A 54,902-nucleotide genomic window follows, 5' to 3' on the forward strand; every position below is an offset into this window, starting at 1 on the left:
TCTAAATTTCTTTACGTACAACGGTGGCGGTAATACGGATATCTCTGCCCACCATTCGCACATCAGTAATATTTAAATCGATGACCTGCGCCATCTCCGTCAATCCCAGCGCGCCAATTAAACCACGTCCATCGCTTCCCATTAGTTTCGGAGCGAGATAGACAATCAACTCATCTACAAGGTTAGCTTTGATTAGAGAACTCGCGAGCGTCGCTCCAGCTTCCACCCATAAATGGTTGATATTATGCTGAGTCGCGACCGCTTTTAGGGTCGCAGCTAAATCAATTTTTCCGCTTTGGTCTAGTTGTGGACAAACATCGCCTTCGCTGCTGACAATAATTCGCTCACCTTCGGTACTGAACAGTTTAAGGTCATCACTCAGTTTCTGTTGACGGTCGAGTATTACCCTTGCTGGTTGGCGAACTTCCGTCAGCTCATAGTGCGCTTGAACAGTCTGTGGCAAATCATCCCAACGAACGTTGAGAGAGGCGTTATCATCCATCACTGTTTTGCTTGTAGACAGAATGCCACCGCTTTGCGCTCGATAACGCTGCACGTCTTGGCGAGCCTGTGGGGAGGTGATCCATTGGCTCTTGCCATTACTTAGCGCACTCTGTCCATCTAAGCTTGCTGCCATTTTTAATTGGATAAATGGCATGCCTGTTTGCATGAATTTAATGAAGCCACGATTGAGCTCAATCGCATCGTTTTCTAACAGTCCAACCTGAACCTCAACTCCGGCTTCACGTAGCATTTGGATGCCACGTCCAGCCACTTTTGGATTCGGATCTTCCATCGCACACACTACTCGCGCCACTTTGGCTTTTATCAATCCTTCAGCGCAAGGTGGCGTGCGTCCATAGTGGGAGCACGGTTCAAGGGTAACGTATGCCGTTGCACCTTCAGCTTTATCACCAGCCATGCGCATCGCGTGCACTTCAGCATGGGGCTCTCCAGCGCGATGATGATAACCTTCACCAATGATCACGCCATCATGAACAATTACGCAACCGACGTTCGGGTTTGGAGCCGTCGTATAAATGCCGCGTCGAGCTAACTTGAGCGCACGCGACATCATTGAAAAATCTTGAGGAGAAAATGGAGACGCAGAAGTGTGTTGAGGCATGATTTAATCAGTCTTCAAGGCGGGCAATTTCTTCGCCGAATTCACGAATATCTTCAAAGCTACGATAAACCGATGCAAAACGGATGTAAGCCACTTTGTCGAGCTCTTTAAGCTGATCCATAACCAAGTTACCAATCATTTGGCTCGGTACTTCACGCTCGCCAGTTGCGCGGAGCTGCGACTTAATCATACTGATTGCAAGCTCGATAGAGTCGGCACTTACCGGACGTTTCTCTAATGCGCGCTGAATGCCACCGACCATTTTATCTTCATCGAATGGTTCACGATTGCCATTCGACTTAATGACTTTAGGCATGACCAATTCTGCCGTTTCAAACGTAGTAAAACGTTCACTACAGGCTAAACACTGGCGGCGGCGACGGACTTGATGACCATCCGCAACCAATCGGGAATCAATTACTTTTGTATCGTTCTCTGAACAAAAAGGACAATGCATATCACCTCCAAATAACGTGCCTTTGGGGCCGTCCCAAAAGCCAGACTAGTGTAGCGGAATTGATATGTGAGAGAAAACAAAAAGGGGCACTAGTGCCCCTTTTTCAATCAATATCGAGTCGAATCTGTTAACTGCGTGCTAAGTAGTTCGCTTTGCCGACCCATTTGTAGCTTGTTAATTCTTCCAAGCCCATCGGGCCACGTGCATGCAGCTTTTGAGTTGAGACGGCCACTTCAGCCCCCAAGCCAAACTGAGCACCGTCAGTAAAGCGCGTTGCCGCATTCACATAAACTGCAGCCGAGCCCACCGAATTGATGAACAACTCTGAGTTAATCAAGCTGTTGGTCATGATTGCATCTGAGTGACTTGCATTGTGAACTCGCATGTGATCAATCGCCTCTTTCACGTCAGCGACAACTTTTACACCTAACGTGTAGCTTAGCCATTCGGTATCAAAATCACCTTCTACGGCATCGCGAATTTGCGTAGCTTGAGCCATTAGCGCTTTCGCTTTTGGTTCTGCTACAAACGTCACTTTGTCACTCATTCGCTCGACAATCATTGGCAAGAATTTCGCCGCCACTTTCTCGTGAACAAGCAGTGTGTCTAGCGAGTTACATGCCGAAGGACGTTGAACTTTCGAGTTTTCAACCACGTTTAGCGATTTCTCTAGGTCCGCGGATTCATCAACAAAAATGTGACTGATACCAAAACCGCCGATGATCACTGGAATTGTGCTGTTCTCTTTACACATTTTGTGCAGACCAGCTCCACCACGTGGGATGATCATATCAACGTAGTCATCCAGTTTAAGCAGTTGAGAAACCAGCTCGCGATCTGGCTTTTCAATGTACTGTACTGAAGCGGCTGGCAAGTTTGCTTTTGCAAGGGCTGATTGGATAACTTTCACAAGTTCCATGTTAGAGAAAAACGTCTCTTTACCACCGCGTAGGATGCTGGCGTTACCCGTTTTCAGGCACAGTGCGGCAATGTCGATAGTCACATTTGGACGCGCTTCATAAATCACACCCACAACACCAAGTGGTACACGGCGGCGAGAGAGAGACATGCCGTTTTCTAGCACTTTACTGTCGATTTCGCTGCCCACAGGATCGTTTAGGCTGATCACATTGCGAACATCATTTGCAATGCCCGTTAAGCGTTCTTCATTCAGCAGTAGACGGTCTAACAGCGCATCGGTCAGACCAGCTTCGCGACCAAGTTCGATGTCTTTTGCGTTTGCTGCCAAAATCGCAGCTGAGTTTGCTTCTAGCTCATCTGCGATGATCGCTAGAGCTTGGTTCTTTTGAGCAGTTGACGCCGTCGCCAATTCGAAAGCTGCATCTTTAGCAGCTTTACCCATATTCGTTAAATCCACGTTGCTTCCCTCAATTTCTATTCTTGAATGACGACAAGATCATCGCGATGAATCACTTCTGAGCCGTAGTCATGACCCAAAATAGAGATGATGTCTTTACTGTGTTTGCCAGTAATTTTTGCCAAGTCTTCACTTGAGTAGGCACTAATACCACGCGCAACCAGTTTGCCATGAGAATTTGTTACGCGAGCAACTTCACCACGGGCAAAATCACCGCTCACCTTGATGACCCCTTTTGCTAGCAAGCTGCTGCCTTTACCAACAACCGCATTTACCGCACCATCATCGATGATAATGTCACCCGATGCAGCAGGACCTGCGAGGATCCAACGCTTACGGTTTTCCAATGCTTCTGAACAAGGTAGGAAACGCGTACCTTGAGGCTCCGTGCTCAACGAGTCAAAAATTACGTTTGGCGCGCTACCTGCTGCGATAATAACTTCAATACCCGCGCGACGTGCGATGTCGGCTGCTTGAAGTTTCGTCGCCATACCACCCGTACCGAGTGTTGTACCGCTGCCGCCAGCAATTTTACGCAACGTGTCATCAATGGTTTTAACTTCTTTGATCAGCTCTGCATTCGGATCTTTTCGTGGGTCTGCAGTAAACAGACCTTTTTGGTCTGTCAGTAGCAATAACTTATCTGCACCACACAAAATACCCACTAAAGCCGATAGGTTGTCATTGTCGCCGACTTTGATTTCACTGGTGGCTACTGCATCATTTTCGTTCACGATTGGAATAATATCGTTCGCTACAAGCGCATTGATGGTGTCACGCGCATTAAGAAAACGCTCACGATCATCCAAGTCAGCACGAGTCAATAGCATTTGACCTATCTTGATACCGTAAATACCAAACAAAGACTCCCATGTTTGAATCAAACGACTCTGACCCACAGCAGCAAGCAACTGTTTGCTCGCCATCTCGTTGGGCAGTGCGGGGTATCCAAGATGCTCACGGCCTGCTGCAATTGCACCAGACGAAACCATTACCACTGAATGGCCTTGTTTCTTAAGCTCAGCACACTGACGCGCTAGCTCAACCATGTGAGCGCGATCTAGTGCCAATGTGCCGCCTGTCAGCACACTTGTACCCAGTTTCACAACGACGGTTTGTGGTTGCGAAACAACTGCGTTTTGTTGATTCGTTGTCATGATGTCTTCTGAAGTGAAAAACAAATAAAGAGAGGATGTTTTAACAATCAAATAGGGATTTAACAAGAGAAAAGGTGCGAAAACGCACCTTTTTGTTCAGTCGAAAAAGAAAACCGCCAAATCAGGCGAAATCAAATGACTCGGTATGATATTCCACTTCGAGTTTGAAGTGTTCAGCCAAGGTATCAATGAGCTTCTGATGAAAGGTACTTTGTGTAAAGTACACTTCCTCTACCACTTTTTGCGGCAGAGCTTCAGACACCCATTTCCCTTCTTTGTTGTATTTCCCAATATGGTACTTAGCGGTAAAGCCCCCTTCGATGGATTCTAAATCCATCCACCAGCCCCAGAACTCGCGTTTCTCAGGTGACTTTTTGTCATCTACACAAACAGATAGACAATCAAAATAGTAGCGCCCTTCTTGTGATTGCGGTTCACGCAGGTAAGGCCCAATGGCCTTCAGCTTTGACATCAAGCGAAAGTGTGTTGGACCCTGAGTCGTCTCTGACATATGAATCTCCGTTTCCATATAGTTAAAGTAAACACCCAATAATGATTATTATTTTTTATTATCATGAGCTTATTTTTTGCTCAGGTATATCACTCTTAACTAAATTAGGAGATTTGTCATCTTAATAATTCATCTTCCAACCACTTTATCGCCAAATCGAGGGATTGCTCATATCCTTTTGTAATTGTCTTGGAACTGATCTTCTTCGCCTGCCCATAGTGGCTAAATAGCGCGACTAACTGGTTGTCACTGTAAGGAGAAACGGGGTCACCTTCTAAGCTCAACGCTAAAATGGGCACCTTAGTTTTACGACTGCTCAAGAAGCCTTGAACTTTCAATGACCAAGCCATCATCTGTCCAGCCATGCTGTTGATATCAACTGCGCTTTTACCCAAACGAGAAGCCAGCATATCCAGATACATCTTCGGCATTTTTTGCAGCTTTTTCGGCGAGGTAAACAGATCATGCACCGGTGCGCCTAGTGCCACACACGCTTTGATCTTTTCTTGCTCAAGAAAAGACAGACGAACCATGGCATTGCCACCAAAACGAAAACCGACCAAACCAACTTTGTGATGATCGACGTAAGGAATGGAATAAAGCTCATTCAACACGGCTTGATGAAGACAGCTTGAATCTTCCGTCAAAGGCCAATGAGAACTGTGTCCGACTGATGGCATATCGACGGTTAACATTGCAATATCTTTAGGAGCAAAGTGATTGCGGAACAAACGCCACATGTCGGTTTGTAAACTGTCAAGTCCTGCACTCACCATCACAACTGGCAGCTGCTTATCGGTTCTTGGCAAATGCAAGTTAGCGATAATTTTGCGTTTTTGGTAAGGCACCTCAATTTGCTTGATGGTGTATTGAGTTTTCTCAGCCCCTTCAGAATAGGCTTTGTTTGCTAACACCTGAGCCTGAAGCGCCAAGTTGTCGTTTTTTAAATGAGGATAGCCCGCAATGCTGAAACACAACGATGCGGTAAACAGCTCGTCGGCAGCATCCTCACCTTTAAGATCATTGGCACGTCGTTGGTGTTCCATACCTAACTTGATCCACTCAAACGTCCAGTTACCGCTGTGATACCCCATCACAGTATCTAACCAATCATCGTGAGTACGAGAATGCGTTGACGAAGCAATGCGCGACAATACGCCTTCCATTTCAATTGGAGATAAGCCTTGCCACGCCCACTGCAAGCGACGCAAATGACGATACCAAGCACGATCTTCTTGCTGTTCTCGATCATCAAGAATCTTTTTGCTGGTTGGCATGTATTGAGTGAGCGCGGAGGTTTCTTTCGCTTGCTTATGTTTTACGAACAAAGTCTCGGAAAGATTTTTACTGACGTCTTCAGACATAGGAAGAACCTTTGGCTATTAGCATTAGATGTAATGATAATAAAAAAAATGCCCCTATAAAGGGGCATTTCTCAATATTCTTCGCTAGCGATTACTTTTGCTTGCGGTTTACTGGCTCTGCGTACTGGATAGACATATCCCAAGGTTGCTCGATCCAAGTGTCTTGCGCGATGTCTACTACGTAGTCATCTAACAATTCTTTACCCGATGGTTTTGCACATACTGCAATCATTTTTGCTTTCGGGTACATTTCACGCAGTTTGCGCGCTGTATCACCGCTATCTACTAGGTCTTCAACGATTAGGTAGCCTTCACCATCGCCTTCAGGTGCTTTAAGCACTGTCATATCACGTTGATGATCATGGTCGTAGCTTGAGATACAAATTGTATCAACGTAGCGAATACCCAGTTCACGAGCCAAGATAGCACCCGGTACTAGACCGCCACGGCTTACCGCCCAAATACCTTTCCATTGCTCAGCTGGCATCTGTTTCTCAGCCAGTTCACGGCAGTAAGTCTGCATCGCATCCCAAGTGATAATGAATTTTTTACTCATTGTAATAACCTAATAATTTGAAAATATGCATCCTCAAAATCTAGCGAAACGGCTTTAAAGCGGAATATTCACTATGCTCTCCAGAGGTCAGGAGACGAGGATTTCAAGCTGCGCAAACGATTATTCTACCGAAACACACCGTTAATACCAACGGTGATATCAAAATTCTCCGTCTATTACGCAGAAAAATCGAATTCAGTGAACAACGCTAAAAGCAAAAAGCCAGCACGAACAGCTTTTACTGCTCGCGCTGGCTTTTTAAAAGTAATTACCCGGCTAGGTATTTAACGATGAAGATGGCAGACATAACCCAAACACTCATCGATACATCGCGGCCTTTGCCACTAAACAATTTGATTGCAGCATACGCAATAAAGCCTAGGGTGATACCTTCTGCAATAGAGAAAGTAAGCGGCATCACAAGACAAGTTACAACAACTGGAGATGCTTCAGTTAGGTCACGCCAATCAATGCTCACCAAGCCAGAAAGCATCAAAATTGCTACATAGAACAATGCACCTGACGTTGCATACGCAGGGATCATACCCGCTAGTGGCGAGAACAATAGCGCAAGCAGGAAGAGTACACCAACAACCACTGCGGTTAGACCAGTACGACCACCAGCAGCTACGCCCGAAACACTTTCAATGTATGAAGTCGTGTTTGACGTACCTAGCAACGCACCAACAGAAGTCGCTGTTGAGTCAGCAAGTAGTGCTTTGTTTAGACGAGGAATGTTGCCATTCTCATCCGTTAGACCGGCTTTTTGAGAAACGCCAACGAGCGTACCAGCCGTATCAAATAAGTCGACGAATAAGAAAGCGAACACAACAGAGATCATGCCGACTTCAAATAGCCCCGAGAAATCCAATTGCAAGAATGTTGGTGCGATACTTGGTGGGGTTGACATGACACCGTTCCATTGCACATCACCAAATAGAAGACCAAGCGCCGTCACACCCAAAATCGCGATCATCACTGCACCTTTCACACCACGGTGAACAAGCGCGATAGTAAGGAAGAAACCAATCGCCGCCAACACTGATGGCAATGACGTGATATCGCCCATTGAAACCAATGTCGCTGGGTTATCAACCACAATACCTGCGTTTTTAAGGGCGATAAACGCCAAGAAAAGGCCAATACCTGCAGAAATGCCGGTGCGAAGCGAATGCGGGATCGAGTTAATGATCCATTCACGAATCTTAAAAATGCTCAGCAGAATAAATAAAACACCAGAAACAAACACTGCAGCCAGCGCGACTTGCCATGTGTAACCCATGCCTAACACAACGGAATATGTGAAGAATGCGTTTAGACCCATGCCCGGAGCCTGAGCTATTGGGTAGTTTGCGACTAAACCCATAATGAAACAGCCAATCGCGGCGGCAAGACACGTTGCAACAAAGATCGCACCACGATCCATACCGGTATCAGACAAAATAGCTGGGTTTACAAAAATAATGTAAGCCATGGTAAGGAAGGTCGTAATACCTGCAATGATCTCAGTGCGCACATTTGTGCCGTTTTCACTAAGTTTAAAGAGCCTTTCGAGCATGATCGAATCCTGTAAAGGTAAAAAGTAAACGGTTGCGTAATCGATTGGCAGGAATTATAAAGTTATCAAATAGCAAATTCTAGATAGAATCATCACTCTAAAGCGATTTTTTTCGCAGGATATGAAACCCATCCGTTAGTATTTAAAATCAAGAATGAATATAACGCTTATTAAACAATAACTAACCGCTCATGTTCACTTTGCCTTCAATGCGTGCAAATTGAGCAATGTTCTAAACTTTCAAACAGAAATGGACGTTAAAGGGCAATATTCACTCACAATTTACTGCGTAAGTGGGATTCCTTTTAGCAGCAATAAGAGAATGGAGGCTTAGTGGTGGAAATTTGGTCGGAAGTAGAAAAAAGAGATAAAAAAACGCCACTCAATTTGAGTGGCGGTGAATCATGTCAGCACTATCACTGAAAAAAAATTCCAATTTATAGGGGTGAACAAACTGTTCGAGTCACATGCGTTGACTTCACTTAGTAGCCAAAGCTTGTTGGGTATACAAAGTTACCGGTATATACAGATTTGCTATTCCAGAACATTGCACTTGGTAAACCTTTCATAAATATCACCTTCTAAATCAATTAAAACAGTCGTTGATTTCTCGGTTCCTTGGAGGCGATAAACGGACTCATCCTTTGAGCATTTCATTCTTCATCTCAGAAGCTGGTTACAAATATACCACCAAGAAATTTAATTACAAGCATTTTAGTGATAAAAGTCACAAAAAAACCATAAATTGACGTCAATCAAATTTTAACTGTAATTAAATTACATTTTTTGTGAATTAAAAATTATTCTACTTTCAGTTCATATAAACATAAGCGCATTTACGACCTATACCATGTTCATAAAGTGTGACAGTGAGGAAGGAAATCCTTTTGTTCTCGACTACTAGTAGCCTTCGTCTGGTGGTATCCTTGAGCTAATTCATGCCAAATATCATTAGCATTTCCTGCTAATCACACATTATTTATACGGTATATATTTGGCAAAGCACATCAAAAGGAGTCTTCCGTGTCTGAATTCCATTCTGAAATCAGTACCTTGTCACCTGCTCCACTTTGGCAGTTTTTCGATAAGATTTGTTCCATCCCTCATCCATCTAAGCATGAAGAAGCATTAGCACAGTACATTATCAACTGGGCAACAGAGCAAGGCTTCGATGTTCGCCGAGACCCAACGGGCAACGTATTCATCAAAAAGCCAGCAACGCCTGGGATGGAAAACAAAAAGGGCGTGGTTCTTCAAGCACACATTGACATGGTGCCACAGAAGAATGAAGACACTAACCACGACTTCACAAAAGATCCAATTCAACCGTACATCGATGGTGAGTGGGTAACAGCGAAAGGCACGACGCTTGGTGCAGACAACGGTATTGGTATGGCTTCTTGTCTGGCTGTATTAGCATCTAAAGATATCAAGCATGGGCCAATTGAAGTTCTACTAACAATTGATGAAGAAGCAGGCATGACAGGTGCATTCGGGCTTGAAGCAGGTTGGTTGGAAGGTGATATTCTTCTAAACACAGACTCCGAGCAAGAAGGCGAAGTGTACATGGGCTGCGCTGGTGGTATCGATGGTGCGATGACTTTTGACATCAAACGCGACGCGATCCCTACTGGCTTTGTGGCTCGTCAGCTAACCTTGAAGGGTTTAAAAGGCGGTCACTCTGGTTGTGATATCCACACTGGTCGTGGTAATGCCAACAAACTGCTTGGCCGATTCCTAGCGGGCCATGCACAAGAGTTGGATCTTCGCTTGGTTGAATTCCGTGGTGGTAGTTTGCGTAATGCTATTCCTCGCGAAGCTTTCGTAACAGTTGCTGTTCCTGCTGAAAACCAAGAGAAACTTGCAGAGCTTTTCAACTACTACACTGAGCTATTAAAAGCAGAGCTTGGCAAAGTAGAAACGGGTATTGTGACGTTCAATGAAGAAATCGTAACCGAATCACAAGCTTTCACCGCGGCGGACCAACAACGCTTTATTGCTGCTCTCAACGCATGTCCAAATGGCGTGATGCGCATGAGCGACGAAATTGAAGGTGTGGTTGAAACGTCACTGAACGTTGGCGTTATCACAACAGAAGAGGACAAAGTAACCGTACTTTGCCTAATTCGCTCTTTGATTGATTCTGGCCGCAGCCAAGTAGAGAGCACGCTACGCTCTGTTGCTGAACTCGCAGGAGCACAAGTTGAGTTCTCAGGCGCTTACCCTGGTTGGAAACCAGACGCTGATTCAGAAATCATGGCGATTTTCCGTGATATGTACGAAGGCATTTACGGTCACAAACCAAACATAATGGTTATTCACGCAGGTCTTGAGTGTGGCCTATTTAAAGAACCGTACCCGAACATGGACATGGTTTCTTTCGGCCCAACGATCAAGTTCCCTCACTCTCCTGATGAAAAAGTGAAGATTGATACCGTTCAACTGTTTTGGGATCAAATGGTTGCGCTTCTAGAAGCAATTCCTGAGAAAGCGTAATCCAAACGCGACAACAAAACAAAAAGGGTGCCTCGGCACCCTTTTTTATTGCTATTTATCACGAGAGTATCGCGAATTATGCACGAGTTTGCGCGTACGCTGCTAGCTCATCCATAGAAGTCTTCGCGACCACTTCACCATTGATGTAGTAAGTAACAAACTCACCCTCACGTACACCCATTAATGTCGCTTTTTCGCCGTTGTTGTATGTGATGTTCATCTGAACCGTATTTTCATCGATTTGGTGCATTTGACCTTGCTCGATAACGCGGTTGTTTGTAAGTGGGCCAATCGGCGCTGTTGTAAGCGACTTATCTAGCTGGTGGTTTACATCAATGTAAGTGTCCATCTTAGTATCGAAGATGTGTGGTTTGCCGTTTAGCGGGTTTTTACCAGTCCAGAACTCTAGAGAGTTAAATACGATGTAGTCAGCTGCGATTGCCACACCGTAAACTGGTGCCATAAGCATGTTTAGACCACCACGAGCGTAACGGTTATCTACCGCTTTCAAGTTGAAACCCATAACATAGCCAGTTACCGCGTTGCTGCCAACACAACCTGAAAGTGAAACTGCCACAGCAGTCAATGCGCCAATTTTAGCAATTGCCTTTTTCATCAAAACCTCTAGTTAGAAAGTATTAGGTCGAAAATTCGGCGCGGATATTAGCTTATAAAAACTAGGGATAAAAGACAGAATTTTCCGAAGAAAGCATCTTTATTATTTTTAATACGTGGACATTTATCTAAACAATAAATAACCAATTTAAGATAAGGGTGACGAGATATTCAGCAAATAATAAACGTCACATTTACAACAAACTTTCCACAAAAGGTTATTATTTGCTCTCCTTGATTAAAATAATTTGTCGTATCCTTAATTAGAATGATTAGTGTGATTTTGACGCGATTGTTACATTGTTGCTAACTTATTTGACAGAGATGGTTTATGGCCAGAAGTAAAACAAGCAAAGTATTTGAGCTGCTCGGGCATAAAATACAACCAGGACAGCGTTTAGAAGTAGAATTCGAAGCTGCTCAGCTATACACGCACTCTCCACTTTCTATCCCTGTGGAAATCATTCACGGGAAACAAGAAGGTCCAGTGCTGATGGTGAACGCCGCAATCCATGGTGATGAGCTTAATGGCGTAGAGATCGTTCGTCAGATGATCAACCAGTTAAACCCATTAAAGCTAAAAGGTACGGTTATTGCGGTGCCAATCGTAAACGTATTTGGCTTTATCCATAAGTCTCGTTACTTACCCGATCGCCGCGATCTAAACCGTTGTTTCCCTGGCAGCGAAAAAGGCGCACTCGCCTCGCGTATGGCGTATGGATTCTTCAATAATATAGCGAAACGTTGTGATTACATTTTAGATTTACACACAGGTGCGATTCATCGTACTAATCTACCCCAAATACGCGCTAACCTGAGCAATCCGGAAACACTGCGCATTGCTAAAGCATTTGCCACGCCAGTGATCGTTGACTCTGCATTGCGTGATGGCTCGCTACGTAGCGAAGCCGAGAAGTGTGATATCCCAGTATTGACTTACGAAGCTGGTGAAGCACTTCGCTTTGATCCGCTATCTATCAGTGCTGGTGTTTTAGGCGTTCAACGCGTTATGCAAGCGATCGGTATGTTAAGAGCCAGCCGTAAAAAACTGCCTGAACCTGTTATCGCGAAATCGACCAGCTGGGTTAGAGCGCCAGGCAACGGTATTTTGCGCACGGTGGTGAACCTAGGCGATAAAGTAGAAAAAGGTGAAACCTTAGCTTACATCAGCTCACCCCTCGGTCACGATGAAATAGAGCTAAAAGCACCTAAAAGTGGCTTAGTGATCGGTCAGCAAACGCTGCCATTGGTAAACGAAGGCGATGCCATTTTCCACCTCGCATACTTCAGCCAAAGCGACGATGAAGTAGAACAAGCGGTAGAAAGCTACATTGAAGGATTAACTGAGTTTGACGTCGAACAGGTAACGACGGGACAAATCCCACTCGACACTCAGTCATAATTGCATGCTCTATGATCTCAAAGCCCAGTACCTAGTGCCGGGCTTTTTTTGTTATGTTTACTCACCAATATTATTTATTACAAACACTTAAACACGAAAACTTAACGTTTGTGCTTCGTGTTTAGCTTATTTCAATTCATCTTGTTCACCGCACAATTGCACAGCGTTTTATTTATTCGTATTATGTTTTCTTTTTGCTTGCACACATCTATGAATAAAACACAACTCATTAGCTGTTTGTTGGGACTTGGACTTTCTGCAAATCTCCTCGCTCAAGAATCTGAAAACATCGCTCAATACTTACAAGAACAAAGTCAACAACATTCACTAGAAGATCATTATGCTTCATCTGTTCCAGATGAACTCAACTTGGACGCGCAACGCTCAGAACTCAAATGGCGAGAGGAAGGCAAGCCAGATCATTGTTACCAAACAAAAAATAACGCCGAGGTTACAACAGACTTTGACTATGGTGAGGCCAACGATCTTTCGGATGGCTTACATCATATTGATTTACCGCCTGTGCATACGCGTAATAACAAATCATCTCATCGTGTTTACGCAAACAATCCTCACTTACTGCCTGGCAACCAACAGTTTGCCGCACCTTCCGAAGGCTCTTTTGGCTTCTCGGTTTCTTCTGACTGCTTATGAAAATGAGCCAACAAAAAAGCCCTGAAGAAAACTTCAGGGCTTTTTAGCATTACCGACAGATCGAAACATCAATCGGAATATATGCCATTATTCTTCGTCAGCTTCAGCTTCGCGTGCTTTACGAGCTTCTTCTTTGCGAACTTTTGCCGCAAGTTGCTCTGCTTCACGCTCTTGACGCTGTACAGCTTTACGCTCATTACGAACAACTTGGTTTTCGATGAAGCCCGCAAGCTCTTGTTCAGCCCAAGCTTGTGCTTTTTCTTCGCTGTCAAACCCAGTTTCACGTTTTGAAACCATTGTTTTGCGAGACGTTACTTGACGAGTGATTTCTGCGCTCCAACCGTTACGTTTTTCAGTTACGCGGATAGCAAATTTTGGATTTTTAGACATCTATTTCAGTTCCTAAGGGATTAATCAGGGATTCGGTCAACTTGATAACTCCATCTAAGCTGAGCTGTTTAACACCATCCCTTGGTAAGCGCGGTATTAGAGCATAAATCATTATGATTGGCTGCAAAAATTTTATTTTCCACACTTAAACCACATTGGTTGTAGGCAATAAGTGTACAAGCCCGTTTTCGACTTCGCACTTCCACAATCCCAAAAAAGAAAAGCGCAGATCTTTCGAGCTGCGCTTTGCGTTTGTAAAGTATTAAGACTTAACCGATGTTCTTGCGCGCGTTTTGGAACATACGCATCCAAGCGCCATTTTCACCCCAACCTTCCGGAGCCCAAGAGTTTGCAACTGTGCGGAATACACGCTCTGGGTGAGGCATCATAATGGTTACACGGCCATCTGCGGTAGTCAGACCGGTAATCGCATTTGGCGAGCCGTTCGGGTTGTTCGGGTATCGTTGCGTTGGGTTGCCGTTATTATCAACGTAACGTAGCGCGACAGTACCTGACGCTTCAATTGCGTTTAGGTGCTCACCGTCACGTACTTCGACACGACCTTCACCGTGAGAAACCGCGATAGGCATACGTGAGCCAGCCATGCCGTCGAAGAACACAGAATCAGACTTCTGTACTTCAACCAGGCTAAAGCGTGCTTCAAAACGCTCAGATTCGTTGCGAACAAAACGTGGCCACAAGTCTGCACCCGGGATAAGCTCTTTCAGGTTAGAAAGCATCTGACAACCGTTACAAACACCTAGAGAGAATGTCTCTTCACGGTTGAAGAACGCTTGGAACTGCTCACGAGCTTGTGCGTTAAACAGGATAGACTTCGCCCAACCTTCACCCGCACCTAGCACGTCACCGTAAGAGAAACCACCACAAGCTACCAGACCTTGGTATTCATCAAGTACCGCTTGGCCTGTCAGAATGTCGCTCATGTGGATGTCGGTTGCTTCAAAGCCCGCACGGTCAAAGGCTGCTGCCATTTCAACGTGAGAGTTAACACCTTGTTCACGAAGAATCGCCATCTTAGGTTTCGCGCCTTTCGCAATGTAAGGGGCTGCGATATCTTCATTCACATCAAAGCTTAGAGATACGTTCAGACCTGGGTCTGAGTTGTCTTTCTTCGCTTCAAATTCTTGGTCTGCACATGCAGGGTTATCACGTAGCGCCTGCATTTTATGCGTAGTTTCTGCCCAGATAACACGTAGTTCGGTACGTGAACGCTTAAGCACAACATCATCACCAGAAGTGATAACAAAGTCGTCTGATGCTTCAACAGAACCAATTACATGTGAACATGACTCTAAGCCGTTTGCTGCTAGCGTAGATAGAACTGAATCCAGATCCTCGTTCTTAACCTGAACAACCGCACCTAGCTCTTCGTTAAATAGAACCGCCAGCGCATCTTCACCCAGCTCTGCGATGTTCGCTTTTACGCCACAGTGACCCGCGAACGCCATCTCAGCCAACGTTACAAATAGACCGCCGTCACCTTTATCGTGGTAAGCAAGCAGCTTGTCGTTACGTACGAGATTTTGCATTGCATCGAAGAAGCCTTTTAGTTGCTCTGCGTTGTCTACATCTGCTGGCTTATCACCCAGCTGCTTGTAAACCTGTGCCAGTGCTGTTGCACCCAAACGGTTTTTGCCGTTACCCAGATCAACAAGAACAAGTGAAGTGTCACCTAGCCCTTCCAAGGTATCAGATGTGCGTAGCTGAGGCGTTACTGTCTTACGCACGTCTTCAACACGGCCAAACGCAGTGATTACTAGCGATAGTGGAGAAGTCACTTCTTTGCTCTCGCCATTTTCTTCCCACTTGGTCTTCATCGACATTGAGTCTTTACCAACAGGGATAGTCAAACCTAGCGCCGGACAAAGCTCTTCACCCACAGCTTTCACTGCTTCGTAAAGACCTGCATCTTCACCTGGGTGACCTGCTGGAGACATCCAGTTCGCAGACAGTTTGATACGCTTGATATCACCAATGTCAGTCGCAGCGATGTTAGTCAGAGATTCACCAACCGCCAGACGAGCAGATGCTCCGAAGTCTAGCAGAGCAACCGGAGTGCGCTCACCCATCGACATCGCTTCACCGTGGTATGTGTCGTAACTTGCCGCCGTAACTGCACAGTTCGCTACAGGCACCTGCCAAGGACCAACCATCTGATCACGAGCAACCAGACCCGTTACCGAGCGGTCACCGATCGTGATCAGGAACGTTTTCTCAGCAACCGTTGGTAGGCGAAGTACGCGGTCTGCTGCTTCATCGATTTCAATACCGTCACGTGCAATCGCTGGGCTATCTACTTTCAATGTTGTTGCTTCACGGTGCATCTTCGGTGTTTTACCAAGCAAGATATCCATTGGCATATCAATTGGCGTGTTATCGAAGTGGGAGTCTTCTAGTGTCAGGTGACGTTCTTCTGTTGCAACACCCACAACTGCATAAGGTGCACGCTCGCGCTTACAGATCGCATCGAACGCTTCCATGTTTTCTGGTGCTACTGCAAGAACATAACGCTCCTGAGATTCGTTACACCAGATTTCCAGAGGACTCATGCTCAATTCATCATTTGGTACATCACGTAGCTGGAACTTACCGCCACGCTCGCCGTCGTCACAAAGCTCAGGAAGTGCGTTAGAGATACCGCCCGCACCCACATCGTGGATAAATGCGATTGGGTTCTCTTCACCTAGCTGCCAACAACGGTCGATCACTTCCTGACAACGACGCTCCATCTCTGGGTTTTCACGCTGTACTGAAGCAAAGTCTAGGTCTTCAGCTGACTGACCTGACGCCATTGAAGACGCCGCACCGCCACCAAGACCGATGTTCATTGCAGGACCACCAAGTACGATTAGGCTCGCACCCACTGGGATCTCTTTCTTCTGCACGTGCTGGTCACGAATGTTACCCATACCACCAGCAATCATGATTGGCTTGTGGTAACCACGAATTTCTTCACCCGCGTGAGAAGTCACTTTCTCTTCGTAGGTACGGAAGTAACCCAATAGGTTTGGACGACCAAATTCATTGTTGAACGCCGCACCGCCTAGAGGGCCTTCAAGCATGATGTCCAGTGCGTTTACGATACGACCCGGCTTACCGAAGTCCGTTTCCCAAGGCTGTTCAAAACCAGGAATACGCAAGTTAGACGTTGTAAAACCAACCAGACCCGCTTTTGGCTTACCACCGATACCGGTCGCGCCTTCGTCACGGATTTCACCACCAGAACCGGTTGATGCACCTGGCCAAGGAGAGATTGCCGTTGGGTGGTTGTGCGTCTCTACCTTCATCAAGATGTGCGCATCTTCATGGTGGTAAGTGTATTGACGAGATTTCGGATCTGGGAAGAAACGACCCACTTTAGAGCCCGTCATTACCGCTGCGTTATCTTTGTAAGCAGACAGAACGTGGTCTGGTGTCGTTTCGAATGTGTTTTTGATCATCTTAAACAGAGACTTCTCTTGGTCGACACCATCGATAGTCCAGTCTGCATTAAAGATCTTATGACGACAGTGCTCTGAATTCGCCTGAGCAAACATCATCAGCTCGATGTCGTTAGGGTTACGACCTAACTTAGTGAAATTCTCCACCAAGTAATCAATTTCATCTTCTGCGAGTGCCAAACCAAGGGAAACGTTTGCTTCTTCAAGCGCAAGACGACCGCCCGCTAAGATATCAACATGCGCCACAGGCTTTGGCTCTGCGACTGTAAACAGCGCTGACGCGGCTTCAAGTTCTGTGAACACCGTTTCCATCATGCGGTCATGAATTAACGCTTTGACAGCGTCAACTTGAGCTTCTGATAGAACAACTGAAGATTCTACGTAGTAAGCCGTTCCGCGTTCCAGACGCTTAACAGTGTCCAGACCACAGTTAATAGCGATATCGGTAGATTTAGAAGACCAAGGCGAGATAGTGCCTGGACGAGGCGTAACAAGAAGTAGAAGACCTTCTGGCTCATGCTCTTCAATTGTTGGGCCGTAAGTTAGTAACTTTTCAAGTTTTTCTAACTCTTGGTCATCAAGGTCAGACTTTAGATCTGCAAAATGCATAAACTCGGCATAGATGCCAGTTACAGGCAGATCTTGTTCACGACAAAGTTCCAGTAGTTTATTTACACGAAACTCAGAAAGAGCTGGGGAGCCACGCAAAATTCTCATGTGCTTAGGTCTCTTATGCAATTGATTAAGGTGATATTGGAATAAATTCAGACACTTAACTTAATCTTTATCGAACCTATGCCGATTCCACCTCGTCATTGCGAGCGCATTATATAGCAATTGTTTTTGTGATGTAACATCAAAAGCAACCGTTTGCGTCATTTTTTTTGTCAAATTTGAGTTGTAGCCGAAATGTCGATAAAACACACAATGTCGCACTCTATCTGTCCGATTCGCTTTGCCCCATCTCCACGCTTTGATATAAAGACCACTAGAAATTTTCTGAGATGTACCGATCAATGCAAATACGCCACTTCAACCGACTCAAGCGCAGCGTCCTACTTTTTGCTTCTGTGCTACTACTTTCTGCCTGCCAAATTGAGTCGCAGCCGAAAAGTGAATTCGAGAAAATCCAAGAGCGCGGAGTGCTACGCGTTGGCACGCTCAACAACCAACTCTCGTACTACATTGGTCCTGATGGCCCTGCGGGTTTGGATTATGAGCTGGCGCGTAAATTTGCAGAAGAGTTGGGCGTAAAGCTAGAAATCAAACCCGCTTTCAGACAAGCCGACCTTTTCCCAGCCTTAAAGAAAGGCGACATCGATATTATTGCTACGGGGCTTAATCAAACCTCACAAGCCGTCAAACGTTTTAGACCTGGCCCTGCTTATTATTATGTTAGCCAGCAAGTGGTCTACAAAAAGGGCCAGCTTCGTCCTCGTGATATTGAGCAGCTTATCGAGTATCAAGCATCCAAGGACAGTCAATCAGAAGAAGACGTGAATGCTGGCGCGCAAACATTGAAAATTGTCGAACAGTCACAATATGTTCCGACACTGACGGCATTGAAAAAGCAGTATCCTGAATTGCAGTTTGAAATCGTGGGCGATGCTGACACTCGCGATTTACTGAAACATGTATCGACTGGAGAACTGCGTTTCACCGTCACTGATTCCGTAGAGCTGTCTCTCGCGCAACGCCTGTATCCAGATTTAGCGCTTGCTTTTGAGCTCACCGAAGATCAACCAGTATCATGGTTTACTCGCCGCTCAGAGGATGAGAGCTTGTATGCGATGCTGATTGAGTTTTTCGGCAATATCAAACAATCTGGCGAGCTAGCTTCTCTTGAAGAGAAGTACATTGGCCATATTGAAGCGTTTGACTACGTGGACACGCGTGCCTTTATTCGTGCTCTTGATGATAAGTTGCCGAGATGGGCTCCGCTGTTCCAAAAATACAGCGAAGAGTTTGATTGGCGTTTAATCGCGGCTTTGGCCTACCAAGAATCTCATTGGAAACCAAAAGCAAAATCGCCTACGGGTGTTCGTGGCATGATGATGCTGACTTTACCAACTGCGAAAAGTGTTGGTGTAACCGATCGTCTAAACCCAGAGCAATCTGTTCGTGGTGGTGTGGAATACCTGCGTCGCATTGTCGCTCGCGTACCTGATACGATTAACGAACATGAAAAAATTTGGTTTGCATTGGCATCGTACAATATTGGTTATGGCCACATGATGGACGCGCGTCGATTAACCAAGGCACAAGGTGGCGATCCAAACGCATGGGCGGATGTAAAAGACCGACTGCCGCTGTTACGACAAAAGCGTTACTACAGCCAAACCCGTTATGGCTACGCTCGTGGAGACGAGGCGCGTAATTACGTTGAAAATATTCGACGCTACTACCAATCAATCATTGGGCATGTCAGTCAAAAGCCTTCCATTGATGAAGATACGGATGATCTACAGGTTATCCCACCACTAAATCCAGAGTTGCTTATTTCTGGTGCGGTGGAAACCATTGCAGAAGAAGTGTCTGGAGCCTCTGATGTCACCAATGACGTCGATGAAGATTTAGACCAAGAAGAAGAATAAACACGCAAAAAGACGAGTGTGAAGCTCGTCTTTTTTGTTGAGTCCAAGGTAGAACTTATCTAAAATCCGATGTTCCGAACCAGACCGGTCATCATAGTAAGTGCATATAAACGTGATTGGTCAACACCTTGCCGCAGCGTCCATACCCATTAATTGATGCCTGCGGAATAAATCGGTTCGGTTGGTTTCCCTCTCTCCTAATTTGAAGTGACTCCATCACTAGAATGTCATCCACAAGGCAAAGTAGATGCGGCCGTGCGCTGTATCGCGAGAGGGTGTTTGTAGTCTTGTCTGCAGGAGGTTCGGATATGAGAAGACGTAGAGTGCAGTCAAAGCGTTTGAATAAGACAGTGGCTGCGATTCGCCGCAAGCGAAAGCTGACAACGATGAAAAAGAAAGTCAGTTCACGCAATCGTGTATTCGTTCACTTAGTAAATCACTAAGAACTTAAAGCAAACATCTACACACCCGTAGATGTTTGCTGAACACAACTCACCAACTTAATCTTCTTGCTTACCTGCTAATACTTTTTTCTCTTGTTTCTTAGCCTTAATTTCTTTGCGACGACGCTTGAAAAAGGCCTGCAACTGCTCACGGCACTCATCCTCTAACAGCCCTTTTTCGACCGTTGCGTAATGGTAAGCCGCTTGGCTCTCAAACAAGTTCAATACCGTACCAGCCGCGCCAGCTTTAAGATCTGGCGCGCCAAATACCACGCGTTTCACTCTGCTGTGCAACAGTGCTCCTGCGCACATCGGGCAAGGCTCTAGTGTGACATAGAGAGTGGTGTCTAATAGTCGATAGTTTTCTAACACAGCCCCTGCGTTACGTAGAGTCTGAATCTCCGCATGTGCTGTTGCATCATGAGAGCAGATAGAGCGGTTCCAGCCTTCTGCAATCACTTCTCCATCTTTAACTAATACCGCTCCCACAGGCACCTCTCCTTCCAATTCAGCTTGTTCAGCTAATGCAAGTGCTCGGCGCATAAAAATTTCGTCTTGTGGGGTAAATTGATGCTCAGACAAAAGGGCTCCAGAAAGGAAGGTAACTATGAATAGCGAAATATTACCACCAACATCGCTTTCACTACAGCAGGACATAAGTTTTGGAGATGCGCCTCTTTCGTAATAGCACCTCAAAACAAAAAAGCGCAGACCTTTCGACCTGCGCTTTTCTCTAATATTCGATCATTTACATCGTGTATGTGTACGGTGCTTGAATACCTAGTGGGATACCTACCATCCAGTAAAGAACTAGGAAGATTGACCAACCAATCAACATAGCAATCGAGAATGGCATCATCAGTGACGCAAGTGTACCAATGCCTGTCGACTTCACGTAACGTTGACAGTAAACCACTACAAGAGGGAAGAATACCATCAGAGGCGAAATGATGTTCGATACTGAGTCACCCACACGGTAAGCCGCCTGAGATAGTTCAGGAGAAATACCTACCGCCATTAGCATTGGAACTAGGATTGGACCAATCAAAGCCCATTTCGCAGAAGCGGAACCGATAAGTAGGTTTACAGCCGCTGTTAGCAAGATCATACCAATGATGGTTGCTTCACCTGGTAGGTTCATCGCTTTTAAGCCTTCAGCACCATACAACGCTAGCATCGTACCGATGTTTGACTGAGCAAATGCAGATAGGAACTGAGCACAGAAGAACGACATGACAATGTATGCGCCCATGGTCGACATGGTGTCCGCCATCGCTTTGATGATGTCGTTACTTGTCTTAAAGGTGCCAGATACTTTGCCGTAAACGTAACCAGGGATGATAAATAGAATGAAGATCAGTGGAACAATCGACTTCATGATAGGCGCAGAAAACGCCGTAATTTCGCCTTCAGGAGAACGAAGTGCCGAGTTCTCAGGCAATAACGCGGCAACAAGAAGTGCGATACCCGCCATCATAGCCCAGCCAGCGTAGCGGAATGCTTTTGATTCCAACTCAGTGAAAGAGCCTAAGTTTGGTGCCGTTTCTGCATCTTCATCAATTGGCATCTTTGCTAGACGTGGCTCAATGATTTTCTCAGTCACGTACCAACCGATAGCAACGATGATCACTGAAGATAGACCAGTGAAGAAGATGTTTGCTAGAGGGTTAACCACGTATTCAGGATCAAGAACCTGTGCTGCTGTTTGTGTGAAACCAGCGAGCAATGGGTCAATACCTGAAGGAATGAAGTTTGCGGAGAAACCACCAGACACACCAGCAAATGCCGCTGCGATACCAGCTAGAGGGTGACGACCAGCGGCATGGAAAATGATACCACCTAGAGGAATAACCAAAACGTAGCCCGCATCAGCCGCGGTATGCGAGATGATTGCGACAAGAATAAGCATTGGTGTAAGTAGCTTCGCTGGAGTGAAGTTCAGCATCTTCTTAAGGCCCGTCGTGATAAAACCAGAAGAATCCGCAACACCTACACCCAACATTGCAACTAATACGATGCCTAGAGGTGCAAAACCAGTAAACGTAGTGACCATGTTAGCAAGGAAACTTGCTAGAGCTTCACCCGTAAGTAAGTTAGTAATGGTAAGAGCTTCGCCCGTTCGAGGGTTTGGAAGGTCGAAAGTCACATTCGACAAAAGTGCAGACGCAGCCCAAGTAATGATCAGTGCCCAGAAAAACAAAATCGCAGGATCAGGAATTTTATTACCTGCACGCTCGATAAAGTTTAGAAAGCGATCCATCCCGCTCGGCTTCGATGATGGTGCCTTATTTACAGCTTGGTTACTCATGGTAACTCCATATGAATGATGTTGGTGCCAAGGCCTATTTGAATAATTATAACGGCCTATTATCAACACAGCATTCTAGTAAATAAGGATAGGGAAAGCACAAGGTTCTATGATTTTTTCCATAATTGGAGACATATTTTGCAAAAACGCCACTCCAATTAAACATAATAAAAACAGTAGCACATCAACCGCATTAACAGTTCGAAAACCATTCATTAACTGAGACAAACCCGGCATCAAAAAGAAATTATCCACGACTTTGTCTCAAGCCATGTATGCAATTGAACTTAGTTTTCGAATTCACTGTACTGTGAAATCATAGTTTTCAACTGAACTGATTGCGTTTGTCCCACTCTATCTTTCCAACTGGTCGTAATAGCAATGGTTTTAAGAGATCCAGACACAGTAGCCGACGGCACAACCCACTCCACTGTATACGCACCAGTAGCGGAAGATCCTGTTGCAATAGAGGCAAAGCTAGCCGTAGAGATCGTCGAAAGCGCATCCGATGCTCCACGCGTACGGAACCATTCCAATTTATTTTCAGCAAGACGCAACGCTTCAATACTTTCTATCGCATAGTCGGATTCTTGTTCGAGATACACGTTTAGCTTTGTTAAACCTAGAGCCCCGACACCGATAAGCAAAAAAGAAATTAGAACCTCAAGAAGGTTAAAACCTTTTTGTTTAGAGATCATTCCAAGAGCCCTTTTTCCATTTAATTTTCTTGTGATCATTGGGTACAGATGTTGAATCAAACTCCAGGTTAACTGCAGCACCAAAGACACTTAACCCACCAGGGGTGTCGAAAACATATCCACCTACAGGCTTAAAAGCGCCACGGGAAAAAAAAGTAAGTTTCTTTATTTCGTCTGTAGAGAGTCCTCCTATAAATGGAGTGACTGAGACATCCGATGTCCATCTTGCGGTCATGTCACTAACTGTAGAAGTAAACAATTGGTAAACAGTTCCGGGAAAAGAGTCAGCACCATTAACCGACAATAATCCATTCTCGATAACAAGAAGCTTAGGGCTAGCATTGAGACTGGTTCCTATACCAGTTTCTAGGTCACAATCACCAACCACCCAAACTTTGTCGCTCACAGAAAACGCACTGACAATTCTATCAACACAAGATTGAGCTGTTGACGAGCTGCTTGCCACACTCCCACCAATCACCACAAATCCATTTTTTATTTGAGTTAATTGGGAGCGAGGGTAACCAAAAAAAGCTTCAAAAGGGTCAAGGTTTGGGTCATGAACAAAATCATGCTCAAACATCTTTTCGTCGCCAATATAATTTTGATTGTTACCAATGACTTTCACTTTGTAGTCGTTTATGCCACCAGAATCATCACAGTTAGAGTCACCAGAAACGCATAACCCTGAGCGTGCAGTATTAGTCATATGAGATGAACTACACGTTTTTCCAGAAGGGTGTGTAGTAACAAAAGCGCCCTCCATTGCTACTGATGTCATAAATCGGACAGACACACAAATATCCGGTTCGACAAATTCAGGCGTAAAAAGATAGGAGCCCATTAACTTCAAATCAGATCGGGCTTGTATAGCTCCGCTTGGTCTACCAACCACTTCAATACTTTTGAAGGTCTCAACTCGGTTATTTACGCTTGAAGATAGCTCGTAGAATTTGGGATCCACCAAAGATTGAGTTGCGACAACAGTACTTTGTAAACAACTAGAGTAGTCTTGCGTATTTGGTGTGATCGACATATCCGCTTTATTTATCGCGTAGCCACACTCCAATCCCCCCTCTGCACGCCAATACTCTTGTCGTGCTTCAATTTGATTGTTGGCTCGTTTAATTTGGTAAAAGAGGGATTTATAGCTACCGAGAGACATCATTAATGCCGCAACTAGCAATACGCTCACAACTAATAACGCAGCTGCACCTTGTTGTTTCTTCATTACTGCCAGTTCCTTTGCATTGCAGTAAACGACTGCTGCGTGCGAATATCAGTCGCGTCTTTCAATTCGGTTCCCAATGTAATAGTCACCAGTGCACTTTTTGCATCAGTGCTTTCTAGCAATTCACTAGTCAGGTCAAATCGATTAACGTGAATAACTTTTTTATCAAAGAGAGTGTTACATGAGCCTGTGCCTGCAAGGTTGACCACGTCATTAACATCCCATATCGTTATTTGCTTTTTTTCACACACAAATAGCGACTCTGGCGTGTTAACTCGTTGCTCATAAGCCACGTTTTTATACAAAGGAGCAGAGCCAGAAGCACCTATGTAATAGACGTAAGCAATTAGCCCTCTATCAACATCATCAAGAGTGTAAATTGTGTTCGCTGAGCCCGATATTTTTATAGAATGACCATCGTTACCGTCAAAACCAGCACGCTGAATGTCACTCTTGAGCATCTGCACGACACTTGCAGAGTTCTGTAACAACATTAACTCTTTCGAACGTTCCATTATCACTCGTTGACCACTCACATAGATTGACCCCACTGTCGCTAGAGAAATAAGCCCAAGTGCAGATGCGATCATAAACTCAACAAGGCTCGCCCCTTTTTGTTTAAACATAGCCATCCTTAAGAGCAAGTTGAATAACCGTAATATTCTGTGCCGCTGTTATCACTACATACTCTTACGCGGGCTGATAAAGTATGAGAAATGAGTTTTAAGGCTTTTGATGATTCACCAACAGGATAAAACTTCAAGTTTCCTGATGATGGTCGCCCATGGACATCGTCGAAGCTGATTTGATCGGAAGCATAGCTCGGGGTAACGACAATACCGTCATACGGCTTACCTGATAAAGAGAACAACACAGTTCCAGCCCCCTCAGCCGCGTTGTCTGTCAAATCAATACGCCAGTTTCCGTCACTGGATGAACTCCCAGACATGATGATGTGCGCCCAGAGTCTTTCGCGCCGTAATACTGCTTCAGACTTACCTTCAATAACAAAGCCATGTAATTCATTAGCTAAACGCTGCATTTTATTGGTTTCAAAGACATTCTTGAAAGATGGTGCAGCTGTAGCCAATAAAGCACTCAGTACAGCAACAGTGATCATAAGTTCCAACAACGTAAACCCGCGAGGCATTTCCCAAATTCCTATGCAAACGGCTAGTCGACCGTAATTCATCTTGCACAGATGCTATCACCTGCCAAAAATAGGCGGAAAAGTGAAAAGGAAACTACTCGTGATGATTCGAATTTCTCGTTGTAACAGCTACAAAAAAAGATTGAGAGGGATGACATTGATCGAATTACTGATAGCCGTAACGATCGTCGGAATCATTGCAGCAATCGCCTACCCTTCTTATACCAATCATGTGATCAAGTCCCATAGAACGGTTGCCTTGAGCGATCTTAGTCGAATTCAACTGGAACTAGAGACATCTTATGATGGTGGGTATGACTGGAGTCATATTATTTCTGGTGGCGCCTGTACTCTATGTGATTCCGACACAGATCGATTTTCGTTCGATATTGCGAGCTCTGCAAGCACAGCCTACATCATTACAGCAACAGCAAAATCGGATCTTGGACAGGACGACGACGAGTGCTTGAATGGCACTACAACTATTACTTTAACGTCAACAAATGTTGAATCACCAAGTGCTTGCTGGAACTAAAAAACTACAAATGCAAAAAGGCCTGCGTTTCAGCAGGCCTTTGTTTTTGAGCTTTTAGTGAACTTATCTTAGCTGGTTAAATCATCAAAGAACTTCTTCACACCATTGAAGAAGCCTTCAGATTTTGGTTTGTGTTTAGTTGCAGCTTCACCGCCACAAGACTCTTCAAACTCTTTCAACAGTTCTTTTTGGCGAGAGCTTAAGTTAACTGGCGTTTCTACAACCAATTTAACGATCAAGTCACCAATACCACCGCCACGGACGCCTTTCACACCTTTACCGCGCATACGGAACATACGGCCAGTTTGTGTTTCTGACGGCACTTTTAGGCTTACTCGTCCATCAAGAGTTGGAACTTCAACTTCGCCGCCGAGTGCAGCCATAGCAAAGCTTACTGGCACTTCACAATAGAGGTTGTTGCCGTCACGCTCGAAAATGTGGTGCTCTTTCACGTGTACTTGTACGTATAGATCACCTGATGGTGCACCCATTTCTCCCGCTTCGCCTTCGCCAGATAGACGAATGCGATCGCCAGTATCCACGCCAGCTGGGATTTTAACGTTAAGTGTTTTCGTTTTTTGCTTGCGACCTTGACCATGACACTCATTACAAGGGTCTTTAATGATCTTACCTTTACCATGACAGGTAGGACAGGTTTGCTGAACAGCGAAGAAACCTTGACGCATTTGCACTTGGCCATGGCCATGACAAGTACCACATGTTTCCGCTGATGAGCCTTTCTTCGCACCGCTACCGTCACAAGAGTCACAGTGAACCAGTGTCGGAACTTCAATCTCTTTAGTTACACCACGAACGGCTTCTTCTAGCGTTAGTTCCATGTTGTAACGTAAGTCGGCACCACGTTGCGCACGATGACCACCGCCACCACGGCGACCGCCACCGAAGATATCGCCAAACACATCACCAAAGATGTCGCCGAAGTCAGCGCCGCCTCCACCAAAGCCGCCGCCGAAACCACCGCCACCTTGTTCAAAAGCAGCATGGCCATATTGGTCATAAGCCGCTTTTTTCTGAGAGTCGGTTAGAACTTCGTACGCTTCTTTTACTTCTTTAAACTTGTCCGCCGCAGACTCATCACCCTGGTTTCTGTCTGGGTGGAATTTCATCGCTAGGCGCTTGTACGCCTTTTTGATATCACGCTCTGAGGCATCACGGCTTACGCCTAATACTTCGTAAAAATCACGTTTTGACATGTTCTTCGTCACCAGTTAATTACTACAAACGGCATCGATTCACCGCTTGGTGTTTGTATCGTTCTAGGTAAGTGCACTTATTGCAAAATACTTAACTAGAAAGACAGCGTTTACAAACAGACGGGCGTAAGAGTCACCCCAAACGCCCGCACACCGAAGTCGTATCGACTCCAGATGGCTTTGCAGCCATCTGGTTAAGAAAGATTATTTCTTGTCGTCTTTAACTTCTTCGAACTCCGCATCTACAACGTCGTCATCTTTTGACTGTGCGCCAGCGTCAGCACCTTGTGCTTGTTGCGCTTGAGCTTGTTGTTGAGCGATTTCCATTAGTTTTTGAGCAGCAGTCATAAGAGCTTGAACTTTTGCGTCAATTGCTTCTTTGTCTTCGCCTTTACGTGCTTCTTCTAGCTCTGAGATAGCAGTTTCAATCTTCTCTTTCTCTTCAGCTGGAAGGGCGTCACCCGCTTCTTCCATTTGCTTACGAGTACCGTGAATCATTTGGTCTGCTTGGTTACGTGCAGTTGCTAGCTCTTCGAACTTTTTGTCCGCTTCTTTGTTAGCTTCTGCTTCTTGAACCATTTTCTCGATTTCGTCGTCGCTTAGACCACCAGAAGCTTGGATTGTGATCTTCTGCTCTTTACCAGTCTGCTTGTCTTTCGCTGATACGTGTAGAATACCATCCGCATCAAGGTCGAAAGTTACTTCGATTTGTGGCATACCACGTGGTGCAGGCTGGATGCCCTCTAGGTTAAATTGACCTAGAGACTTGTTGTACATCGCTTGCTTACGCTCACCTTGTAGAACGTGGATAGTTACCGCGCTCTGGTTGTCTTCTGCAGTAGAGAAAACTTGGTTCGCTTTAGTTGGGATAGTTGTGTTCTTCTCAACTAGCTTAGTCATTACGCCACCCATAGTCTCGATACCTAGAGACAGTGGAGTTACGTCTAGTAGTAGAACATCTTTAACTTCACCAGCAAGTACACCACCTTGAACTGCAGCACCCATTGCTACTGCTTCGTCAGGGTTCACGTCACGACGCGCTTCTTTACCGAAGAACTCAGCAACTTTCGCTTGAACCATTGGCATACGAGTCTGACCACCAACTAGGATTACGTCAGTGATGTCGTTTACTGATAGGTCAGCGTCAGCTAGAGCTACTTTTAGTGGCTCAAGAGAGCGTTGTACTAGGTCTTCAACTAGAGATTCTAGTTTCGCACGAGTCACTTTGATGTTCATGTGCTTAGGACCAGTTGCATCAGCAGTAACGTAAGGTAGGTTTACGTCTGTTTGAGAAGTAGAAGAAAGCTCAATTTTCGCTTTTTCTGCTGCTTCTTTAACACGCTGCATTGCTAGTGGATCGTTTTTAAGATCGATACCTTGCTCTTTCTTAAACTCGTCTACTAAGTAGTTGATAAGACGGTTATCAAAGTCTTCACCACCTAGGTGAGTATCACCATTAGTTGCTAGAACCTCGAATGTTTTTTCGCCTTCAACTTCATCGATTTCGATGATTGAAATATCGAATGTACCACCACCAAGGTCGTATACAGCGATAGTGCGGTCACCGCCTTTCTTGTCTAGGCCGTAAGCTAGCGCAGCTGCTGTTGGTTCGTTGATGATACGTTTAACTTCTAGACCTGCGATACGGCCAGCATCTTTCGTTGCTTGACGCTGTGCATCGTTAAAGTAAGCAGGTACTGTGATAACTGCGCCGGTTACTTCCTCACCTAGGAAGTCTTCAGCAGTTTTCTTCATTTTCTTAAGAACTTCAGCAGAAACCTGAGGAGCTGCCATTTTTTGGCCTTTCGCTTCTACCCAAGCGTCACCGTTGTCAGCCTTAACGATTTTGTAAGGCATGATTTCGATGTCACGCTGAACTTCTTCGTCTTCAAAACGACGACCAATTAGACGCTTAATTGCAAATAGCGTGTTAGTTGGGTTAGTTACTGCTTGACGTTTCGCAGGTTGACCTACTAGCGTCTCACCGTCAGTGTAAGCAATAACCGATGCAGTAGTACGTTCACCCTCTGCGTTTTCAATTACACGTGGTTTGTCGCCGTCTAGTACAGCAACACATGAGTTAGTAGTACCTAAGTCAATACCAATGATTTTACCCATCTGGCTATCTCCGAATAAATTCTATTTTCGTTTGGTTATAACCCCAATGTGGGGGGAGGAGAATCGGGTTTCAACCCTTGCTCACAAACAAAAATAATCAATGTTTGCTTCTCTATGCCACATAGATAAGGGCGTCAAAACGCTTTTCAAGGGCAGAATTGAAAAAAAGCGTATTTTTTATGAATTAATTGATTTCTTTCAAGCTTGTTGGGAATGCATCACATTCCAGCGACAACTTCCAAAGTAAACATGATGAAAAGCGGTTATTTTTCTGTGACATAAAAACAAGAAAGCGAGCTCATTCCGCTCGCTTTCTATATATGGATTCAACTCTATTGTTCAAGACTAGGCATTAGCTTGTGCAGGCTGCGCCTCTACTTCTTCTTGATTGCCAATCTCACCTTCTGTTTTGGCGACAATAGTGTTCACTGCGGTATCCCCTACCACGTTCGAAGAGGTACAGAACATATCGTTGATACGGTCAACCGCTGCAATGATAGCTAAACCTTCTGGTGGAAGACCCAATTGGTGAAGAAGCACACCAACCATCACCACACCACCACCTGGTACGCCACCAGCACCAATAGAAAGAAGAAGAATCGTCAGACCGAGTGTAAACACATCAGCGGTGTTAATTGGCTGGCCAAACGCGTTAGCAACGAAAATTGTTGCAAGCGCGATGTAAATAGATACACCTGACATGTTCATCGTCGCGCCTAGCGGTACACCAAAACCCGCAACTGATTTAGAAACTTGCAGTTTCTCTGTCAGAGTACGCATGGTTACAGGGATGGTTGCATTTGAACTTGCAGTAGATAGAGAAAATAGGATTTGTTCACGAGTTGCACGGAGAAACGCCTTTGGAGAAGTTCCAGTCGTAATGCCAACTGCCATTGGATAGAAGATGAAAATCCAGAACACAAGCATAGCCACGACAAGCGCAACGTAACCTGCAACAGACATCAATGTATTCGCATTTAAGGTTGCACCTAGTTGAATCATCAGAGCAAACACACCGTAAGGTGCTAGACTCATGACCAAACCAACCAGCTTCATCATGATCTCATTGGCCATCTTAAACGTGCGGATAGCAGGGCCACCACGAGAATCCAGAGCTTGAATGGCTAGACCTGTCAAAATAGCCATAAAGATAATTTGTAGCATGTCGCCGTTAGCAAAAGCTTGTACTGGATTGCTTGGTACAATGTTTACCACGAGCGAGAAAATATCTGGTGTTTCAGTTGTCGTCAGCTTGACGGTTTCAGAAACCGTACCCGCTAAGTTTGCACCAGCACCCGGTTGGAAAATTAAACCCACGGTCAACGCTGCTGCGATCGCAATGATGGTATTGAGAATGTAGAGAGTAAAAGTTTTCCCACCAAGACGACCAAAAGCACTAATGTCTTTCAAATCGACAATGCCGCACACGATTGAAACATACACAAGAGGCACAACCAAAAGCTTGATCAGCGAGACAAACATGCCGCCAACCCCTTCTGCCGTTCCAAGTAGGTAAGTATCAAAAATCGCAATACCACTAAATAAGTACTGAATAGCTGTGCCCAGCACAAGGCCGGCAAACAAGCCTATGAAAATCTTACTAGAAAGCGATTTATCCATTATAAATCTCCGATATGTTGTGTTTGCTATTTACATTTTTGTAGTTATATCTGCTTATTTCTAAAGCAGTGGTCGCAAATAATACATATCAAAGTTACAAAATAAAGCGATAATTTACATTTTTGTTAACAACAAAATTCAGCAAAACAAACTATGAATACATTCATATTCAGAACAAAGCTCACTTAGTCAAATGATAACAACCAGTTATCGGTTTAGGATTGTATAACTACGCAGTTGATAGAAAGAAAATTCCCTATAAGAAAAAATATCCTCAATAGGAAAAACTTTGAAAGGGATCAAATTTTAGATATCTATGGTTCAGCGAGACGGAGGGAGCACGCCTTTGTTTAAAACAAAAATGCCCATCACAAACGTGACAGGCATTTTGTATTTACTTTGCAGTGACTTGTGTCGTTATTTAGCAACCATAACCATTGCAGGACGAATCACACGGCCGTTTAACTCATAACCCTTCTGCATAACAAACATCACGGTGTTTGATTCATGATCTGGGCTTTCTTGAATAGACATTGCTTGGTGGAATTCAGGGTTGAACGTTTCGCCTTCAGGGTTGATTTCTTTCAAACCAAACTTAGCAACCACATCAACAAATGTCTTGTGAGTCAGCTCAACACCTTCAAGGATCGGCTTAATCACTTCGTTTTCTGTATCTGCCGCTTGAATCGCACGCTCTAGGTTATCGATAACAGGAAGCAGTTCTTCAGCGAACTTGTTAAGAGCGTATTTACGCGCTTTGTCGATTTCCTGTTCAGTACGACGACGCATATTTTCAACTTCAGCTTTTGCACGAAGCACTGCGTCTTGCTGATCTTTTACTTTAGTTTCGCTAGACAATAATGCCGCTTCTAGTTGAGCAATCTTAGCGTCTTTCTCGTCACCAATTTCTTCAAGTTCTGCTTCAGCTTCTTGAGCTGCAGCTTCTACTTTTTCAGCCTCTTCGATGATTTGATCAAGCTCTTCTTCTGTAACTTTGTTTTCTTCGTTGCTCATGATATCTCCAGAATTCAACGTAATGCCCTTAAAGCCATGCTCGTTTTGCGGGCTTTAACCACATAAAAATTCGCATATTTAGGTAACTTGCCATTATTATGGGGATGAAGATTCCTGATTCAAGCCTCTTTAATGCGGAAATGCTATGAAAAATCCATGTAACGTGATCGCGATTATCGGAAAACCAAGAGATCAACAAGCGATTCAGACTCATAAAGAGCTTTACGAATGGCTGACCTCAGAAGGTTACAAAGTGTTTATTGACGATCGCCTTGCAGCGATTTTGGACGAGATCCCGCAAAACCACTTCGCCAGCTTAGTTGAGTTGGGCAAAAACGCAGATCTTGCGATAGTTGTCGGTGGTGATGGCAACATGCTGGGCGCAGCGAGAATTTTATCGCGTTTTGACGTGCCTGTGATTGGCGTAAACCGTGGCAATCTAGGCTTTTTAACTGATTTAAACCCAGACGATTTCCAAGCGGCACTCAAAGCCGTACTTGCGGGAGAGTACATTGAAGAAGAGCGTTTCTTACTTGAGGCAGAAGTGCATCGTCATGGTCAAATAAAAAGTCATAACGCCGCTTTAAACGAAGCCGTGCTCCATCCTGGGCAAATCGCACATATGATTGAGTTTGAGGTGTACATTGATGAAAGCTTTGCCTTCTCTTTACGCGCCGATGGGTTGATTGTCTCCACACCAACAGGCTCGACAGCATACTCACTTTCTGGTGGTGGCCCTATTCTGTCACCAAGCCTGAATGCCATTTCACTGGTACCTATGTTCCCTCATACCTTATCTAGCCGACCGTTGGTGGTTGATGGCAAACGTAGAATCAAACTGATTGTGTCACCAGAAAATCGCGGTACACAAGAAGTAAGTTGTGATGGACAAGTGTCGCTGCCAGTTTCTCCCGGCGATGAGATCCACATTTATCAAAGCCCAAATGTGCTCAAACTCATCCATCCGAAAGACTACAGCTACTATCACGTATTAAGGAACAAACTCGGTTGGTCTAGTAAGTTATTCTAGCTTTCATGAACACGAATTTAAGCCAGTTGCTGATTGCTGCTGGCTTTTTTCTTTTTTGGGATAACACGTAAAGACTTACTAATAAGGCGACGCAATATATCCTGCCGTTAAAACGAAATTTATAAACTTTGATCCTGTGTGCAAAGTTTAACTTATTCCAGAAAAGCAAATTGAATGGAGTATGTCGGGTGATATTCTCACCATGAATAGAGTATTAACTCTATTTCATAAAATCAATAAAGGACATACTATGAAAAAAACTATCATTCTGTCTGTTCTCAGTACATTAGCACTGATTGGCTGCCAATCTGAAGATACTAAAGTGACAAACGTATCTAATGCGCGTGCGGACGACATTACACAAACCAAACGGGAACTTGCTCAACAACTGAGCGAAAACTATACGGCAATTGAGCCAATGTTGAGAAGAGATATTACTGCTCAACAAACCAATGTTCCTGTCTCCTCTTTCATTGAGCAAAACCCTACTGCAGAATTTAGCCAACAGCTCGTTGAAGCCGACGCTCAAATTCGTAGCTGGAAAGGAATTACTGAATTCTCAGATCAATTGCTAGAAGTGCGCTTAGCCAACGAAAAAATGCTAGGAGCATGGCTCAATGGCGACGTTGCACCACTCTTTGCCTTTGAACCAAGCGGTGATGATGAAAGCTGGCAATACATCGAAGCGTTTGACGTTTACGGGCAAATTCATCAACTTGATGTGTATCAGCTTCCTGACGTTCCCGTTCTAGTTGTCGATAACAACAGCTCTGCAGAGCTCAAAGCAGGCTTACAGGCGATGCAGGCAGAAATGAAAAAGCTGGGTCAGCCAGCTCTAATTCAGCCTTATTATTCAGAGAGTCAAAAACAATCTTCACCAACGCTACAAAGCGCAGCGACAAGTGATGTCGCTCCGATTCAAACAACTCAACTGAAGAAAATTCGCTTAGCGGATGACAAAGAACCGTGGATCTCTGGCAAAGCAGAGGTTTACGCCATCGTGACAGGTGTCAATCCAAGCCGCGACGAGCCGACAATTGATCTGGTAGAGCTTCCTTACTTGGATTACGACAACCAAGATTACTACCCAAATCAAATCATCATTCACTGGTCTCGCTACCGCTGGGGCGCTGCAGATATTGTTCTGATGGAGCAAGATGACGGCACAGACTACAAACAGCTGGCTAAACTATTGGTGCAAGTCGCTGAAGAAGTTCTGAAAGCCATCCCAGATCCGCAAGTTCAGGCATACGCAGTCATCCCACAAATCACAAACAAGATCATCGATGCAATTCCAGATGGTGTGCTTACCAACGATGATGACTTTGTTGACGTTTTCTACACGTTGATGCAAGACACGTCGTATGTCGATCACCCAGGAGCAAGTGTTAATGCTGTCGTGACACTAGAGCCACTGACGATCAATCCAACTCGCCCATAACCCTTTCAATTTCAATGAGTCGTTGTCGAGACTTCGACTCATTTTTCCCACCTCATCACAAAAAATAACCTGTTAGATAAAAATATTCCCGCTCATCTTTACTGTATAAAGAAACAGTATATACTGTTCTCATATACAGTATTGTTCAGTTATACAGGTAAATAAAAATGCTGGCTCATCTAAGTGTTAATAATTTTGCGATTGTTAAGTCTTTACAACTCGAGCTTTCTAAGGGCATGACCACCATTACAGGTGAAACAGGCGCTGGTAAATCTATTGCGATTGATGCGTTAGGTCTGTGCCTAGGCGGACGTGCCGATGCAGGTATGGTGCGTCAAGGTGAAGAGAAAACCGAAGTCAGTGCCGCCTTTTTACTGGACAACAACCTACATGCAACGCGTTGGCTAGAAGACAACGATCTGCTGGATGGCACTGAATGTATCTTGCGTCGCATCATAACTAAAGAAGGCCGTTCAAGAGCCTTCATCAACGGCAGCCCAGTACCACTTTCACAATTAAAATCTCTTGGGCAGCTGTTAATTAACATCCATGGACAACACGCGCATCATCAACTGATGAAAAGCGAATACCAAATGGCGATGTTGGACCAATATGCCGGACACTTAAATCTATTAAAGAGCACACGCAGTGCGTACCAACATTGGCGTCAGGCAGACAATAACCTCAAGCAACTCAAGGAAAATAGCCAGCAGAATCAGGCGCAAAAACAGTTGCTTGAATACCAAATCAAAGAACTGAATGAGTTATCGCTAGGTGAAGAAGAATTCGCAGAACTCGAGCAAGAGCACAAACGACTGTCCAATAGCGGTGAACTCGCCGCTACCTGTCAGCAAGCCCTCGAACTTATTTACGAAGGTGAAGAAGTCAATGCGCTTGGTATTTTGCAATCGGCCAATCACTCCCTAATTCAATTAGCGGAATTAGATGAGAAATTAGCCGAGCTACCAAATATGCTGGCTGACGCGATGATCCAGCTAGAAGAAACCAAAAACGAACTTCGTAACTACTTGGATGGCATCGATGTCGATCCAGGTCGTATGGCTTATGTCGAAGAGCGTTTTTCTAAAGTGATGTCGATGGCTCGTAAGCATCATGTTATGCCTGATGAGTTATACCAACATCACCAAGACCTTCTAGCACAAATCGAAGCATTGGATTGCTCTGATGAACGTCTGGATGAATTAGCTCAAGAAGTGGAACAGAAATACCAAAGCTTCCTGACTCAAGCGGAAAAGCTGCATAAATCACGCAGCCGTTACGCAAAAGAACTGAACAAGCTGATCACACAAAGCATGCACGAACTGAGCATGGAAAAAGCCGTCTTCAGTATTGAAGTAAACAACGAAAACACACATCCGTCGCCATTGGGGATGGACAGTGTGTGCTTCTTGGTCTCCACTAACCCGGGTCAACCTTTGCAACCAATTGCGAAAGTTGCGTCAGGTGGTGAGTTGTCCCGTATCTCGTTAGCGATCCAAGTGATCACTGCTCAAAAAGTAGACACGCCAAGTTTAATCTTCGATGAGGTGGACGTGGGTATTAGTGGCCCAACAGCTGCGGTAGTAGGCAAAATGCTACGCAAGCTTGGAGAATCGACTCAAGTCATGTGTGTCACACACTTACCGCAAGTAGCCGGTTGTGGCCACCAACAAATGTTTGTCGCAAAACACACCAAAGGCGGTCAAACGGAAACACAAATGCGCGCACTAGATGAAGAACAACGTGTGGCAGAACTGGCTCGTTTACTCGGTGGTAGCCAAATCACTGATTCAACATTAGCTAACGCGAAAGAGCTCCTTATCGCCGCCTAACCCTATGACACAGAGTCATCGGCAATCCAGTTGATGACTCTTTTCATATTAATCACTTCAGTGACTCGGCTAACGAAAACACTATTGGGCTCCCTATCACCCCTTAATATCTGCCAATAAATGCAACTCAACTCAAAATTCGTTGTCAGATTCCCTACCATGCGACGCATAGCTTTTTACATCTGCGTCGAGCTTGTTTATTATCAGCGCAGTATTTTAAAGGTTACTAAGAAATTATTATGCAATTAAAGAAGTGGTTAGTTGCCGTACCATTAGCAATGACATTGCTGACAGGATGTTCGGTATTGGAAAAACTGGTTTATCGTATTGATATCAACCAAGGCAACTATGTAGAACAAAGTGCGGTTGATAAATTAAAGTTTGGGATGACTAAAGCACAGGTTCGCTTCGTACTTGGATCGCCAATGCTTATCGAAAATGGCTATCCTAACACTTGGTATTATATCTACCATCACACGCCAGGGCACGGTGACCCAGTACAGAAAGATCTTGTCGTAAACTTTAATGACCAAGGAACGCTGGCCGATATCAGCGGTGACTTCCCGAAAAGTGACGCGTTTTACGAACAGATCCAATAAACCAATCCTGTCATTACATCGATTGGCATCATAAAACCTTTATGCAAAAAAACCTCCCACTTGGGAGGTTTTTTATCATCTAAAATATTGCTTATTCTGCTTACTTGCGCAGAGCATTTGGCTTACCACCAGTCACTGGATCGGCATTCCCAGCCGCTTTTGCTTGCTCTGCTCGCTTACGACGAATCTCTTTTGGATCTGCCAATAAAGGGCGATAGATTTCGATGCGGTCTTTATCACGTACGGTCGCGTCTAGTTTTACATTACGACTAAACACACCTACTTTGTTTTTCGCTAAATCAATTTCTGGATACAATTCCAAGACACCCGACTGACGAATGATCTCTTCAACCGTCGCGTGGTTATTCACAACTAAGTTAAACACGCGTTGCTCATGAGGCAATGCATACACGACCTCAACGTGAATCATGTCTGACTCAATACTCATAACACTCGTACACCTGTTTCGCGCGTTTGGTAAATGCATTAACCATATTGCTAGTTAGCTCGTTAAAAATCTTGCCGAACGCCATTTCAATCATTTTGCTCGAAAACTCAAACTCAAGCTTAAGTTCAACCTTACATGCCTGCTCATCCAACGCAGTAAAAATCCAACCACCTCGGAGCGTTTTAAACGGACCATCAACCAAGTTCATCATAATAGCTTGGCCAGGAATAAGCTCATTGGACGTAGTGAACGTTTTACTGATGCCCGCTTTCGCAACATCGACAGAAGCGACCATGCCATTACCCGAAGACTCAATAATTCGAGAGCCCGAACAACCAGGCAAAAATTCAGGGTATTTAGCAACATCATTGACCAGATTAAACATCTGTTCTGCACTAAAAGACACCAACGCAGAACGGCTGACTTGCTTCATACATACTCCTATCGATACATGTACAGATTTAAAGCTCGCGACAATTTTACTTTTATTCCACGATTGCGCAAATAAAAGGATTTCCTATCCGATATCCAACCCGTATAATGACGCCATTATGGCAAAGAAAAAATCAAAGCAAAAAGCGGGTAGTAACACTATCGCGCTGAACAAAAAAGCTCGCCACGAGTATTTCATTGAAGATGAAATCGAAGCTGGCTTGGAGCTCCAAGGTTGGGAAGTGAAAGCCCTTCGCCAAGGTAAAGCCAATATTTCTGAAAGTTACGTATTCATGCGTGACGGTGAAGCCTTTGTGAGTGGCATGACAATCACTCCTTTAAATCAGGCATCGACACACGTAGTGGCGAACCCTACTCGTGTGCGCAAACTACTTATGAGTCGTCGTGAACTTGATAACCTACTCGGTCGCATTAACCGTGAAGGTATGACACTTACGGCACTCTCTCTGTACTGGTCTCGCTCTTGGGTGAAGATAAAAATAGGTGTAGCAAAAGGTAAAAAGCTTCACGATAAACGTACAGATCTTAAAGAAAAAGACTGGGCAAGAGAAAAAGCACGCGTAATGAAGAGCGCACTGCGTTAATCTTGACCACTTAAACGCATAGTGCTGGACAGCTAAGTCTTTTCTGTTACTATGCGAATCATACCTTGGGGCTGATTTAGGATTCGACGGGAATTCAGAAGTCTGAGGTGCATGCCGAGGTGCGGTAGGCCTCGTTAACAAACCGCAAAAAAATAGTCGCAAACGACGAAAACTACGCACTAGCAGCTTAATACCCTGCTCAGAGCTCTCTCGCCCTAGCTTCCGCACGTAAGACGGGGAATAACGAGAGATCAAACCCAAACGCGCTAGCCCGGATTCTCCCGCCTGAGAGATGAACGGCGAATTATAATTCAGGATAGTCATTCATTAGCGTGTCGGTTCGCAGGTGGATGGTGAATTTAAAGATCGACTAAGCATGTAGTACCAATGATGAAAGGTTTTCGGACGCGGGTTCAACTCCCGCCAGCTCCACCAATCACTAGTAACGGGACGTCTCAGGACGTCCCGTTTTCTTTTCTAACCCCTTGTCCTATCTAGCTTTAAGTGGTTCAGGGCGTCTCATCGAGATTCACTTAATCTCAGTCATTTAGTAACATTCTGCGTAACACTAACCAATAACAACACAAATTGGTGTTACATCAGAAAGGAACTATTAAAATGGCTAAGCAAATCAAGCCTTTATCACCAACTCAAGTAACCAAAGCTAAGCCCTTAGAGAAAGAGTATTCGCTTGCAGATGGCAATGGTCTGTACTTACGTATAAAGCCGAATGGCGCAAAACTTTGGATTTTCAACTACATCCATCCAACTACTAAAAAACGTAAGAACATCAGCCTCGGCGCATTTCCTGATATCACTCTCGCATCTGCGAGAGAAAAAACAAGAGAGATGCGCCAGCAAGTCGCTGAAGGCATTGATCCAAAAACCCACAGAGATAACCAACTCATTACCGCACAGATAGCTCAGTCATCAACTCTTAAATCCGTTGCCGAAGAATGGTTTGAAGTAAAAAAGCATGACGTTTCCGAAGACTATGCCAGCGATATCTGGCGCTCTCTGGAGCTACATATCTTTCCTAACCTCGGTAACATGCCGATAAGTGAATTAACTGCCCCGATAGTGATTCAAGTCTTACGGCCTGTGGAAGCAAAGGGCGCATTAGAGACAGTTAAACGAGTATGTCAGCGAATAAATGAAGTGATGAACTACGCGGTGAATTGCGGAAAGATTCAGTCCAACCCACTATTCGGGATAAAGCATGCTTTTAAAAAGTCGAAAGCTGATCACATGAGTACTATCAGCCCAGACGAACTTCATCTTCTTATGCAAGCGATGTCGTTAGCCAATATCAAGCTTGCCACCCGCTGCGCTTTTGAATTCCAACTCCACACCTTGACCCGTCCTGTTGAATGTGCCGCTGCAGAATGGAGTGAAATTGATTTCGAAAACAAACTTTGGGTCATTAGCAAGGATAAAATGAAAATGAAGCGCGACCACAAAATCCCTCTTTCAGATGCTTCTATTCAGCTTTTAAACTTTATGAAGCCCATCTCCTACGGACAACGCTATGTCTTCCCCAGTTCAACATCAGTTGATCAGCACATGAACAGCCAGAGCGTCAACGCCGCACTAAAACGTGCTGGGATGAAAGGAAAGCTAGTAAGTCACGGTATGCGTTCCATTGGCAGTACAGCGCTCAACGAACAGGGCTTTAACAAAGATGCTATTGAGCTGTGTCTAGCACACGTAGACAAGAACACGATTCGTGACATCTACAACAATGCTGAATACTTGGAAGAACGTCGCAAGATAATGGAATGGTGGAGCAATTTCATACTTGATGCTTCTAAAAACGCCAATACTATAGCAAAACCAAAAATTTAAGTGACAAATATCACAGTTTTAGTGAGGTGTGGGTGATTTTGTATTGACGATGAGAATCATCCACATTATTTTAAATCGCGTCTAAATATTTAATTTTTACATAGGAAACAGACATTTAAAGTCCGCTCCGCGGCAACAGCCTTATGCTCGTTAAACTTCGGTTTAACTATTTTTGATTGTTTTAGCACTAACTTAACTTTCTGAGTCTTTTTTAAAGACTTATTTATTTTATTACATACACAACACCTTCCCTCCTGTTGCGAAGGGTGAGGCTGTTACCAACATAAAGGTTTCAGTCCTAGGTTATTATTGCTTTGCTGAAGTTAAATTTCAGTGGATCAGTGTAAGTATTAGAATATGAAGGCGGTGCTAGACATGAATTAACATAGGTTATCGTTATGTCTGTAAATACAACTCCTCTTCTAAAAATCGTACGTAAATCTGACGTTCTACAACGCGTACCCTTCTCAAGAGCGACTCTCCATCGCAAAATCAATGATGGAACTTTCCCACCGTCAATTCCTTTAGGCGCAAACTCTGTTGGTTTCTTGTCTCATGAGGTCGATGCAATTATCGCAGCCATGGCACTAGGCAAAGATCTACAGCAAACCGTTTCTCATCTTGTTGAGCAAAGACAGTCTCTTTTCGACAACAGTCTCTATGCACTAGCCGCATAACTAAAAAATCTCACTAAGCACAAATAAATCAATCGTTTACTGCATGCTTTAGCATGCTGGTAAAAGTGCAGAATTTTTTAGTTATATATATTATCTAGAAATTTTGCACTTTTACGTTCAAGCAGGAATTAGAATAAATGAACGTCATCGCGCAATCTCAAGCTACAGAACACACTCTACTTCAAACCTCAAAAGCTAAGTCAGTTTTCATTATGCTCGACCCGTGCCTTCAGCATCGCTCGAATGATCATCGAGTCGTTGCTCTACGCAACGACAGAAGCAATGCGATGGATGTCGTCCGATATTATCTAGATGCTGGCTATACGATTACATTAGTCGCCGATTCAAAGCTGTTCCCGACTCAAACGGCTAGATTAATGAAAAGCAACTACTGTGGAAATCGTGTTCCAATGTTAGATAGCGCGACAGGGATTTACTACAGCTTAGAGAACTTTAGAAGCACTGTGACTTATCTAACCCTTTGCAACTCTCTATCACCGTGCAAAGAGACATCGCAGTGGCTTTCCAGACAATTGATTCGTACTGTTCCGCTTACAAACAGCACAACCGAGGCATGTGTTAACACCTTTCTGTCAGATTTACAGGGCGTTCAGAGTATTGAGTTATTGAGAGCTGCACTTGATGAGCAACTCGAACAGAATCGCAATAGAGTGAGAAAATTCATGTCTCCAACTCTTCAAACTAAGACCATCACCGTTGATTCATTGCGCTCTCCGCTGTGCTCACAGCTTATCAACGACAGCAAAACTCTTGCAGTAAGAGCGGCAACAGGCACAGGGAAGACCAAGCATCTATTTGGTCCATTAGCGAAAGCGGCTCGAAGCAAAAACAAGAAGATCGTTTACCTGTCTTACCTGACTGCACTGGTCGAACAATACTGCAATGACAATCTCGCAGTCAGCTACAACCAAGATTTATGCGAGCTAGAAAAGGCGGATGCGATGGGGGTTGTTGTAAACAGCATTTGGAAATCTCATATTCGCTCTGTGCTTAATCAGGCGGATATTCTTATCATTGATGAGTTCGAAAAAGTACTGACGACTGTCGTATGTTCTGAACCAAGTAAACAGTTGCCAAAGCAACAAGTTTTTGAAAGCTTGTCAGAAGCCATTCGTAATGTCCCACAATTGATTGTGGGTGATGCTGATCTTTCAGACATCAGCTTGGGTTATATCAAAGAGTTAAGAAGCGAAGTGACACTATTGGATTGTAAAGAAAATCCGTACTCTTCAATCAAAGCTGTGATCACAGATAAAAACCAGTACCTCTCCAACGTTTATCTCAAAGAGCAGCTTACTAAGAAAGATAAAGTATTCCTGTTTGACTCTCTCGTCACACTTCGCCAGGTAACCCAATCACTGGGCTATAAAGATTCTAATAGGCTAGATTGTGAAGAAGAAGCACTAAAAGACGGGGTCTTAATTATTCACGCTCACAATAAAGACATGCCTGCTCAAAAAGCCTTTTTGGAGAATCCAAACGAAGAGATTAAGAAGTATAACGCAATCATGGCATCTCCTTGCTTAAGTTCAGGCTTTTCAATTACTACGCACTTTACTAACAAGGTTGTGGTTTTCTGCGATAAGACACTAACACCGTTAGAGCTGATTAATTTCGCACGTCGATTTCGTACAGCAAAACAAATTTGGTTTGCCGTTGATGCATACAAAGATTTCATTACGCCACATGCCAAAGAGACGACGTACAAACCAACAGTCCATGTCCAGCCAACTGACAAGTTGAACATTGCATTCAACAACGTTAAAAAGCGCTTCTTCGCTCCTTTAGCCTTACATTTACATTTAACGTTGGAAGAACTCGGTTTTATGACTACATCGGCCCCATCCTCTTTTACAGCACAACTGTTTGCTCAAAAGAGTGCTACTCTGGCAGCCAAAGCGTACAAAGAGTTAGAAGTGCAAGCGATTGTATCCTCACCTGATTTAACTCAAGAACAAGCTTCCTGGTTATGGACTAAAGACAGAAGGACGTCTTCTGATAACGCTTCTTTAACTAAGTTTCAGATCAAACGGGATTACGGAGTGAAAAAAGTTACAGAAGATGACGTTAACTTCCACTTCAAGTTCTTAGCCAATCGAAGTGTGTTTGATTCATTCCCGTTCGTGAATCGCTCTAGTGACAAAGTGGAAATCGAAGACAAGCACCATTCTGCCGCGATGTTCATCTATGACAATATTTTGAGAAAGTATGGGTTTTCTGTCGAACGCGACGCTTTTTGGATTCACAAAGACGATGTTCGCCAGATTGTAAAAGCCTGCTATTTGAAGCAAGAGGTATTAAACTGGGCTTTTAAAGATGGCTTACACATTACCAAGCCTCTTCATCAGGAGGCAAAACCAAACAAGGCGACGTCATACCTTAAAAGACTCTTAAACTCATTGGGCTTCGAAGTTGGGACATTCCGCAGCAGTAGCAAAAAAGCAAAAGTAGAGATGCATAAAAACGCTCGTAATTATGCTTGCTTTAATTCAGCCCCATCCGAAACTACCAAGTCCGCAGCCTAACAGCCAACACCGCCCTGCTACCACGACACTCATAAGGTAGCAGGGAGTATCCCCTATCAAATCATAATCTTACCACATCGCTCAATTCCTGAATCTAAAGCCTCTCAATCAACGCTTGTTGCGTTATAATGCCCATAATTTTGTTCTTCGCTCAAACCAAGATTCTGAGCGAGCCGTGAACGTTTAAGAGATTCTTATGACAACCAATACCGCAGTAGAAAAAATCAACCTTGAAGAGCTAAAAACATGGCTTTGGGGTAGCGCAAACATCATGCGTGGCACCGTAGATAGCTCAGACTTCAAAAACTATATCTTTGGTCTCCTGTTCTTAAAACGTCTTTCAGACGTATTTGACGAGCGTGTAGAAGCCGTGATGGAAGAAGAAGGTTGCAACGCTGAAGAAGCAATGGCGCTCATTCAGGAAGATAACCCAGAGCAATTCGTTCCTGTGTATGCACGTTGGAACAAGCTGATCGAAAGAACGGAAAATATTGGTGAGTACATTGATGAAGCCTTTGCTGAAATCGAACATCAAAACCCATCACTAGAAAAAGTGCTTACGGCTATTCAGTTTGGTGATAAAGAGAAGCTCAGCAATGAGCTACTGACTCGCCTGCTCCGCCACTTTAACCAACACAAGCTAGGCAATAAAAACCTCTACAAAGCCGACCTACTTGGTGATGCATACGAGTATTTGATTGGTAAATTTGCTGATGATGCAGGCAAGAAAGGGGGCGAGTTCTACACCCCTCACGAAGTGGTAGAGCTTATTGTTAAGCTGATTGACCCACAACCAGGTCATGAGATTTACGATTTGACCTGTGGATGTGGCGGCATGTTGGTTGAATCCGCTCGTCACATTAAAGAAAACTACGAGAATGGCACCATCATGGGTAAACCTAACTGTAAACTTTACGGTCAGGAGAAGAACCTAGGAACATGGGCAATTGCCAAACTCAACATGTTCCTGCACAACCTAGATGGTGACATCAAGCGCGGCGATACTCTCGTAAACCCATTACATAAAGATGGCGAAGGCCTTCAAACGTTCGACCGTGTGATTGCCAACCCACCTTTCTCTCAATCAAAGTGGTGGGAACCACTAGAACTCAATGACGGTAAAATCATTGATGGAAAAAGTGGTAAAGAGAGAAACGTGAAATACAGCACTGACCTTAAAGATCCTTATGGTCGTTTTGGTCTTGGCGTTGCACCGCGAACAAAAGCAGATCTAGCCTTTGTTCAGCATATGATTGCCTCAACGAAAGATGATGGTCGTATCGGCGTTGTCGTCCCTCACGGTGTACTTTTCCGTGAAGGTGATGAGGGTAAAATTCGTAAAGGTATGCTTATCGGCAACGATGAATTTAAAGGTGACTTGATCGAAGGTGTAGTTGGTTTGCCGCCAGCACTTTTCTTCAACACAGGCATTGCGGCTGCGGTATTGATCATCAATAAAGACAAACCTGCTGCACTGAGGAACAAGGTTATTTTCGTTGATGCTTCCGCCGAGTTTGGCGAAGGTAAAGCGATGAACTTCCTTCGCGAAGTAGATATCAAGCGCATCACAACTGAGTACAGCAAAGCGAAACAAACTTTAGTTGATGCGGGAGAGAAAACGGAGGATAAACTTTCGGAGCTACTAGATTCTGTCTCGGTTGATAAATATCTACGCGTAGTCGATATCGCTGAAATCAAGCAGAATGACTTTAACCTCAATATCAGCCGCTATATCGATACATCAGAAGAAGAAGACAAAATCAACGTCGCAGATGTTTGGAAAAATCTTTCTAGAATTGAGCAAGAACTAATTCAAACCGATAAAAAGCTATCTTCTTACTTAAGCTTACTAAAAGAGGTTTAAGGTTATGAGCATTTGGATTGAAACAAAGCTTAAAGAGTCAGAGATCGGTAAAATCCCATTAGATTGGTCATGCACTACTCTAAACAAAATCGCGGATATTAACCCTAAACCAATAAAACTTGATTCTGATGATATTGAGGTTAGTTTTGTTGGCATGGCAGACGTTTCTGAATCCGCAAAACTGATGAACACAACGAATCGTCTATATGGCGAAGTTAAAAAAGGGTTTACCTCTTTTCAAGATAATGATGTTCTCGTTGCTAAAATCACACCTTGTTTCGAAAATGGTAAAGGGGCGTTAGTTTCCAACTTAACAAATGGTATTGGCTTTGGTAGTACCGAGTTTCATGTAATTAGAGCAAAAGAGCAGAAGGGATGCCCTGAGTTCATTCATCACATCACGACGACTCATAACTTTAGAGTCAAAGGTGAAATGAATATGACAGGTACAGCAGGACAAAAACGTGTTGGTAAAGATTTCATTGCGTCTTATCTTATCGCTTGTCCACCCTTCGTAGAACAACAAAAAATCGCGGAAGTTCTTTCAACAGTTGATAAGAAAATCGACCTTATCGACCAAAAAATTGCAGAAACCGAAAAGCTCAAAACAGGCTTAATGCAAAAGCTGTTTTCAGAGGGTATAGGTGTTCAAGACGAGAATGGGGACTGGCAACCACATGCTAAGTTTCAAGACTCTCCATTTGGGACGATTCCTGCCATTTGGAATCTCAACAAACTCAGCACTTATTGCTCTATAGTTGCGGGGGTATCGCCTTCGAAATTAAACCTGAATGAGAGTGAGGGATACCCATTCTTCAAAGTAGAAGAGTTCAACTATTCGAAGAAGCTACTAACAAAGTCCAGAAACTACGTAAGTAATCAAGCATCTTGCCATACAGGAGAGTTTCTACTTTTACCGAAACGAGGAGCAGCAATCTTCCTAAATAAGCTAAGATTGGCTAAAGGAACTTTCCAGATTGATACAAACGTTATGGGAATCAGCTTCGATAAAGAAGTCGCGAATCTAGACTTTATGCTTTATCGCCTACTTTTTGAAAGACTTGAATCTATAGCTGACGTATCCACAATTCCGCAAATAAACAATAAACACATAAATCCGTATATTATCCCTTTGCCTCCTTTGGGTGAGCAACAGAAAATTGCTCAAATAATCTCTACTGTTTTTGAGAAAATAGACCTATTGGAACAGCAAAAAGCCGAAACGCAGCAATTAAAAAAAGGCTTAATGCAGAAGCTACTTACGGGCGAATGGCGAGTTCCTGTTGAGGAAACTGAAGCGGCTTAGCTATCGCATCTATGATGCCTTCAAGTAAAGGCATCTAAAAGGTATGATTTAAATAAACAATAAAAAATGAATAACAATAAATAAAGGAATAAGGTATGTCAGATCAGGCTGAATCATCAAATCCAGAGCTAGTTGGAGTAGAACGCCCAGCGATTGAATGGTTAAAAACTCTTGGTTATCAGCACATTAAAGGTCGAGATGTAGAGCAAACACACAAGACCGAGCCTGTTATTCTGGAATCTGTTCTAACTGACAGACTACACGCCCTTAACCCTTGGTTGGCCGAGGTTCCGAACGGAGCAAACAAAGCGATTAAACAGCTCAGAGACATATGGTTTGAGCATAACAGCGACTTAATGCTTGCTAACCATGCGTTCTGGAAGCATGTTCTGTTTCAATCGAATCTGCAACAAAAAGACAAAAATGGTCAGCCTCGTAGCATCCGTTTTATCAACCAAACAGGTGCCGAGGGTAACTCATTCCATGTGGTTGATCAGTACGTTGGCAAAAATGCCAACGATGAGCTTTTTAAGCCAGATTTATTGTTATTCATTAATGGCTTACCCCTTGGCTTGATTGAGTGTAAAAACAGCTCAATTAAGCTCAGCAAAGGCATTGCACAAATTGATGGCTACCAAGGCACTTTCACACAACACTTTGCCTTTAATATGGTTTGTGCCGCCATTAATCGCAGCCAAGCCAAGTATGGCGCGATCTATGCGCCAGAACAGTTCTATCTGACTTACAAATTTGATCCGAAAAAGCCTGACGAGAACATTGTTCTTACCGAATTAGAAAATCAATTAGGAAAGAAACCTACAGAGCAAGACAAGCTACTGTGGGCATTATTCGAGCCTTCCCGATTCGTGCGTTTAGTCTGTTTCTACCCTATGTATGAAATTGAAAAAGGCGTCATGATCAAGAAACTGCCCCGTTACCAACAGTGGCGTGCCGTAGAGAAGACGCTACTCCGTCTACAGGGTAAAGACCCGCAGCTATTAGGCCAAGAACTTGGCGGCGTGGTTTGGCATACGCAAGGAAGTGGTAAATCACTGACGATGGCGCTACTTGCCCGTTTAATGCGAGCCGAAATTTCTGGTTTCAATAACCCAAGTATTTTGATTCTTACCGACCGCACTGACCTTGACCGTCAGATCCATAATACCTTTACTAATGTCGGTCTTGAATCGATTAAAGCAGATTCCGTCGCTGGGCTAGAAGCGATGCTCAGCAATGACTACGGCACCATTTTTACTTCGACCGTTCAAAAGTTTCAAGAGAGCGATGGTAAGCAGATACAGGCTGCAAAAGAGTCTGAAGATGAGGATTCCATTGCAGACTCTAAAAGTCGTGTCAGACGCGTTTTGAGAAAGGATGATTCGGGACAAGAACAATGCTGGATTTTAAAGGAGAACAATGTTCTTCACGGTCAAACTGATGCTAATGGCACCCCTAAAAAAGCTAAATGGGAACTCGTTAGCGAAGAGAAAGTTGATTTTCGAGTTCTGAGTACCAAGCCAAACTTCTTCGTGATGGTTGATGAAGCTCACCGCAGTCAGTATGGATTCCTTGCTGCATTCATGCGTGCTTCTTTACCTAATGCGAAGTTCATAGCTTTTACTGGCACCCCGCTTTTTAAAGACGATAAAGAAACCCTGGGTACATTCGGCGGTAAAGAGTACATCGATACTTACCGCCTCGACGAGGCGGTTGCAGATGGTGCGACACTGCCTATTAAATATCTTGAAGGCATGGCGCAATGGGGAAGCGATGGAAAGCTAAAACAAGCTTTTGAGGATGAATTTGGTAATGAGCCTTTAGCCCGTAAGAAAAAGCTAAAGCAAGAGTTACTCAAAAAACGTCGTGGTGCTATCGGGCGTATTGAGGAGAATGCTCGCCATCTCGTCGAACATTTTCTATCAAGCGTGAAGCCTCGCGGCTTTAAAGCCATGCTGGTATGTGACGGGCGTGATATGGCTGTTCGCTATAAAGATGTACTAAACCAAATCATGCAGGAGCGTCAAAACAAAGGTCTACCGACCTTTGAAAGCCGAGTGGTTATCTCTCTCGGTAGTATGACAGATAAGCGCACAGGTATAAGTGAACAACAAGCTCACTATGCATCAGGCTCAACCTCAAAACTTGAAACTATCGAAGAGCGCATCAAACGGGAACTCAAACAAGGCCAAACACCGATAGCCGTACCGTCTGAAAAGATCCCAAGCTTGGTGAATGATGAATTTAAGCTACCGTATGGTGATGAATCCGCTAATACCAAAGAAGAAACCAAGTTTAACAACATTGGGTTAATCATCGTTTCTGACATGCTGTTAACTGGCTGGGATGCGCCTATTGTCAGCACTCTATATTTGGATAAACCGCTAAAAGAACATACTTTGCTTCAGGCTATTGCTCGTGTAAACCGAACTCGAAAAGGCAAGAAAGCAGGTTACATTGTCGATTACTTCGGGGTGGTTGAGTACCTAGATGAAGCGCTGAAAGTTTATGGGGGTGACGTACAACCCGACCAAGTATGGACGGACGTCGAAGCGGAGTTACCACGTCTTCAATCAGCTTTGACGAAAGTGTTAGACATTCTTCCGAAAAAGCACAATCCCGTGAAGCAACCTGAACCTTACAAAGAGGATGCCGATCTCTACCTAGACCCAGATACTCGTCTAGATATTGTTGAAGATTTCCTCGTTGCTCTCGCTGGATTCAATAGCCGCTTAGATATCGTGTTACCCGACGAACGCGCATCTAAATATCAGCCTTACTTCAAAGTGCTGAATGAGATAAAACTCCAACTGCGCAACAAAATGCCTGAGAGTGCCGATATGGTTCGCATCACCGCATCTGAATCTGAGCTGCTTAAAAACATACTCGACGAGCATATAGAAGCGAGTGAAGTTAAGAGCTTGCTAGGCCGTGAAGTTTCAATTCTGGATGCTGCGGATATGGATCTACTCCGCAAACAAAAAAGTGCAGGGAGTGCAGCGTTGGTCATGAAGAACAAACTCAAACACACCATTAAGACGGGTAAAGGTAAAGATCCTGCCTTCTTTGGCGACTTGGAAGAAGAGCTAGAGAAACTTATCCAAGATGAACGTGAAGGACGTATTGAACAAGCTCTATTCCTAGAACAGCTAGAGCTTTTTGCTCAGCGTGTTCGTGATAAAGATGCAAAGCCATCTGAAATGGGCTTGGGAACAGCAACAGAGCGAGCCGTGTTCAACTACTTGGAAAAGCAGGTTGAGGAAGCTGAAGCTCTGGCATGGACTAAAGGCATCTTTAGCCACCCTGATATCGCTGAAGTCATGTTGTCACCGATATGGAAAAAGCAGACTGATATTCATAATGAGATAAAAAAAACAATCAGAACGATTTTACGTGGTCTTGGCGGCTGGGATATGACTGTAGCACGTCAGCACTCTGCTGAAATTTTCAGTATTATGCTGAACAACTGAGCCTTTGCTTCATCAATGACGAAAGAAACACATGCCAATTTTTCAATACGGTACAACTGAAATTGAGTGGGAATTTAAGCTCGACTCAAAACTCAGTCACCACTACGTTACTGTAGAAAGAGGGAAGACTGTTCTTCTAAGAGGCCCAAGTGCCTCTGAGGACGAGCAACGAGAGCTGATTCGGTATAGAGCAAGGTGGATAAAAGAACGCTTAGCGGAAGTCAATCAACCGTTAAAAGAAGAAATCGTCACAGGTAGCCGAGCGCCTTACCGTGGTCGTTCTTTCTATTGTGAAGTGATCCCAGCGCCAGAGTTATCGACGGTAGAAGTGAAGTTTAACCAAAGCCGTTTTAAAGTTCGTTCTCCCGAAGGCCACTTCGTCAGCCGTGAGCGATTCAAACCAGCGTTGGAGCGTTTCTACAAACAGAAAGCCCTAGAGAAAGTTGCTTCTCGCTTACGCTATTGGCAGCAGGAAACGGGTATGCAAGCCACAACTTTCCACATAAAAAAGTTTGATGCACGTTGGGCTAACTGCACCGAGAACAATGTTCTGGAGTTCCACCCTCGTTGCATGGAGTTTTCCAATAAGGTGATGGATTACATAATCCTTCATGAGCTATGTCATACCGTAGAAAAAAGCCATAGCAAAAACTTTTGGAAACTAGTCGCTAAGTATTGTCCTGACTGGAAAGAGCTGCATGAAGAGGTAGAGCGTTCTGGGATGGGGATCTAGCGAAGTCTACTGCACTTTGAAAATGTCAGGAGGCACTGCCCATTGCTCTAAATCTTTCACTCACCCTCTACTCACGACTTTTTATTCGCTAATTTAATTGAATAACTTTCACCTTTTAGGAACCTAGCGAGAACAATGTTCTCGCAGTATCAAACTTAGGTGTTCAAATAGGTTTATGATACATACACACCAATTAAAACCACTCAACTAACAAATTTTAATTCAATATAGTTTTTAATGTTTTTCATTATACATAAAAAACTTTTTAGTCAAGTTGAAAAAACTCTTGATTAAGAAAAAACAATCTAATATATTAAATCCCGTAGCAAGAAGCAGAGCTTCTATCTAGAAAGTGGCTTAAAGATATATTTAAACTAATATTACTTAACCTTTAAAAGTAAAAGTAATTTCTTCCACCTCACTGGTGGCTTAAAGAAAAATTAGTTTTAATACAAGTAAATGTATCACTATTTTATCCGCTAATAGATGGTTACTTCCGCGCCAACTGGCGGTTAAGCGTTGGATAAAAAGGTCGAGTTTATCTCGGCCTTTTTATTATTAATTGCAAAACTACTCTTCAGGACTTTTAATTAATTATATTTTTAGAAGGCTAGTTGTTGAGTATTAATTATTAACTCCACAAGCACTACTCTCTGAAAGCCTCTCTTATTAAAAGAAAGGTTCTCTGACTTATCATTCGGAACATTGTTCCAAGTAAACATCATCTCACTGTCGAGATAGTTATTCACATAAAATCAAAACAGGTGTTACTTAAAAGCTAGCGTGAGATAAGGCAATACATACGCTTTGAGCTTAGACTCTATCTGTTCCACTGTTTTTAGTTGATCTGGGAGAACATTGTTCATTGGAGTTTCAACATCTATAACAGTGACCAATCCACTCGCTCGTGACACCGTTTTTTTCGTTACTACTACCACTGCTTCGGCTTCACTTTTAACGGTATCGAGTGCGCTTAATAGAGCGTCACATTGAGATTTTTGCGGTGTGTAACGAATCAAAAATCGGGTAGGGTTTATTGGACTTACGAACACCTCCCGCGCAAGCTCTGCTGTTTCATGGTAAAAGTATCGTTCTACTACATCTCCAATTGCTACTTTCCAACCTTGTTGAATGGCCGCAGTCGTTGTCGGCATCCAAAATTTAGAGAAATTCTCTCTTTGTGCTCTAGGAGCATTGCGTGTCAGATCACCAATCACTGGGTGAGCAGGAACAAATCCCATGCTCTTAAAACCACCTCGTAATTCTTGGGCGATTGGATTGGAGTCTTCGCATAACAAAGGGTAAATATCACGCCACAAATAATGAGGCTTTTCTATCGGCGATAGATACTTAGGATGGCTCATAACTTGGTATGAAGGCGGAAGTAACTCAGAGCGAATATAAATCACATGATCCACTGGCAGTTGCAGATATCGCTCCAATTGAAAGAGGTTGCCACTCTCAACATTACCGATCGTTTCGGCAGCATCGAGTTTATTCTCACAGAGAGCAATTGAACCATCATTTAATATCAGACGCATGTCTGGTCGGCATCCTGGATAGATAACTTGTGTTTCGACCTTGCTGATCAACCTGCTATCTTCGTCTCCAAAAATCAACCTAACAAATGCTCGATTGAAACGTTCTGAAGACGTTAACGCCGAAGCGAAGAACTCAGTTAAGTGATCCTCTTTTGCTACCGTTAGTTTTTGAGTATTGATGAATAAGCCCACAAGCATCCCTTTCTGTCAGCGTCGTTTCCTAACAAAAAGGTTATCCGATTTTCCAGTCAGAACAATGTTCGTGTATCAAATATCAGCGTGATATCTTAGTAGCCTTGCGTTAAGGAAGAACAAGGTTCTTACAATATCGTATAAACCTCTTAGCTAATAACTACTACTGACTGGTAGATCTCCACCTCTCGGTATCATGGAACATTGTTCTTCATTGAATACTTTCAGTTAACCGCTTGTTCCAATGCCGCTTAACCGTTGGGATCGAGATGCCAAGAGCATTTGCTGTCTTAGATTGACTCAGCCCCCTTGTCCTACATTCTTGGACTTTTTGAGTAGTGGTTAGTGCTTCTGGTCTACCAATCCGCTTACCTTCAGACTTAGCCCTAGCCTGACCTTCTAGCGTCCGCTCTCGAATTCGGTTTCGCTCAAATTCAGCAAATGCTGAGAACATTTGCAGCATCAATCGTCCTTCCGCTGAGCTTAGATCAGCGGTTGGCAGATCCAGAGAAATTGGTGTAACGCCCTTCTCTAACAGCATACTGATCGTATGCTGAACATCGATGTTATCTCTGCCAAGTCGATCTAGCTTTAATACAACTAGTTTGTCCCCTGGCTCTAGTTTATGCTCAATCAACATTTTGAACTCACGTCGTTCAGTTGCAGGCACACTACCAGAAACTGTTTCATGTACAATTCGGTGTTCTTGAACATCGTAGCCAGCATTTCTGATAGCTAAGATCTGATTTGACACAGTTTGCTCGCTAGTCGATACACGACAATAAGCGAATGTCCGTCCCATACTATTCACTCCTTTTGGCATCACAATTGGTATCATCAATCGGTTGGGTATCATAAAAATCCGAACCCTACTTTATGAGACCGCAAACACTTCATTCCCGTCTGGTATCAGAAAACGGATGTTTGTTGATACTACCCTGGGATGTTTACATCTCGCTAAAGTTGACTACTTAAGTCGATAATTTTGACAAAGTAACTTTGCCTTAAGAAAACCTAGAAAATAAATGAATACCCGTAAGTAACAAACATTACTCTAAATTTAATTCATCTATAATAAAAACAGAGTTACTATTAATTTTCCTTGGCAATAAAATTAACACATAAAAAATAAATTTTATTTTATTAATTTTTCATGTTATAACTATTATAACGGTTATAACTATTATAAAGTTATAATTCTAATATAACGTTAGATTTTAAAAAAGTGAAGATTAAGCCAAAGTAAGCTTAATTTATTACAAGAATTCTTCTGCCACTACTGACACTTTCAATGCCAGCATTGACACATTGATTACCAGCATTGGCAAATTCTCTTGCCACCTGCTTTAATGACGGAATTTTTAAGGCTTTTATCACTTGCCTAACGCAATTCAATAGGCTTTAACGTTGTGCAAAAAAGAGCTGCATTAGAATACGTTGAACATCTCATTTTTTCTTGACTTGTAACGGTTGCAACCATATAAACCAGGCACTCGACATTCTTTCTTTTCTTTAATAAATTGTCTTTTTGAATGAACTTGGGGAACACTGTTCTTTTCATCTAAATTAATAGAATTTGCTCTACGTAATGCTTCTTCATCGGAAATATCGTTATAAACGACTTGAAATCTATTCGGCTTAGTTTCACGTTCTTCTCTTACGGATAGATAACTCATTTCACGATTACGTTTAGAATAAACCAGAACTTTAGACATATCGAAAACCCTCTTGATATATATAGATAAAATCAATGATATATTATATTTATCAAGTAATATCCTCTTTGTAAAGGACCTTTAACCACTATTTTAAAAATCACATTAACATTTAATTATTAAATAAAAACCGTTTGTTTTTTTAATTATTAAATTAGAGAAATAGTAATTAACTTCACTCTTTCCTCAAAATGAAAAAGATCCGATTATGGCTATTATTGTTCCCACCCCCCTAACTCAAAATAATCATATTCATCATCATAATTTCTGAGTTAGGATCCTAACCGAGAATGCACATCGGAGTCTGGCCGCGATTAGTGCTTCTATTTCCCTAGCCTCATAGCAGCAACTACATTCACTAGAAATTCTAAGTTAGGATCCTAACCGAGAAAAACCAAGCAGGGAGCACGAAGGGGGTATTAGCGATCACCAATTGCGTATCTTCAATCACAAGTGGACAAAAATATATGTCATACTTACTTTTTGTGACTATTTATGAGTATTGAAGTGAAAATCGAGACTGCATTAGAACGACTGCATAAGTTTGATAGACAAGGCATACATGTTTATCGAAAGAGT

At 43.8% G+C, this 54,902-nt stretch carries 44 protein-coding genes and 1 other RNA gene; 19 read left to right on the forward strand and 26 right to left on the reverse strand.

The window, feature by feature from the left end:
- Position 1 precedes the first annotated feature (1 nt).
- The 8 genes from ribD to ACF8EG_RS12100 all read right to left on the reverse strand — a co-directional run bounded on the left by ribD (position 2) and on the right by ACF8EG_RS12100 (position 8,107).
- The gene (gene ribD, locus ACF8EG_RS12065; protein WP_069506753.1) at positions 2-1,126 is read right to left on the reverse strand and encodes a bifunctional diaminohydroxyphosphoribosylaminopyrimidine deaminase/5-amino-6-(5-phosphoribosylamino)uracil reductase RibD; all 1,125 of its coding nucleotides are present in this window, start codon (positions 1,124-1,126) and stop codon (positions 2-4) included.
- Positions 1,127-1,133: 7 nt separating this feature from the next.
- Entirely contained in the window at positions 1,134-1,583 is a 450-nt protein-coding gene (nrdR, locus tag ACF8EG_RS12070; protein WP_005482986.1) for a transcriptional regulator NrdR, read from the reverse strand.
- A 127-nt stretch (positions 1,584-1,710) separates the two neighbouring features.
- Positions 1,711-2,961, reverse strand: a complete 1,251-nt coding sequence (locus ACF8EG_RS12075; protein WP_020840182.1) for a glutamate-5-semialdehyde dehydrogenase — start codon at positions 2,959-2,961, stop codon at positions 1,711-1,713.
- Positions 2,962-2,978: 17 nt separating this feature from the next.
- Positions 2,979-4,118, reverse strand: a complete 1,140-nt coding sequence (gene proB, locus ACF8EG_RS12080) for a glutamate 5-kinase (protein ID WP_005483011.1) — start codon at positions 4,116-4,118, stop codon at positions 2,979-2,981.
- Positions 4,119-4,239: 121 nt separating this feature from the next.
- Positions 4,240-4,629: a sigma factor-binding protein Crl gene (gene crl, locus ACF8EG_RS12085; protein WP_005455997.1), complete on the reverse strand. Its 390-nt coding sequence runs from the start codon at positions 4,627-4,629 to the stop codon at positions 4,240-4,242.
- A 116-nt stretch (positions 4,630-4,745) separates the two neighbouring features.
- The gene (gene frsA / locus ACF8EG_RS12090) at positions 4,746-5,993 is read right to left on the reverse strand and encodes an esterase FrsA (RefSeq protein ID WP_005455935.1); all 1,248 of its coding nucleotides are present in this window, start codon (positions 5,991-5,993) and stop codon (positions 4,746-4,748) included.
- 91 nt (positions 5,994-6,084) lie between these two features.
- Positions 6,085-6,549, reverse strand: a complete 465-nt coding sequence (gene tet(34) / locus ACF8EG_RS12095; protein ID WP_005381590.1) for an oxytetracycline resistance phosphoribosyltransferase domain-containing protein Tet(34) — start codon at positions 6,547-6,549, stop codon at positions 6,085-6,087.
- Between the two features lie 268 nt (positions 6,550-6,817).
- Positions 6,818-8,107 carry an NCS2 family permease gene (locus tag ACF8EG_RS12100; RefSeq protein WP_005456001.1) on the reverse strand — a complete coding sequence of 430 codons (1,290 nt, stop codon included), beginning with the start codon at positions 8,105-8,107 and terminating at the stop codon, positions 6,818-6,820.
- Positions 8,108-9,130: 1,023 nt separating this feature from the next.
- On the opposite strand from ACF8EG_RS12100, the gene ACF8EG_RS12105 reads away from it, so the two are divergent.
- Entirely contained in the window at positions 9,131-10,603 is a 1,473-nt protein-coding gene (locus tag ACF8EG_RS12105; protein ID WP_069506755.1) for an aminoacyl-histidine dipeptidase, read from the forward strand.
- Positions 10,604-10,679: 76 nt separating this feature from the next.
- Here ACF8EG_RS12105 and ACF8EG_RS12110 read toward each other — a convergent pair whose 3' ends face one another.
- A complete protein-coding gene (locus ACF8EG_RS12110) occupies positions 10,680-11,219 on the reverse strand; it encodes a DUF3332 domain-containing protein (protein WP_005455994.1) in 540 nt (179 codons plus the stop codon).
- A gap of 330 nt (positions 11,220-11,549) precedes the next feature.
- On the opposite strand from ACF8EG_RS12110, the gene ACF8EG_RS12115 reads away from it, so the two are divergent.
- On the forward strand, positions 11,550-12,620 hold the full coding sequence (locus tag ACF8EG_RS12115; protein WP_005455969.1) for a succinylglutamate desuccinylase/aspartoacylase family protein: 1,071 nt from the start codon (positions 11,550-11,552) through the stop codon (positions 12,618-12,620).
- 210 nt (positions 12,621-12,830) lie between these two features.
- The gene (locus ACF8EG_RS12120; protein ID WP_025442216.1) at positions 12,831-13,274 is read left to right on the forward strand and encodes a hypothetical protein; all 444 of its coding nucleotides are present in this window, start codon (positions 12,831-12,833) and stop codon (positions 13,272-13,274) included.
- 87 nt (positions 13,275-13,361) lie between these two features.
- Here ACF8EG_RS12120 and ACF8EG_RS12125 read toward each other — a convergent pair whose 3' ends face one another.
- Positions 13,362-13,664: a DUF3622 domain-containing protein gene (locus ACF8EG_RS12125; RefSeq protein ID WP_005455950.1), complete on the reverse strand. Its 303-nt coding sequence runs from the start codon at positions 13,662-13,664 to the stop codon at positions 13,362-13,364.
- 269 nt (positions 13,665-13,933) lie between these two features.
- Positions 13,934-17,842, reverse strand: coding sequence for a phosphoribosylformylglycinamidine synthase (purL, locus tag ACF8EG_RS12130; protein ID WP_069506757.1), 3,909 nt, complete (start codon positions 17,840-17,842; stop codon positions 13,934-13,936).
- Between the two features lie 299 nt (positions 17,843-18,141).
- Here purL and mltF point away from each other — a divergent pair, with 299 nt between their 5' ends.
- Positions 18,142-19,719 (forward strand): membrane-bound lytic murein transglycosylase MltF, encoded by a 1,578-nt coding sequence (gene mltF, locus ACF8EG_RS12135; protein WP_025793341.1) that lies wholly within the window; start codon positions 18,142-18,144, stop codon positions 19,717-19,719.
- 308 nt (positions 19,720-20,027) lie between these two features.
- Positions 20,028-20,162: a hypothetical protein gene (locus tag ACF8EG_RS12140; RefSeq protein WP_005488686.1), complete on the forward strand. Its 135-nt coding sequence runs from the start codon at positions 20,028-20,030 to the stop codon at positions 20,160-20,162.
- A gap of 57 nt (positions 20,163-20,219) precedes the next feature.
- On the opposite strand, the gene tadA is transcribed toward ACF8EG_RS12140, so the two are convergent.
- From tadA to ACF8EG_RS12170, 6 genes are all read right to left on the reverse strand, one after another.
- Positions 20,220-20,744: a tRNA adenosine(34) deaminase TadA gene (gene tadA / locus ACF8EG_RS12145; RefSeq protein ID WP_069506760.1), complete on the reverse strand. Its 525-nt coding sequence runs from the start codon at positions 20,742-20,744 to the stop codon at positions 20,220-20,222.
- A gap of 166 nt (positions 20,745-20,910) precedes the next feature.
- Positions 20,911-22,470 (reverse strand): AbgT family transporter, encoded by a 1,560-nt coding sequence (locus tag ACF8EG_RS12150; protein WP_005483743.1) that lies wholly within the window; start codon positions 22,468-22,470, stop codon positions 20,911-20,913.
- Between the two features lie 287 nt (positions 22,471-22,757).
- Entirely contained in the window at positions 22,758-23,168 is a 411-nt protein-coding gene (locus tag ACF8EG_RS12155) for a prepilin-type N-terminal cleavage/methylation domain-containing protein (protein ID WP_069506763.1), read from the reverse strand.
- The gene (locus ACF8EG_RS12160; protein ID WP_069506766.1) at positions 23,158-24,399 is read right to left on the reverse strand and encodes a hypothetical protein; all 1,242 of its coding nucleotides are present in this window, start codon (positions 24,397-24,399) and stop codon (positions 23,158-23,160) included. Before ACF8EG_RS12160 ends, ACF8EG_RS12155 begins: the two co-directional genes overlap by 11 nt.
- Positions 24,399-25,025, reverse strand: coding sequence for a PilW family protein (locus ACF8EG_RS12165; RefSeq protein ID WP_069506769.1), 627 nt, complete (start codon positions 25,023-25,025; stop codon positions 24,399-24,401). Before ACF8EG_RS12165 ends, ACF8EG_RS12160 begins: the two co-directional genes overlap by 1 nt.
- A gap of 8 nt (positions 25,026-25,033) precedes the next feature.
- The gene (locus tag ACF8EG_RS12170; RefSeq protein ID WP_021487286.1) at positions 25,034-25,549 is read right to left on the reverse strand and encodes a GspH/FimT family pseudopilin; all 516 of its coding nucleotides are present in this window, start codon (positions 25,547-25,549) and stop codon (positions 25,034-25,036) included.
- 103 nt (positions 25,550-25,652) lie between these two features.
- Here ACF8EG_RS12170 and ACF8EG_RS12175 point away from each other — a divergent pair, with 103 nt between their 5' ends.
- Positions 25,653-26,084: a type IV pilin protein gene (locus ACF8EG_RS12175; RefSeq protein WP_024700118.1), complete on the forward strand. Its 432-nt coding sequence runs from the start codon at positions 25,653-25,655 to the stop codon at positions 26,082-26,084.
- A 68-nt stretch (positions 26,085-26,152) separates the two neighbouring features.
- On the opposite strand, the gene dnaJ is transcribed toward ACF8EG_RS12175, so the two are convergent.
- From dnaJ to grpE, 4 genes are all read right to left on the reverse strand, one after another.
- Positions 26,153-27,298, reverse strand: coding sequence for a molecular chaperone DnaJ (dnaJ, locus tag ACF8EG_RS12180; protein WP_005482993.1), 1,146 nt, complete (start codon positions 27,296-27,298; stop codon positions 26,153-26,155).
- Between the two features lie 204 nt (positions 27,299-27,502).
- Complete coding sequence (gene dnaK, locus ACF8EG_RS12185; protein ID WP_005455943.1) at positions 27,503-29,416, reverse strand: molecular chaperone DnaK; 1,914 nt, start codon at positions 29,414-29,416, stop codon at positions 27,503-27,505.
- A gap of 345 nt (positions 29,417-29,761) precedes the next feature.
- Positions 29,762-31,036: a dicarboxylate/amino acid:cation symporter gene (locus tag ACF8EG_RS12190; protein WP_017448814.1), complete on the reverse strand. Its 1,275-nt coding sequence runs from the start codon at positions 31,034-31,036 to the stop codon at positions 29,762-29,764.
- Positions 31,037-31,453: 417 nt separating this feature from the next.
- Positions 31,454-32,050 (reverse strand): nucleotide exchange factor GrpE, encoded by a 597-nt coding sequence (gene grpE, locus ACF8EG_RS12195; RefSeq protein ID WP_005455958.1) that lies wholly within the window; start codon positions 32,048-32,050, stop codon positions 31,454-31,456.
- 145 nt (positions 32,051-32,195) lie between these two features.
- Between grpE and nadK the strand changes: the two genes are divergently transcribed.
- From nadK to bamE, 4 genes are all read left to right on the forward strand, one after another.
- Positions 32,196-33,080, forward strand: a complete 885-nt coding sequence (gene nadK, locus ACF8EG_RS12200) for an NAD(+) kinase (protein WP_005455932.1) — start codon at positions 32,196-32,198, stop codon at positions 33,078-33,080.
- Between the two features lie 250 nt (positions 33,081-33,330).
- Positions 33,331-34,521, forward strand: coding sequence for a DUF3103 domain-containing protein (locus ACF8EG_RS12205; RefSeq protein ID WP_005483024.1), 1,191 nt, complete (start codon positions 33,331-33,333; stop codon positions 34,519-34,521).
- A gap of 167 nt (positions 34,522-34,688) precedes the next feature.
- Positions 34,689-36,353 carry a DNA repair protein RecN gene (recN, locus tag ACF8EG_RS12210; RefSeq protein WP_069506771.1) on the forward strand — a complete coding sequence of 555 codons (1,665 nt, stop codon included), beginning with the start codon at positions 34,689-34,691 and terminating at the stop codon, positions 36,351-36,353.
- Positions 36,354-36,592: 239 nt separating this feature from the next.
- Complete coding sequence (gene bamE, locus ACF8EG_RS12215; protein WP_005455981.1) at positions 36,593-36,952, forward strand: outer membrane protein assembly factor BamE; 360 nt, start codon at positions 36,593-36,595, stop codon at positions 36,950-36,952.
- A 100-nt stretch (positions 36,953-37,052) separates the two neighbouring features.
- On the opposite strand, the gene ACF8EG_RS12220 is transcribed toward bamE, so the two are convergent.
- Positions 37,053-37,400, reverse strand: a complete 348-nt coding sequence (locus ACF8EG_RS12220; RefSeq protein WP_005456005.1) for an RnfH family protein — start codon at positions 37,398-37,400, stop codon at positions 37,053-37,055.
- Positions 37,390-37,833: an SRPBCC family protein gene (locus tag ACF8EG_RS12225; RefSeq protein WP_005381641.1), complete on the reverse strand. Its 444-nt coding sequence runs from the start codon at positions 37,831-37,833 to the stop codon at positions 37,390-37,392. Before ACF8EG_RS12225 ends, ACF8EG_RS12220 begins: the two co-directional genes overlap by 11 nt.
- Positions 37,834-37,951: 118 nt before the next feature.
- Here ACF8EG_RS12225 and smpB point away from each other — a divergent pair, with 118 nt between their 5' ends.
- From smpB to ACF8EG_RS12270, 9 genes are all read left to right on the forward strand, one after another.
- Complete coding sequence (gene smpB, locus ACF8EG_RS12230; protein WP_005455975.1) at positions 37,952-38,437, forward strand: SsrA-binding protein SmpB; 486 nt, start codon at positions 37,952-37,954, stop codon at positions 38,435-38,437.
- Positions 38,438-38,504: 67 nt separating this feature from the next.
- Positions 38,505-38,872: a transfer-messenger RNA gene (ssrA, locus tag ACF8EG_RS12235) on the forward strand.
- Between the two features lie 183 nt (positions 38,873-39,055).
- Positions 39,056-40,282: an integrase domain-containing protein gene (locus tag ACF8EG_RS12240; RefSeq protein WP_254413637.1), complete on the forward strand. Its 1,227-nt coding sequence runs from the start codon at positions 39,056-39,058 to the stop codon at positions 40,280-40,282.
- Between the two features lie 398 nt (positions 40,283-40,680).
- On the forward strand, positions 40,681-40,959 hold the full coding sequence (locus ACF8EG_RS12245) for an AlpA family transcriptional regulator (RefSeq protein WP_000115789.1): 279 nt from the start codon (positions 40,681-40,683) through the stop codon (positions 40,957-40,959).
- A gap of 137 nt (positions 40,960-41,096) precedes the next feature.
- Positions 41,097-43,505 (forward strand): hypothetical protein, encoded by a 2,409-nt coding sequence (locus tag ACF8EG_RS12250; RefSeq protein ID WP_392419467.1) that lies wholly within the window; start codon positions 41,097-41,099, stop codon positions 43,503-43,505.
- A 196-nt stretch (positions 43,506-43,701) separates the two neighbouring features.
- Positions 43,702-45,369, forward strand: coding sequence for an N-6 DNA methylase (locus tag ACF8EG_RS12255; RefSeq protein WP_392419468.1), 1,668 nt, complete (start codon positions 43,702-43,704; stop codon positions 45,367-45,369).
- Between the two features lie 4 nt (positions 45,370-45,373).
- Positions 45,374-46,675, forward strand: a complete 1,302-nt coding sequence (locus tag ACF8EG_RS12260) for a restriction endonuclease subunit S (protein WP_392419470.1) — start codon at positions 45,374-45,376, stop codon at positions 46,673-46,675.
- A gap of 95 nt (positions 46,676-46,770) precedes the next feature.
- Complete coding sequence (locus ACF8EG_RS12265; RefSeq protein ID WP_392419471.1) at positions 46,771-50,142, forward strand: type I restriction endonuclease subunit R; 3,372 nt, start codon at positions 46,771-46,773, stop codon at positions 50,140-50,142.
- A 31-nt stretch (positions 50,143-50,173) separates the two neighbouring features.
- Positions 50,174-50,875 carry a M48 family metallopeptidase gene (locus tag ACF8EG_RS12270; RefSeq protein WP_392419473.1) on the forward strand — a complete coding sequence of 234 codons (702 nt, stop codon included), beginning with the start codon at positions 50,174-50,176 and terminating at the stop codon, positions 50,873-50,875.
- Between the two features lie 767 nt (positions 50,876-51,642).
- Here the strand turns inward: ACF8EG_RS12270 and ACF8EG_RS12275 are convergent.
- The 3 genes from ACF8EG_RS12275 to ACF8EG_RS12285 all read right to left on the reverse strand — a co-directional run bounded on the left by ACF8EG_RS12275 (position 51,643) and on the right by ACF8EG_RS12285 (position 54,323).
- Positions 51,643-52,614, reverse strand: coding sequence for a hypothetical protein (locus ACF8EG_RS12275; protein WP_282150438.1), 972 nt, complete (start codon positions 52,612-52,614; stop codon positions 51,643-51,645).
- A gap of 205 nt (positions 52,615-52,819) precedes the next feature.
- On the reverse strand, positions 52,820-53,410 hold the full coding sequence (locus ACF8EG_RS12280; protein WP_025604824.1) for a recombinase family protein: 591 nt from the start codon (positions 53,408-53,410) through the stop codon (positions 52,820-52,822).
- 625 nt (positions 53,411-54,035) lie between these two features.
- Positions 54,036-54,323 carry a hypothetical protein gene (locus tag ACF8EG_RS12285; protein WP_193283956.1) on the reverse strand — a complete coding sequence of 96 codons (288 nt, stop codon included), beginning with the start codon at positions 54,321-54,323 and terminating at the stop codon, positions 54,036-54,038.
- Positions 54,324-54,902 lie beyond the last annotated feature (579 nt).

The organism is Vibrio sp. YQ_11, assembly GCF_043103065.1.
Classification (GTDB): Bacteria; Pseudomonadota; Gammaproteobacteria; order Enterobacterales; family Vibrionaceae; genus Vibrio; species Vibrio parahaemolyticus.

What these genes read in the sequence shown, in the direction of transcription:
- nadK (WP_005455932.1), top strand. Translation starts at nt 32,196, where the DNA reads ATGAAAAATCCATGTAACGTGATCGCGATTATCGGAAAACCAAGAGAT.
- ribD (WP_069506753.1), bottom strand. Translation starts at nt 1,126, where the DNA reads ATGCCTCAACACACTTCTGCGTCTCCATTTTCTCCTCAAGATTTTTCA.
- ACF8EG_RS12170 (WP_021487286.1), bottom strand. Translation starts at nt 25,549, where the DNA reads ATGCCTCGCGGGTTTACGTTGTTGGAACTTATGATCACTGTTGCTGTA.
- recN (WP_069506771.1), top strand. Translation starts at nt 34,689, where the DNA reads ATGCTGGCTCATCTAAGTGTTAATAATTTTGCGATTGTTAAGTCTTTA.
- ACF8EG_RS12265 (WP_392419471.1), top strand. Translation starts at nt 46,771, where the DNA reads ATGTCAGATCAGGCTGAATCATCAAATCCAGAGCTAGTTGGAGTAGAA.
- ACF8EG_RS12155 (WP_069506763.1), bottom strand. Translation starts at nt 23,168, where the DNA reads ATGATCTCTAAACAAAAAGGTTTTAACCTTCTTGAGGTTCTAATTTCT.
- ACF8EG_RS12245 (WP_000115789.1), top strand. Translation starts at nt 40,681, where the DNA reads ATGTCTGTAAATACAACTCCTCTTCTAAAAATCGTACGTAAATCTGAC.
- ACF8EG_RS12140 (WP_005488686.1), top strand. Translation starts at nt 20,028, where the DNA reads ATGAGAAGACGTAGAGTGCAGTCAAAGCGTTTGAATAAGACAGTGGCT.
- ACF8EG_RS12285 (WP_193283956.1), bottom strand. Translation starts at nt 54,323, where the DNA reads ATGTCTAAAGTTCTGGTTTATTCTAAACGTAATCGTGAAATGAGTTAT.
- crl (WP_005455997.1), bottom strand. Translation starts at nt 4,629, where the DNA reads ATGTCAGAGACGACTCAGGGTCCAACACACTTTCGCTTGATGTCAAAG.
- ACF8EG_RS12175 (WP_024700118.1), top strand. Translation starts at nt 25,653, where the DNA reads ATGATTCGAATTTCTCGTTGTAACAGCTACAAAAAAAGATTGAGAGGG.
- frsA (WP_005455935.1), bottom strand. Translation starts at nt 5,993, where the DNA reads ATGTCTGAAGACGTCAGTAAAAATCTTTCCGAGACTTTGTTCGTAAAA.
- ACF8EG_RS12115 (WP_005455969.1), top strand. Translation starts at nt 11,550, where the DNA reads ATGGCCAGAAGTAAAACAAGCAAAGTATTTGAGCTGCTCGGGCATAAA.
- ACF8EG_RS12280 (WP_025604824.1), bottom strand. Translation starts at nt 53,410, where the DNA reads ATGGGACGGACATTCGCTTATTGTCGTGTATCGACTAGCGAGCAAACT.
- ACF8EG_RS12220 (WP_005456005.1), bottom strand. Translation starts at nt 37,400, where the DNA reads ATGAGTATTGAGTCAGACATGATTCACGTTGAGGTCGTGTATGCATTG.
- ACF8EG_RS12240 (WP_254413637.1), top strand. Translation starts at nt 39,056, where the DNA reads ATGGCTAAGCAAATCAAGCCTTTATCACCAACTCAAGTAACCAAAGCT.
- proB (WP_005483011.1), bottom strand. Translation starts at nt 4,118, where the DNA reads ATGACAACGAATCAACAAAACGCAGTTGTTTCGCAACCACAAACCGTC.
- smpB (WP_005455975.1), top strand. Translation starts at nt 37,952, where the DNA reads ATGGCAAAGAAAAAATCAAAGCAAAAAGCGGGTAGTAACACTATCGCG.
- mltF (WP_025793341.1), top strand. Translation starts at nt 18,142, where the DNA reads ATGCAAATACGCCACTTCAACCGACTCAAGCGCAGCGTCCTACTTTTT.
- ACF8EG_RS12150 (WP_005483743.1), bottom strand. Translation starts at nt 22,470, where the DNA reads ATGAGTAACCAAGCTGTAAATAAGGCACCATCATCGAAGCCGAGCGGG.
- ACF8EG_RS12110 (WP_005455994.1), bottom strand. Translation starts at nt 11,219, where the DNA reads ATGAAAAAGGCAATTGCTAAAATTGGCGCATTGACTGCTGTGGCAGTT.
- ACF8EG_RS12260 (WP_392419470.1), top strand. Translation starts at nt 45,374, where the DNA reads ATGAGCATTTGGATTGAAACAAAGCTTAAAGAGTCAGAGATCGGTAAA.
- grpE (WP_005455958.1), bottom strand. Translation starts at nt 32,050, where the DNA reads ATGAGCAACGAAGAAAACAAAGTTACAGAAGAAGAGCTTGATCAAATC.
- ACF8EG_RS12190 (WP_017448814.1), bottom strand. Translation starts at nt 31,036, where the DNA reads ATGGATAAATCGCTTTCTAGTAAGATTTTCATAGGCTTGTTTGCCGGC.
- ACF8EG_RS12275 (WP_282150438.1), bottom strand. Translation starts at nt 52,614, where the DNA reads ATGCTTGTGGGCTTATTCATCAATACTCAAAAACTAACGGTAGCAAAA.
- ACF8EG_RS12205 (WP_005483024.1), top strand. Translation starts at nt 33,331, where the DNA reads ATGAAAAAAACTATCATTCTGTCTGTTCTCAGTACATTAGCACTGATT.
- ACF8EG_RS12270 (WP_392419473.1), top strand. Translation starts at nt 50,174, where the DNA reads ATGCCAATTTTTCAATACGGTACAACTGAAATTGAGTGGGAATTTAAG.
- ACF8EG_RS12255 (WP_392419468.1), top strand. Translation starts at nt 43,702, where the DNA reads ATGACAACCAATACCGCAGTAGAAAAAATCAACCTTGAAGAGCTAAAA.
- ACF8EG_RS12120 (WP_025442216.1), top strand. Translation starts at nt 12,831, where the DNA reads ATGAATAAAACACAACTCATTAGCTGTTTGTTGGGACTTGGACTTTCT.
- purL (WP_069506757.1), bottom strand. Translation starts at nt 17,842, where the DNA reads ATGAGAATTTTGCGTGGCTCCCCAGCTCTTTCTGAGTTTCGTGTAAAT.
- ACF8EG_RS12125 (WP_005455950.1), bottom strand. Translation starts at nt 13,664, where the DNA reads ATGTCTAAAAATCCAAAATTTGCTATCCGCGTAACTGAAAAACGTAAC.
- dnaK (WP_005455943.1), bottom strand. Translation starts at nt 29,416, where the DNA reads ATGGGTAAAATCATTGGTATTGACTTAGGTACTACTAACTCATGTGTT.
- ACF8EG_RS12250 (WP_392419467.1), top strand. Translation starts at nt 41,097, where the DNA reads ATGAACGTCATCGCGCAATCTCAAGCTACAGAACACACTCTACTTCAA.
- ACF8EG_RS12225 (WP_005381641.1), bottom strand. Translation starts at nt 37,833, where the DNA reads ATGAAGCAAGTCAGCCGTTCTGCGTTGGTGTCTTTTAGTGCAGAACAG.
- ACF8EG_RS12160 (WP_069506766.1), bottom strand. Translation starts at nt 24,399, where the DNA reads ATGAAGAAACAACAAGGTGCAGCTGCGTTATTAGTTGTGAGCGTATTG.
- bamE (WP_005455981.1), top strand. Translation starts at nt 36,593, where the DNA reads ATGCAATTAAAGAAGTGGTTAGTTGCCGTACCATTAGCAATGACATTG.
- dnaJ (WP_005482993.1), bottom strand. Translation starts at nt 27,298, where the DNA reads ATGTCAAAACGTGATTTTTACGAAGTATTAGGCGTAAGCCGTGATGCC.
- nrdR (WP_005482986.1), bottom strand. Translation starts at nt 1,583, where the DNA reads ATGCATTGTCCTTTTTGTTCAGAGAACGATACAAAAGTAATTGATTCC.
- ACF8EG_RS12100 (WP_005456001.1), bottom strand. Translation starts at nt 8,107, where the DNA reads ATGCTCGAAAGGCTCTTTAAACTTAGTGAAAACGGCACAAATGTGCGC.
- ACF8EG_RS12165 (WP_069506769.1), bottom strand. Translation starts at nt 25,025, where the DNA reads ATGTTTAAACAAAAAGGGGCGAGCCTTGTTGAGTTTATGATCGCATCT.